Here is a 48,328-nt window from a genome sequence, read left to right as displayed (position 1 = left end):
GTGTCAGTGGATGCGCATTATAGGGAGTTCCGCTCAGAGCGCAAGGGATTATTTAAACTTTTTTACTGACTGGTGATTAATGAATCACTCCGTATAAAAACAGAACAAAAAAGCCTAGAAACTCGCGTTTCTAGGCTGTTAGTCGACAACATTAACTATTGTTGGGCGGTAATCACTCCGTCTACGACACCTAATTTAATGGTCGCACCCGGTAAAAGTTTGCCAGAAAGGATCTGTTGGGCTAGCGGATTTTCAATCTCTTGCTGTATTGCACGCTTCAATGGACGCGCACCATAGATAGGATCGAAACCAACCTCACCTAACAGCTGTAATGCCTCGTTAGAAATCTCAACCGAATAACCTCGCTCTTCTAATCGCTTATAAAGACGTTGTAACTGAATTTCAGCAATTTTCGCAATATGCTCATGGCTCAGTGGATGGAACACAACGACTTCATCTATACGGTTGATGAACTCTGGACGGAAGTGATGCCCGACTACGTCCATTACCACCCCTTTCATTTGACTGTAATCCAGCTCGCCAAACTTGTCTTGGATTAAATCCGAGCCCAAGTTAGAGGTCATAATAATAACCGTATTACGGAAATCGACTGTCCGGCCCTGCCCATCCGTTAAACGCCCGTCGTCTAAGACTTGCAGCAAGATATTAAAGACATCAGGATGTGCCTTCTCAACTTCATCTAATAAGATGACCGAGTAAGGGCGTCTGCGCACCGCTTCAGTTAGATAGCCACCCTCTTCGTAACCAACATATCCTGGAGGAGCACCCACTAACCTAGACACCGAATGTTTCTCCATAAATTCAGACATGTCGATACGCACCATTGCCTCATCACTGTCGAAGAGAAAATCAGCAAGTGATTTACAGAGTTCTGTTTTACCGACCCCTGTTGGTCCTAAGAATAAGAAAGAACCTACTGGGCGGTTTGGATCAGCAAGCCCCGCTCGACTACGGCGTATAGCATTCGCCACTGCATCGACCGCTTCATCTTGTCCAATAACACGGTCATGGAGTGTCTCTTCCATCCGTAGCAGTTTATCCCTCTCGCCTTCCATCATGCGTGCTACAGGGATCCCGGTCCAGCGTGCTAATACATCTGCAATCTCAACATCGGTAACTCTGTTACGTAACATCTTCATTTGTTGCGTTTCAGACTGTGTGGCTTGGGCCAGTAGTTTCTCTAACTCAGGGATTTTTCCGTATTGCAGCTCAGACATTTGGCCTAGATCGCCATTGCGTCGCGCTTGCTCCATGCTTATACGTGCCTGCTCTAACTCAGATTTAATATGTTGCGTACCAGTAAGGGAGGCTTTTTCAGCTTTCCACTCTTCTTCAAGCTCCGAGTAGCTTTGCTCTTTCTGCTCCAGCTCCGTTTCAAGCATTGCCAGTCGTTTGACGCTGGCATCGTCCGTCTCTTTCTTAAGAGCTTGTTGCTCTAACTTAAGTTGAATAATCCTACGTTCAAGACGGTCCAACGGTTCCGGCTTGGAGTCGATCTGCATACGAATACTCGACGCCGCTTCATCAATCAGATCGATGGCTTTATCCGGTAACTGCCGATCCGCGATATAACGGTGCGACAGCTGTGCGGCAGCAACAATTGCTGGGTCAGTAATTTGTACATGGTGATGCAACTCGTAACGTTCTTTCAGCCCACGCAGAATCGCTATGGTATCTTCTACGCTAGGTTCAGCCACCAACACTTTTTGGAAACGACGCTCAAGCGCTGCATCCTTTTCTATATATTGACGGTATTCATCTAAGGTTGTTGCGCCCACGCAGTGCAACTCACCACGTGCTAAGGCAGGCTTAAGCATATTTCCGGCATCCATCGCGCCATCGGCTTTACCTGCTCCAACCATGGTGTGAATTTCATCGATAAAGAGAATGACATTACCATCCTGTTTCGACAAATCATTCAGAACCGCTTTTAAACGTTCTTCAAATTCGCCTCGAAACTTGGCACCAGCCACCAGCGCTCCCATATCTAAAGCTAAGACACGGCGACCCTTAAGGCCTTCTGGGACTTCACCATTAATGATACGTTGCGCTAAGCCTTCAACGATCGCGGTTTTACCCACTCCCGGCTCACCGATTAATACTGGATTATTTTTGGTACGGCGTTGAAGCACTTGGATAGTGCGTCTAATCTCTTCATCACGACCAATAACGGGGTCGAGTTTGCCTGACTCAGCACGTTCAGTCAGATCAATGGTATATTTTTTAAGTGCTTGGCGTTGGTCTTCTGCCCCTTGGTCATTCACACCCTCTCCTCCCCGCAGTTGGTCGATAGCGTTAGTAAGCTTCTCACTGGTTAAACCTGCTGATTTTAATAAATCACTGACGCCCCCTCGGGAGTCGAATGCAGCCAGAAGAAAAAGCTCCGATGAGATATAACTGTCGCCGCGTTTTTGTGCCAACTTATCGCAAAGATTCAATACGCGAATAAGTTCTGCTGAAGGTTGAACATCACCATCGCTTCCTTCTACTTTCGCAAGACGCGACAACGCCTGAGATAACTGAGCTTGAAGCTGAGAAACCTCTACCCCACAGGAGACAAGTAACGGGCGAATTGATCCACCTTCCTGCGTTAATAATGCAGAAAAAAGATGGATAGGTTCGATGAATTGATTATCACTGCCTAGTGCCAATGATTGGGCATCAGCTAGGGCTTGTTGAAATTTATTAGTAAGACGATCCAGACGCATAATTCCTCCACAAAGGTCAACATGCTATTAACTATAAGATGGAGGTGATTATGAAAAATTCAAGAGACAGAAACCTAAAAATTGCTGAAATTTTACGCTTAGCAATTGAAGGTTTACAGATTATTCCGCAATCCAAATAAGGGAAGCCATACGGCCTGTTTGCCCCTCCCGGCGATAAGAGAAGAAATGTTCAGGCTCTGAAAAAGTGCAACGCTGAGATTGATAAATCGCTTCGCCCACGACCCCCGCACTCTGCAAACGCAATTCTGCGAGTTTAGGTAAATTGGCTAAATATTTTTCGCCATGAGGCATGAAGCACTGCTCAGCATCCTGATGAATACGGATAAAGGCTTCTCTGACTTCCGCCCCCACTTCAAAAGCCTGAGGGCCGATGGCAGGGCCTATCCATGCGATAATTTCTTCCGGTGGGCAATCGAAGGTATCAAGCGTATTTTCCAGTACACCGTTACACAATCCACGCCAACCGGCATGTGCGGCGGCAACTTGGCTGCCATCGCGATGACTGAATAACACTGGTAGGCAATCAGCCGTCATGATGACACAGACAATCCCCGCTTCACGTGTGAAGCTGGCGTCAGCCTCTGGGATACCGTCAGTCACAACTGCCTCAATAACATGAGGGCTATGAACTTGATTTAGCCAAAGTGGTGCACTGGGTAACTGAGCAATCTCAGTTAATAACTCACGATTACGAATAACGTCGTTGCGATTATCCCCAACATGGCTCCCAAGGTTAAGCGCGTGCCAAGGCGCTTGGCTAACGCCCCCTAAACGGGTCGTTGATACAGCACGCACCTTTGATGGCGCGTGCCAGTGAGGAATAATCAGTGATTGACTCATAGCCAATCCATTTGATCACGATACACCGCAGTATCCTCTTTCAGTGCTTCAATCAAGTCCACCATATCTTGAGGGAGCGGTGCATGCCACTCCATTTGAATACCCGTTATCGGGTGGTAGAGACGAAGCATGGTGGCATGTAGAGCTTGGCGGTCAAAGCCGCGTAACGCATTAATAAATGCCTCACTTGCTCCCTTAGGAGGGCGCGGACGACCACCGTAAAGGGGATCACCCACTAGCGAGTGACCGATATGCGCCATGTGCACACGAATTTGGTGGGTTCTGCCTGTTTCCAAGCGCAAACGAAGGCGAGTATGGGCGCGGAAATGCTCCATAATACGGTAGTGTGTCACTGCCGGTTTGCCCATTGGATGAACTGCCATGTGCGTACGCTTAGTGGAATGGCGAGAAATCGCCTCATCCACGGTTCCTCCTGCAGTCATGGTGCCAATCGCAACCGCTTCATATTCACGAGTAATTTCTCGCCGTTGCAGGCAATCAACCAAGTGGGTTTGTGCAGGCACGGTCTTGGCAACCACCATTAATCCTGTGGTATCCTTATCGAGACGATGTACAATACCCGCTCGCGGGACATCAGCGATAGCAGGATAATGATAAAGCAGCGCATTCAGAATGGTTTTATCCGGATTACCGGCGCCGGGATGCACCACTAAGTCACGCGGTTTATTGATGACGAGAATATCATCATCTTCGTAGACGATATTAAGGGGAATATTTTGGGGTTCCCAACGCGCTTCTTCTTCGATTTCTGCGCTGATTACAATTTTCTCGCCACCCAATACTTTTTCTTTGGGTTTATCGGCAACCGTTCCATTGATGGTGACTCTGCCCTGTAAAATCCATTCTTTTATACGAGAACGTGAATAATCAGGGAACAATTCAGCCAAAGACTGATCTAAGCGTTGTCCCAGTTGTTCTAGGGAGATGGTTGCAGCGAGTTCTACTTGTTGTGCCATATAAGGTTCTTCGTTAACGTTGGGTTTTTCCGGCAAAGCCGTTTAAGATAATGTGCTATCTTAGCTGATAAACAATGGAAGCCACATACAAATGCTTCCACTAAACTTTTGAGGATAATCAATTCGTCATGATGCGTATGAAATATCTTGTGGCACTCGCCACGCTTAGCTTAGCTCTGGTCGGATGTTCCGGATCTAAAGATGTCGTTCCTGACAATCCTCCTTCGCAGATTTATGCTACAGCTCAGCAAAAACTGCAAGATGGAAACTTCAGAGGCGCTATCAGCCAGTTAGAAGCGCTGGACAATCGTTACCCTTTCGGTCCGTATTCGCAACAGGTACAGCTCGATCTGATCTATGCCTATTACAAGAATGACGATATGCCAATGGCACAAGCGACCATTTCACGCTTCATGCGTTTAAATCCTACCCACCCTAACATTGACTATGTAATGTATATGCAAGGGCTAACGGATATGGCGCTTGACCAATCTGCTTTACAGCACTTCTTCGGTATTGACCGTTCGGATCGCGATCCATCAAATGCTCGACAAGCCTTCAAGGACTTTTCACAACTGGTACAAAGCTTTCCAAACAGCCAATATACCCCTGACGCGCAAAAACGTCTGGTCGCGCTAAAGGATCGTTTATCGACGTATCAATTATCTGTTGTGAAATTCTACACTAAACGTGAGGCTTATGTCGCGGTCGTTAATCGCGCTAAAGAGATGCTGAGTGATTATCCCGATACTGTCCCTACACGCCAAGCACTTCCTTACATGGAAAATGCTTACCGTAAACTTCAGCTAAACACTGAAGCAGACAAAGTCGCAAAACTGATCGCGTCAAATACCACAAAATAGCCGTCCCTATTCTGCTAACTGACCAGCCACGTTTAGTGGCTGGTTTTTTTGTCCCTTTATCCTTCCGGTCACTGGCTAATTAAAACAATTGAAATGGCAATTTCCACGTAATACTTGCACTGCTACCACCATAAAAAATAGAATCGCATGTCGACGACACTGCCTATCAATTTGGAAACACGTCATCCCCCTCGCTCATGATTATTCTCATGGTGAGCGTGAACCTTGGCATCAACATCGCTATACGTAATTGCTTTACAGCTTAAGCGGGGTAGTCAGCGTCCATACCGCGCAAGGATGTTGGCTCATTCCGCCTAGTCGCGGAGTCTGGTTTCCTGCTGGGATTGTTCACCAGTTAACGATTACTGGACAGGTTGCTGCCAGAACATTATTTGTCGATCCTTTCGCTTGAGCCGATTTACCCACGCATTGCCAAGTAGTGCAAGTTTCGCCACTGCTAAAGGAGCTGATCGTCGTAGTACTCTACCTCCCCGATCACTGCGCCGCCAATAGCCGAGCCGAGAGAATCTATGAACTTATCCTAGATGAAATACGCGGCATGCCAGTGCTTTCTTAAAATCTCCCTGAACCCGTCTCCTCTGCGCTCAAGAAACTGTGCATACTTGTACGTAACGATCTGGCCAAACCTTGAACAACGTCCGAGACAGCGACCTTGTTTAACCTGAGTGAGCGCACGCTGCTCTGGCATTTTCGGCAGGAAATGGGCTTTTCTTTTTGTAAGTGGGTAAGGCGGGCGAAACTAATGGAAGCGATGAAACGTTTTGCGCTGGGCCATCAGTATTGAGAGTGGCCCATTTCCCCCCTGTTAACGCTAAAAAGGTCCGCTCGATAAGATCGGCCCGCACCTGAGTAATCACTCGAAGGGTCATATTTTCTGGGATCCGTTGCTCTGCTATCAATTGCCGCACGAACTGGAAGTCGGTATCAGATGCGGCAGGAAAGGCGACTTCGATCTCTTTGGAGCCAGCAGCATAGTCGTTCCTTACTGAGGAAAGAAAACTATCCTAGCGATACCCCTTCCCCTGTGACTTCTGCATAAGTGACAACCTTATGCTTGAAACGGACAACGCGGTACCAAACCGACTAAATTTTGGCCCATACAAACTGACAATCATTCCCCCTCTTCCCCCTCAGATAGCTGAAAATTACCCTTGGGACTAAAAATTTTTCATATACTAATAATGTGACATAGATCACATTATTGATGTGCATAGTCGGTATTCTGGGAGCACGTACCATGGCAATGACGAAGAGAGGTAAAATGATGATCAACATCACCAGTAAGCAAATGGATATTACCCCGGCAATCCGTAGTCATATTGAAGAGCGGTTTGCGAAGCTTGAAAAATGGCAGACCCAGCTGATAAACCCTCACGTGGTCCTCTCTAAAGAGCCTAAAGAGTTTGTTGCCGATGCAACACTCAATACCCCCAACGGTACCCTTGTTGCTACGGCGAAACACGACGATATGTATGTCGCAGTCAACGAACTCATTTCAAAACTCGAGCGCCAACTCAATAAGGTCCAGCATAAAGCTGAAGCACGGCGTGCAAACGGTAGCGTTAAAGATATTATTCCTGCCGAATCTTAATAATACTGCGCACCCACAGGGTGCGCGGTTTTAGGTTGACGCGCGGGATCGCAAACGCTACTCTCTGAGTTCAACTCTATTGAGATAAATAACATGCAACACAACCTGTTCTTCTTTTCATTTTTTTTTAGCTCCCCCTCCCAGGGAAGCCGCTTCGACTAGAATGAATGAAAAGACGAACAAAAGGCCTCCCCTCCGGGAGGCTTTTTTTTTGAGAAAATAAAAAACAAAAGGACAGACTATGACCCCTTACGCTTCGCTTGACGAATTGCGACATGACATTAGTGATCTGGATAGCCGTTTACTCACACTTCTCGCCAAGCGTCGTGAGCTTGCCGTAGCAGTGGGTAATTATAAGCTACAAACCCAGCGTCCAGTACGCGATGTGACGCGCGAAAAACAGCTACTGGAAAAACTGATCGACCAAGGAAAAACGCTTTCTCTCGATAGTCATTATATTACGCGTCTTTTTCAGCTGGTCATCGAAGACTCGGTATTGATTCAACAAGCTTTGCTACAAAAAGCGCTCAACGACTCTCAACAACAAGCAGTTCGTGTCGCCTTCTTAGGCCCCAAGGGCTCGTATTCTCACCTCGCTGCACGCAGCTACGCGTCACATCATTTTGACCAAATGATCGAAGTGGGCTGCAGTAAATTCCAAGATATTGTTAACCAAGTGGAGAAAGGATTAGCTGACTATGCCGTACTCCCCTTAGAGAATACGAGTTCAGGATCGATTAACGACGTATACGATTTGCTTCAAAATACTGGATTGCATATTGTGGGAGAAATGACGTTACCGATTAATCACTGCCTGTTGGTTTCAGGTGAAACGTCTCTTGCTGCGATCACAACGGTTTATAGCCATCCACAGCCTTTCCAACAATGCAGCCAATATCTAACCCGTTATCCGCATTGGAAAATTAACTATACCGAAAGTACTGCTGCAGCGATGGAAACCGTTGCGAGTTTAAACGATCCCTCTGTCGCGGCACTCGGTAGTGAAGCGGGTGGACAGCTCTATCAACTTCAAGCGATAGATCGTCAACTCGCTAATCAGTCACAAAATATCACCCGTTTTATCGTCCTCGCGCGTAAACCGGTGAAGGTATCAGAACAAGTACCCGCGAAAACCACCTTACTGATGGCAACAGGGCAACAAGCCGGTGCATTAGTCGACGCCTTACTCGTACTCAGACAACATGATATTGTGATGACTAAACTTGAATCTCGCCCAATTAACGGTAACCCGTGGGAAGAGATGTTTTACATCGACGTTAAAGCTAATAGTAGTGATCCCGCTATGCAATCTGCCCTGCAACAGCTTACTGAACTTACCCGCTACTTGAAGGTGCTGGGTTGCTATCCAAGCGAAACAGTAACTGCTGTAACACCTTAAAAAAAAGCACTACTGTAATGTGGTGCTTAATATTATAAGGTTGGCGAACTACTTACGATTATCGTTCGCCGACCGCAGTAGAGAACGGCTTTCTGTCATAAATGTCTTAGCATAATCACCAAACCAAGTTTGAACGCCAGCAAAACTTTTAATGAAGGAAGCTTTATCGCCACGTTCAAGCTGTGCCAACGCCTCGCCAAAGCGTGTGTAATAGCGCTTGATCAAGGCAATGTTATTAGGCGACGACATAATGATATCCGCATACAATTGTGCATCTTGAGCAAATAAGCGGCCAACCATTGCTAATTCTAATCGGTAGATAGGTGAAGAGAGCGCCAGTAATTGTTCAAGATCGACATTCTCTTCTGACAGATGCAACCCATAAGCGAAGGTCGCGAAGTGTCTGAGTGCCTGGATAAAAGCCATATTTTGGTCATGCTCGTCCGCCGTGGCGGAGTGGAGCCGTGCCCCCCATACCTCGATTTGCTGGAGAAACCACTGGTACGCTTCCGGTGAACGGCCATCGCACCACACCACGACTTGCTTGGCTAAACTACCACTATCTGGCCCGAACATTGGGTGCAAACCTAATACCGGCCCGTTATGAGCGGCCATCATCGCTTGTAACGGCGCTTTTTTGACTGAGCAGAGATCGACTAAAATACAATCGTCGGGTAGCGGTGGTAGCTGCTGAATAACCTGCTCGGTTAAATGAATGGGCACGCTAACGATAACCATTCCCGCATCGCTGACCAATGAAGCCGCTTGCTCCCATTCGTCCTTATCCAGCAAACGGACCTGGTAGCCTGAAAGCGTTAACATCCGCTCAAACAAGCGGCCCATTTTCCCTTTACCCCCAACGATAACGATAGGTCGCATGTTGGGATTGAGTGTCTTAAACCCTTTGTCATTCTCACTGGCGTAAGACTCTCGCATCACTCTACGTAAAACATCTTCTATTAAATCGGCAGGGATACCAGCAGCTTCCGCTTCCGCACGCCGTGAAGCTAACATGGACGCTTCACGTTCTGGCACATAGATCGGCAACCCATGCTGGCTTTTGACTTCTCCAACCTCCGCCACTAACTGCATACGTTGCGCAAGCAAGGTCAGTAACGCTTTATCTGTTTCGTCAATTTTATCGCGTAACGCATTCAGTTCTGCAACCATTACTCTATCTACCCTTCCACTATACTTGAAGTGATCATAGCACTCATTGCATCGGCGAGTTTCTTTAATAATTGCTCAGTAACCTGCCAATTTATACAGGCATCGGTTACGGAAACACCATATTGCATCTCAGCACGGGGCAATTCGGAAGATTGGCTTCCCTCGAACAGGTGGCTCTCTAACATGATTCCGGTAATAGAACGATTTCCCGCTTGCAGCTGCTGCAATACGCTTTCGGCCACCACGGTTTGACGGCGATAGTCCTTATTAGAGTTACCGTGACTGCAATCGATCATTAACGAAGGACGTAGTCCCGCTTTGGTCATTTCAGCTTCACACTGGGCGATATCTTCAGGATGATAATTCGGCGTCTTACCGCCCCGCAAAATGACATGCCCATCCCCGTTACCTTGCGTTTGTAATAGACAGACTTGACCTTGTTGATTAATCCCAACAAAACGATGCGGCATCGCGGCGGCACGCATAGCATTAATCGCCGTACCCAAGCTGCCATCTGTGCCATTTTTAAAGCCAACCGGCATTGATAAGCCTGATGCCATTTCACGGTGAGTTTGCGATTCAGTGGTTCGCGCCCCAATCGCTGACCAACTAAACAAGTCACCGAGGTACTGTGGTGAGTTGGGATCTAAGGCTTCGGTTGCCAGAGGGAGCCCCATCGATACCAACTCAACTAATAATTGACGGGCTTGTTTTAAGCCCTGCTCAATATCAAATGAACCATCCATATGCGGATCGTTGATTAATCCTTTCCACCCTACAGTGGTACGTGGCTTCTCAAAGTAAACCCGCATCACTAAGTAGAGAGAATCTTTCACCTCTTCGGCTAATTTTTTGTATAGCGCTGCGTACTCTACTGCCGCTTGCGGATCATGAATAGAACATGGGCCACATACGACTAACAGACGAGGATCTCGACCGGCAATGATATCGGCAATTGTTTGGCGAGAATCATGGATTTGTTGTTGCAGTTCAACGGTTAATGGGAACAACTCTTTCAGTTCTGCCGGGGTCATCATTACCGACTCATCCGTGATATGAACATTATTTAAGGCATCTTTCTGCATGACGTTACCTGACTAAAATGAGGGGGTCTCTGCGACCAATGCCTCCACAATATCACAAAAAGTAAAGATTTCAATCCAACAATCATCTACATGTAAAGAATAACTTACACTAATGAGCTAATTAAATCAGAAAACTGTATTCTGTAATGTATTCTATACAATAGCGAGTTCTTGAAAAAAAGGCCCGAATCATTTCGGGCCTATTTGAATTAGTTATTGAGGATAAGGGATGTGATAACACCTGTAGCAACGGCAATCAGGACATAATTACCATTGATATTCGCCCACCGATGTCCAGGAGGTGGTGAGCCTAATCCGTGCCGGTGCCAGTCGTTGACCCAATATCGATTTTGATAATATTGATGAGGGTATCTTCCACCTGGTCTAAAATGATGACCGCCATAGAAAAAATCTCTTCTGTCATAATGCGGTCGATGGTGAGAGTTCCTGTCATGATCACGGTGGTGGTCACGCCAATCACGGCGGTCCTGCCACCGTGGACCTGAATGACCATGGCGGTCCCAGTCATCATGATGATGGTCATGAGCATACGCCCTAACCATCGGGTTTAAGGTTAACCATACCATCGCTAACACTAGGGGTCTTTTACGCATAACTTCTCGCCCGAGCCAAAATATGAGTGGAATTATGCGTAATACTTTAGCGCTAATCATCAAGATTACTCTTGATTCGTGTCAGGAGAGTATATCCAAACTTACCAAAAAGCGTATTTCCTTACCGAAAACTTAGCAGTATCAACGTAAACTATTTTGGCCCCAGCAGATCCACTTGTAGGTCGTTAATGCCTCTAATCCCATCGGTCCCCTCGCATGCAGCTTCTGGGTACTCACCGCTACTTCAGCCCCCAAGCCAAATTGTCCGCCATCCGTAAAACGTGTGCTGGCATTGACATACACGGCAGCAGAGTCGACTTGATTCACAAATTCTTGGGCATTCAGATAACGTTCAGTCAAGATGCCATCTGAATGTTGCGTACCGTATTCGCGGATATGCTCAACCGCTTCGTGTAGGTCTGCTACCGCTTTGACATTCAGATCAAGGGATAACCACTCATCACGATAAGAGGCCTCAGTGGCTTGCGCATACTCTTTATCCTCCAAGGCTGGGTGAGAGGATAATTGCGGGTCCAAGTGCAGAGTGATGCCTTCCTGCGCCATGCGCGACAGGAATTGGGGTAAGAACTGGTCGAGTTGTGAACGATGAATTAACAGGGTTTCTAGGGAATTACAGGCACTTGGGCGCTGTTTTTTAGCATTGATGATTACGTTAATAGCTTGTTCTCTATCCATCGTTTCATCAACATAGAGATGACAGACACCAATTCCACCGGTAATGACAGGAATGGTTGAGTGCTCACGACACAACTTGTGTAAGCTTGCCCCACCCCGCGGGATCAACATATCGACGTACTTATCCAACTTCAATAATTGGTTTACCCATTGACGATCGGGGTCATCAATTGCTTGCACGGCATCGATGGGTAGGCCATGCTGTGTCAATGCCTTACGAATAACGTTAACAGTTTGCGCATTGGTACGATAGGTCTCTTTTCCCCCCCGTAAAATCGCTGCATTACCTGTTTTTAAGCATAGAGTTGCCACGTCGATAGTCACATTCGGGCGAGCTTCATAGATAATAGCAACCACCCCCAACGGCACTCGACGTCGCTCAATCTTTAAGCCGTTGTCTAGCAGGCCACCATCAATCACTTGGCCTATAGGGTCACTGAGTTGGCAGACTTTACGAACATCATCGGCGATATCCGCTAACCTTTCAACCGTGAGTGTTAAACGATCAATTAATGCAGGTGAAAGACCTTGCTTAACGGCATCTGCCACATCTAATTGGTTAGCAGCTAATATATCAACCGCATTCGCGTTTAAGTGATCAGCAACAGTCATCAATAGCTGATTTTTCTCTTGCGCAGTCAGCGTGGCAAGTTGATACGCAGCAGCTTTCGCACGCTGTCCCATTAATTCTATATTCATCTCGACTTATCCTACGATCATATCATCACGATGCACGGCCACCGCACCATATTCATAGCCTAAGATTTCACTAATAGATTGGCTATGTTTCCCGGCAATCATACGTAAAGCATCACTGTTATAGCGCGAAACGCCATGCGCGATATCGTTACCTTGAGGGTCACGAATCGCGATGACTTCGCCGCGAGAAAAATTGCCGGTAATTTCAGTAATGCCTTTCGGCAATAGTGAACTGCCCCGCTCGAGCAGTGCGGTTAATGCGCCGGCATCGATTAGCGCAGACCCCGCGGGTGGCGCACCAAAGATCCAATGCTTACGGCTTTCCAGACGATGTTCTTGCGCGTGGAACAAGGTTCCAGATTTTTCACCTTGTAATAATCGCTGAATAACGATGGGTTGGTCACCGGGCGCGATAATGACATCAATACCTGCTCGACATGCCACTTCAGCCGCCTGCAGCTTAGTTGCCATACCTCCAGTTCCCAATCCAGAAACACTCCCCCCCGCCATCATCTTTAGCGAGTCATCGATCTGATAAACATCTTCGACCAATGTTGCATTGGGATCATAACGCGGATCGGCGGTAAACAGACCTTGTTGATCGGTTAAGAGCAAAAGCTTGTCAGCATCGGAGAGTATTGCCGCTAGAGCGGAAAGATTATCGTTATCGCCGACTTTGATTTCTGCCGTGGCGACGGCGTCGTTCTCGTTGATAACCGGAACGATACGCTGGTCTAAGAGTGCGTGCAGCATATCACGTGCATTAAGAAAGCGCTCTCTATCTTCCATGTCCGCACGGGTGATAAGCATTTGACCAATATGAATACCATAGATGGCAAACAGCTGTTCCCATAACTGGATCAGGCGACACTGCCCCACTGCGGCAAGCAGTTGTTTAGACGCAATGGTGGGGGGCAGTTCGGGATAATTCAGATGCTCTCTGCCTGCCGCGATAGCACCAGAGGTCACCACTACGATTCGATGACCGTCATTCATTGCTTGTGCACACTGCCGCACGATCTCAACCATTCTTGCACGGTTGAGTTGACGAGAACCGCCAGTGAGAACACTGGTCCCTAATTTGACCACTAAGGTCTGACTGCCACGCATATTTCCTGCCACCTAGAGAGTTAAATGAGTCCACAGTTGTATCAGGACAGCTAGAGCTTGCCAATAGCTATCCTTATGCTTCGCGTAACTTAATCTAAAAAGGGGCAGCGTAGATGATTAAAACGATAACGAGGGTTCGAAGTTACTCGCAGGAATAAGCGGTGCATTAAGTTCGTTCATCAATGCTTCGAGGCGAGGGAAGAATTTTTGTAGACTCGCCTCGGCTTCTTGACGATCCTCATCGCGTTTGATTTCAGCGGGTACCCATTGGCCTGCTTTATCGTATAAACCAAAGTCGAAACGATAGTCGAAGTGAGTTTCCTGAGCCTCTAACACTAACCACCATCCCCAAAACTCTCTCTTCTCAGGTGCCGGTTTAATATTGGTACAGACAGCTAAACAGTCGAAGAAAAAACGGTGATCTTGGCATTGGTCCTCGCGCAAATAGGGACCTAACTCATTAAATTTTACGATGTAACGGCCTCTGAAGTGGCCTCCGGGTAGTACCATCTGACTGCACTCCTATTAGCGTTCATTGTTATCAGTGTTACTTTTAGCAGACTTACTATTAAATGAAAATGATAAAAAAAAACAGCACCCTCAGGTGCTGTTTTTTCCATCAACTTTTGACTAGCGGTGGAATAAAGGTGATCCCCATATCCCAAGGTTGCTCGATCCAAGTATCTTGTGGAATATCAACAACGTAATCATCAACTAATGGTCGACCTGCTGGCTTAGCGAAAATTGTTACAAAGCGCGCTTTATGATACATCTCGCGAACAACTTTTGCTGTGCCGCCTGTGTCCACTAGGTCATCAATTACGATAAACCCTTCACCATCGCCTTCCGCACGTTTCAGAATTTTCATTTCACGTTGATGGTCATGGTCGTAGCTTGAGATGCAGACTGTATCGACATGGCGAATACCGAGTTCACGTGCCAATAGGGCCGCAGGAACCAGTCCACCCCGGCTCACAGCGATGATGCCTTTCCACTGTTCAACTGGCAGTAATTTCTCAGCCAACTGACGGGCGTGAATTTGCAACATATCCCAAGTAACTACGTATTTTTGACTCATAATAATCAGGCTCCGACCAACAGGAATGGTCTGGTGAATGGACAAACGAAAAAAAGTTTGCGCGTGATTATAGGGATAACGTCAGATAAAAACCAGTGCTGCTGCCGAGTTTGACTTTTTTTCGGTATAAATCGCTGCTTGCTCGCGAACAATGATATGCTTTCTCGACTAATAATAACCGCTCTATGCCCTGATGACGGGGCTTAATCCTAATCCGTTATAGGAGACGCATTGTGTCTGAACTGTCTCAACTGTCACCTCAGCCCTTATGGGACTTCTTCGCCAAAATCTGCTCTATACCACATCCTTCTTATCATGAAGAAGCGTTAGCAACTTATATTGTAGACTGGGCTAAAACCCAGCAATTTTGGTGTGAGCGGGATGCTGTAGGTAATATTCTAATCCGTAAACCGGCGACTGCAGGAATGGAAAATCGTAAACCTGTTGCCTTACAAGCCCACCTCGATATGGTTCCGCAAAAAAATAATGCTACCGAGCACGATTTTGCGCGCGATCCCATTCAACCTTGGGTTGATGGTGAGTGGCTGAAAGCTCGCGGTACGACTCTCGGTGCTGATAACGGTATCGGTATGGCTTCTGCGCTTGCCGTTTTAGCCGATAAAACCGTTGAACACGGCCCGCTAGAAGTCCTACTCACCATGACTGAAGAAGCTGGGATGGAAGGCGCTTTCGGCTTACAACCTAATTGGCTGCAAGCAGAGATTCTGATCAACACCGACTCTGAAGAGGAGGGTGAAGTCTATATGGGATGTGCAGGGGGAATCGATTTCTTATCTGAACTCCCGATTAGCCGAGTCGATATTCCTGCGCAACATCTGATTTTAGAGATTAGCCTCAAAGGGCTACGTGGCGGACACTCTGGTGCCGATATCCATCTAGGATTAGGTAACGCGACAAAACTGTTGGCGCGTTTCTTTGCTGAATCTCGCGATAAGCTCGATCTGCAGTTGATCGATTTTAAAGGCGGTAACCTTCGTAACGCTATTCCTCGTGAGGCCAGCGCGGTCGTCGCCGTTGCTCCGGAACAGGAAGCGGCCCTTCAGCAGGCACTTCAGGACTACCTTTCAATCTTACAAAATGAAGTCGCGCCAAAAGATAAAAATGTGACCTTAAGTGCGCAGGCAACCTCGCACAGTGGGCAAGCGTTAGTCGCAGAAAGCCAAGATCGCTTTATCAATTTACTGAATGTGACCCCTAATGGCGTGATCCGTAACTCTGATGTTGCGCCGGGTGTCGTCGAGACATCATTAAATATTGGTATCGTGACTCTTGAAGAAAATCAGGCAAAAATCTACTGCCTAATCCGCTCGCTTATTGATAGTGGTAAAGAGTATGTCGTGTCAATGTTACATTCATTGGGCGCATTAGCCGGTGCGAAAACAGAAGCATCGGGCAGTTATCCTGGCTGGCAGCCTGATGCCAACTCCGCCATAATGGCCTTAACTCGCGAAATTTATTTGGATCTTTTTGGTAAGAAACCCAACATTCAAGTCATTCATGCTGGGTTAGAATGTGGTTTATTCCGCGAGCCATACCCCCATTTAGATATGGTCTCTATCGGACCAACCATTACTGGACCTCATTCACCGGATGAACAAGTACATATTGGAAGTGTTGGCCTTTATTGGCAACTGCTAACGGCCTTACTCAAAGCCGTTCCAACCAAATAAGTGCCCTGCTAGGCGAGCAATCGCCTAGCATATCGTTGTTTGAGAGGCCACTCATGATTACTAACTGGATAAGAGGGTTAGCCACACTTATTTTTCTGCCCTCTCTCGCTCTCGCTCAAGCCTCTGCCGAAAAAATTATGCTTTGGCCTACTGGTGGTGACCAAACCCGTCCAGGCCCTAGTGTGGTGACGACGGCTCAAGGCAAAGTCACCCAAGTTAATGCGCCTTTTTTAACGCTCTACTCTCCCAAGACTTTTAACGGCAAAACTGTGCTAATCGCTGCGGGCGGGGGTTACCGAAGAATTGAGCAAGCTAAAGAAGCGATACCTGCCGCACACTTTCTCACTCAGCAGGGGTTTCGCGCCTACGTACTGACTTACCGATTACCCAGCGCAAACTGGCCGCAAGGTAAAGGTGTCGCCATGAAAGATGTCCGACAAGCGTTGAGGATCATTCACCATCAAAACCCGCACCTAAGCGTACTCGGCTTTTCAGCGGGCGCCCATTTACTCGCCTTAGCCATAAATCGTGCTGAGATAACGCAAAAGGATGACAATGCACCGTTTAGCGTTGAAGGTATGGCGTTGATCTACCCGATTATTTCTGTGGAGCCTCCCCTCGACCATAGTGCCACCTTTCGGGTCCTCGCCGGACGTCACGCGTCACGCCAAGAGGAAGCAAAATGGTCAGTACCACCGGCTATTCATGACCATTCTCCTCCACTCTTCGTTGTCGAAAGCGAAGATGACCCCATTGCCCCACTGCAAAATGGTTTTTTACTTCAACATGCCGCGACACAACACCATGTCCCTATGACATGGATACGCTACGCAACGGGCGGTCATGGTTTTGGATTAGGGCAAAAAGGAATGGCGAACTCCGCTTGGCCAGAACATTACCTCGCCTGGCTCAATCAACTGCCCGCTCATAACTGAAGGGGTAATTGACGCTCCACTTGCGGATCAAGCAGACTGACATGAAGACCAATTAACCTAACCGATCGCCCCTGTCGCCGTTGCTCCCAGAGTTTCAAGGCGAGATCGATAAAGTCCTGCTTGGTCAGTTCAGTCCAGATATGCTCAAGGGTCGTCTGTTGGAAGTCGGAAAACTTAAATTTAACCCCCTGACGTGCAATCCGTAGGTCAGGCCGGACTTGACGTAATCGACGTTCGAGTTCTGGATACAACTTATCGATCACCTCCAGACACTGCTCCCAATGTTCAATATCGACGGAGAGCGTCGTCTCGACACCGACAGACTTGCGTAATCGATGGCCGTCGACATCTCGCGTATCAATGCCTTGGCTTTTTTCCCATAGGCTACGACCAAACTTACCGAAAGTTTTTAACAGAAAACTTAGCTCAACTTTTTGAATATCGGCACAAGTATAAAGACCTAAATCGGCCAGCTTTCTTGATGACACCTCGCCCACCCCAGGGATCTTCGCTAGAGGGAGCGTCTGTAAAAAATGGTCAACCTGCTGTGGCGGGATAACATACAGCCCATCGGGTTTATTCACTTCGGAAGCGATTTTGGCCAAAAATTTGATGGGAGCCACGCCCGCTGATGCCGTAAGCCCAGTCTCAAGGAAAATTGAACGACGTATTTCTTCCGCAATCAGTGTTGCGGAACCTTGGCAGGCAAGGCAATCCGTCACGTCGAGATAAGCTTCGTCTAAGGAAAGTGGTTCAACTTTTGAGGTATACCGTTTGAATATTTGCTGTATTTGGGCAGAGGCCTGTTTATAAGCGTCGAATCGACCAGGGAGCAAGGTTAACTGTGGACATAATTTTAATGCCGTCGCTGTTGGCATAGCACTTTTTACGCCATAACGACGGGCTGGATAATTTGCGGTGCTGATGACACCCCGCCGCTCTCGGCTTCCGCCGATCGCAATGGGCATATCCCGCAAGGCAGGATTATCTCGCATTTCAACCGCTGCATAAAAACAATCCATATCGACATGAATAATTTTACGCATTTCACCCCTCCGACCGACTATCAATACACTGTATAAATAACCAGAGGGTAATGCAAGTCGTACCGCATTAAGCCAGTGCAAAGCAATAATTTCAGGGGGGATATTAGGCAATAAGCAGATAAATGAGAGCCATATCGCACCTAAAATCCAGCCTCATTTTTTTTAACAAAAAAAGCTAGCTGAAAGCTTGATTAAAGCCATAACAGTGATAATGTTGCGCAGATAAACCGTTCTACTGCAATAGTCTGTTATCCGATTGCAGACCGTCCTCATGATTGTCATCAAGGTACACCTAGCATGCGTATTTTCGCACTCATATTTGCGATATTGTTTTCCTGTAACGCGTTCTCAACAGAAATCGTTCCACTCTCTAATGCATTACAAGCCCCAGTTAGCGATCAGCTGAAAACTGAACTGATCGGCTCGCCGGTATTTATCCAGATTTTTAAGTCTGAGCGTACGCTCGAACTTTATGCCAAACTCGGTAATCAGTATCGCCTACTTAATCGCTTTAATATTTGTAAGTTCTCGGGCGGCTTAGGCCCTAAAAGAGTTCAAGGTGATTTTAAGAGTCCGGAAGGATTTTATACCATTGGCGCCTCACAGCTTCACCCAGATAGCCATTACTACCGTGCGATTAATTTAGGCTTTCCTAATCAGTACGATAGAGCTAACGGTTATAACGGTAACTACTTAATGATTCACGGTGATTGTGTCTCTATTGGCTGTTATGCCATGACTAATAGTGGTATCGATCAAATCTTTAAGTACGTAACAGCTGCATTTAATAACGGCCAAACCCAGATTGAAGTGAATATCTATCCGTTCCGGATGACCGACGACAATATGCGTCGCTATGCCGGTTCGCAGTACATTAACTTCTGGAAGCAATTGAAGCCTGGTTATGATTATTTCGAGAAGTATAAGCAACCGCCAATGATTGCTGTAATGAATAATCAATATATCGTTAATGGCCAAAGCAATGGAACGAGCGCACCACGAGGTAATCCATTCCAAACGACTACCCCGAGTGCATCAAAGACCTTTCTGGCCTTCACCCAAGCAAAATAACTTCCATTCGCCTGGCATAATCTTGTGCCAGGTTTCATTTCCTGTAAGAGGCTGTGTTGCTACAACGGTCACCACATCGTGAGCGGTTGTCTGCTGCATAAAATCAACTTCAATATCCTGGTCAATCAGCACCGCCTTACCAAAAGGTGAACGCCGCGTAATCCAATGAAGATGTGTTGAGCAATACGCCATCAAGTAACGCCCGTCTGAGAGCAACATATTGAATACCCCCAATGCTCGCAGTTCGCTGGCGAGTTCGGCTATGTAACGAAATACTGAAGTCCAGTTTCTAGGTGTCTGAGGAAAGCGTTGCGAGAGTTTATGTAGCAGCCAGCAGAAAGCCCGCTCGCTATCCGTTTCCCCTACGGGACGAAACTGCCCAGTTTCGAGACGGCGGTAGCCTTTGAGCTGTCCATTGTGTGCATAGGTCCAATGACGCCCCCAAAGCTCACGCGTGAAGGGATGGGTATTCTCTAGGGCGACTTTACCGCGGTTCGCTTGACGAATATGAGCGATCACGGAATGAGATTTAATTGGATACTCTTGCACTAATCGTGCAATAGGCGATTCAAAGCTAGGGAGGGGGTCTTTAAAGGTTCGGCAGCCCTTCCCTTCATAAAACGTAATGCCCCACCCGTCTTTATGCGGACCCGTGCCTCCACCCCGCTGTACCAGACCGGAAAAACTAAAACAGATATCAGTAGGGACATTTGCGCTCATCCCAAGCAGCTCACACATGCAGTTGACCTCAATAGCAGCGTATCAGTCACTTAACGCCGATACCTAATAATCAATAACATGCTCTGCGTTATGCTGCAACGGGATAAAGCGCGCTTAATTCATAACAAAAAAGAAATACTTATGCCGAAATACGTTCCATCTCTTTTTCGATCAGCATAATCAAAATATGGATAATTTTAATATGAATCTCTTGAATACGGTCAGCGTAACCAAAATGCGGGACTCGAATTTCAATATCCGCGGTACCTGCCATCTTGCCGCCATCCTTACCTGTAAGCGTAATCACTTTCATCCCCTTACTCCGTGCAGCATCGATCGCGCGGATAATATTGCCGGAGTTACCTGAGGTAGAAATACCGAGCAGAACATCACCCGATTGCCCCACCGCCTCGATAAAGCGGGAGAAGACAAATTCATAGCCAAAATCGTTACTGACACAGGATAAATGGCTAACATCAGAAATCGCAATGGCGGGGTAGCCGGGACGATCTTCACGATATCGCCCCGTGAGTTCTTCAGCAAAATGCATTGCATCGCAGTGTGAACCACCATTTCCACAAGACAATACCTTCCCACCCTGTTTGAAGCTTGCCGCGAGCAGCTCTGCAGCCTGCTGAATGGCATTAAGGTTAGCGTCTTGACTGAGGAACTGCTCAAGCGTTTTAGCTGCCTCATTTAACTCATCACGGATAAGATCATGGTACATATAAATTCCTTGTGGAATACGGAAAAATTCAGGTGCCAAGTGTAGCCCATTAGTATTTCAGTGCAATATGACCGAGGCGATTAACACAGGTTTCTTTGCGCTGTTGATCTCAAACCGATAAAAAAAGCCGATCACACGCCTAAATTTAGACATCCAAACGTCCATATTGCCAAAATTTTTTGCCCTGTTATAGTGGTATTCATTCGCTCTTACCATGACGCAGAGGCCCCTCATGACTCGTTCAGCACCGATTCCAGAGAGTAAACTTCCCGCTCTAGGCACCACTATTTTCACCACCATGAGCGCACTGGCTCAGCAGGTGGGCGCAATTAACCTCTCACAAGGCTTCCCTGACTTCAGTGGCCCAGATTACTTGCAGCAACGCCTAGCCCATCATGTTGAACAGGGGACAAACCAGTATGCACCGATGTCCGGGACCCCCGCCTTGCGTGAAGCAATCAGTGCAAAAATCGCCCGTTGTTACGAATGTCAGGTCGATAAAGAGACGGACATTACCGTGACAGCGGGGGCTACGGAGGCATTATTTGCTAGCATCACGGCGTTAGTTCGCCCCGGTGATGAAGTGATCTGTTTCGATCCCAGTTACGATAGTTATGCCCCTGCGGTGCAACTCGCGGGCGGAATCATGAAACACATACCTTTAACACCTCCCGATTTCACACCTAATTGGTCCAGCTTCTCTGCAGCAATTAGCGATAAAACCCGTCTAGTGATTATTAATACCCCACACAACCCAACTGCTAGTGTTTGGCAAAAAGAGGAATTCGACGCGTTGTGGTCCGCAATTGCCGAACGCCCAATATTTGTCTTGAGCGATGAAGTGTATGAGCATATCTGTTTTGCTCAGCATGGACATTACAGCTTGTTGCAGCACGCTTCTCTGCGCGAGAGGGGGATTGTCGTCTCGTCGTTTGGCAAAACCTATCATATGACGGGCTGGAAGGTTGGATACTGTGTCGCCCCGCCTCATTTGAGCCTCGAAATTAGAAAAATACATCAGTACCTTACGTTTTCAGTTCATACCCCCACTCAGCTTGCGTTAGCGGATATGCTGAATCATGCTCCTGAGCATGACCAAAATCTTCCAAGCTTTTATCAGCAACGCCGCGATTTCTTAATTAATGCATTACAAGAAAGTCGTTTTACCCTGTTACCGTGCCAAGGAACCTACTTTTTACTGCTTGATTACTCCGCCATTTCCCAGATGAACGATGTCGACTTTTGCCTTTACCTCACCAAAGAGGTCGGCGTTGCCGCTATTCCGCTTTCCGTATTCTGTAAAGAGGCCTTTCCTCATCACTTAATCAGGCTATGCTTTGCAAAAGAAGAGGCGACCTTGCAGGCAGCTGCGGAGAAACTATGTCAACTTTAACGGTCGGAGTATTACAGCAACCGATTATCTGGATGGATGGCGACGCTAATCTCCAGCATTTTTCCCGCCTTATCGCACAATCTGCCCACCACGATTTGTGGGTATTGCCCGAAATGTTCACCACTGGGTTTTCGATGCAAGCGGCAACCCAATCGCTGAGTGAAGCACGGGTACTCGGTTGGTTACAAGCACTCGCCCAGAAGTACGATACCGCACTCTGCGGCAGTGCGGCGATCCAGCTGGCTGACAGTGCAGTGAATCGTTTTTATTTCGTTACCCCGCAGGGTGACTTCTCATACTATGATAAACGCCATCTTTTTCGGATGGCCAACGAGCATCAGCATTATAAGCCAGGAGCCAGCCGCCAAATTATTGAATACCGTGGATGGCGTATATTGCCGCAAATTTGCTATGACCTGCGCTTCCCAGCCTTTTCGCGCACGATCAACAACGATTACGACTTAATGATCTATGTGGCAAGTTGGCCTGCTGCCCGTGCAAACCACTGGCAAGCCTTATTATTAGCGAGGGCTATCGAAAACCAAAGTTGGGTAATAGGCTGTAATCGCGTCGGAGAGGATGAGAATGGGTTATCGTACCGAGGAGATAGTCAAATCATCGCGCCTGAAGGAGAGATTATCGCCTCAGCCTTACCCGCAGAGGCGACAGTGATCACCACAACGATTGACCGTCAACGGGCAATCGCTTACCGCCAAGCGTTTCCAGCCTGGCAGGATGCGGACAGTTTTACCTTAACTTCCTCGGTAGGTTGACCACGAATTGGGAGTAATAAGATAAGGAAGATGGAAGTGTTCTCCCGTCTGTGTAATCACAAAATCAATCTGGGCGGTAAGGTATAATGAGGGGCGATTAGTTTGCGCAAAATAATCGCCAATTTCTGCGGTTAATCGATAATGTCCTGGCACGATGGGCTCAGGGGTTAAGGTTTTTAGGCGGCCATCGTTATCCGTTTTCCCCCTCGCAATCTGTTGCCACCCTTCGTTAGTCAATTGCTCCAAGGTGATGGCAACGTTGCTGGCAGGTTTTCCCAAAGCGGTGTCTAAAATATGCGTCGTAATCGTACTCATTGAATAGCCTCCTGCAAACGTAATGCCGTGATTTCACGCAGCTGTTGTAGGCTGGCCTCAATATCTTCTGCCGCACTGAGCTGCAAACGCTGCTCAAGTGCTGCCAGAATATCTTGCGGTGTACGGCCTTTAGCGCGAATTAGAAATACTCGCTGGAAACGCTGCTCATAGCGTAAGTTACCCAAGCGAATCGCTTCTTTACTCTGTTGGTCGGTCTGTTGTACGGCCGCTTGTTCTTGACGCGAAGCCTGTGCTTCAAAGCTCTCTCCCGTGGGCCGTTCGCCGATACGAGGATGCGCTTTTAGCGCCGAAGCCAGGGCCTCTTCCCCCCATCCCGCGGTTAGCTCAGCAGCGACTCTGTGTAACGTTGCGATATCGCGATAAGGTCGATGTGCAACCAGTTCAGTTTGCCAGGCCTCTATTGCTACACAATGGGCGATAGCCTGCTGTGCACTCTGTGCGTCGCTTTCATTAAACTGCTTGAGAGAGATCATCGGTTTCATATTCTCGTGAAGGTGTGGCCGTTAATTGTACCGCTTGAGTAAAAGCTTGGATCCCGGCGGCCACATCTTGCACCGTGACAGCTTCAGCAGGATGATGACTGATCCCTTTCTCGCAACGCACAAAGATCATGGCAACCGGCCACTGTGCGGCGATAGCTATCGCATCATGCCCTGCACCACTTGACAGTTGCGGTGCACTCCCTTGAACTGCGGTAACAGCTTGGGTACAGGCTTCGCGTAATCGCTTATCACAGGTCGTTGCCGCGATATGATAAAACTCTTCAGCGCGGAAGCTAATGCCTCGTGCGGAGGCAATACTCTGTGCATGTGCCAACAAGTGTTCTAAAAGCTGGCTTAACGGGGCATCTTCTGGCCCTCGAATATCTAAGCTCAATACGACTTCACCCGGGATCACATTTACAGCTCCCGGTGAACAACTGATTTGCCCGACAGTGGCCACTAATCCGCCCCCTGCCGCAGTCGTCTCTTTTTCGATCGCCATTATCCATTCAGCGGCCGCCACCAGTGCATCTTGACGCTGCGTCATTGGCACTGTCCCAGCATGACCCGCAAGCCCAGTAAAATGACAGTGTAAACGATGAGCACCATTAATCGCCGTGACTACGCCTAGTGGTAAATCAGCCGTTTCAAGACAAGGCCCTTGCTCAATATGAAGTTCTAAATAGGCGGCAATAGATTCGGGACGACGAGCAGCCTGTAACACCTTGCGTGGGTCGAGATGTTGCGCGATCATCGCTTCTCGCACGCTAACCGACTGATCATCTGTCTTATCAAGCCAGTCATTCGGCCACTGCCCCGTTAACCCCTTACTCCCTAGGAGCGTAATGCCAAAACGGGTACCTTCTTCGTCGGCAAAGCCAACGATTTCGATGGCGTTAGCCAGGCGGATATTTTGGCTTCGTAACGCACTCACCACTTCAATTGCCGTTAAAACACCCAGCGGGCCATCATAACGCCCTGCATTACGCACAGAATCGAGATGTGAGCCTAATAGTATAGCTGGTGCCCCATCCGTCACAGCTTCATATCGACCACAGATATTGCCCACCTCATCTTGCCAGACTGACATCCCAGCCTCTTCCATCCATTGCTGAACTTGGCGATTCGCTTGGAAATGTTCGTCAGACAGATAAACACGCGTCAGCATGCCTTGCGTTTCACTAATACTTGCTAACAGGTCACAACGCTGCATCACGCGCTGGGCAGCGCTATCTGCCATCGCTTTTGGAATAAGATTAAGCATGGGCATCCACCGCTAGATAATGGTCCCAAGCGGCTTGAAGCGCCGCCCCTTGCACGGTCTTGAAACCGACATGATTCAGCACGGCTTCTAACGCGGTCAGAGTCTGCATCACACAGCTTTTGCGTGCGTTATACCCCATCGTACCAATACGCCATACTTTACCGTGTAGCGGGCCAAAAGAGGTGCCAATTTCAATCCCAAAATCATGAAGCATCAAATGGCGAACCTCGTCACCCACCACGCCAGAGGGGATATAGACCCCTAAGACATTATTCATCTTGTGTTGAATATCACCGAATACTCGTAATCCCATCGCTTGTACACCTTTTAGCATGGCATCACCGTGGAGTTTATGTCGCGCGATTCCCGCTTCTAGCCCTTCCTCCAAGATAAGACGTGCAGCCTCATAAGCCCCAAATAACGCACTGGTCGCTTCGGTATGGTGGTTGAGTCGTTCTGGCCCCCAATAATCGAGCACCATGGCGAGATCGAAATAATTCGAATAAATCATCTCGTCATCGCCTTGCTGGTGCTGAGCCGTACGAATCCCTTCCTCGACACACTTACGCTTACGGATCTCTTCAACGATACGATCGCTTAAGGTAATGGGCGACGTCCCCGAAGGACCGCATAGGCATTTTTGCATACCCGCCGACACCGCATCAATTCCCCATGCATCGGTTTCTAAAGGATTGCCGGCCAGTGAGGCGGTCGCATCGGTATACAGTAATACCCCATGACGACGGCAGATTTCCCCAAGCTGCTCCAAAGGCTGTAACATCGTGGTCGAGGTATCGCCCTGCACGGTCAGCAATAAGCGCGGTTTTACTTTTTTAATCGCTTCTTCGATTTGTTCAGGGCCAAACACCTCTCCCCAAGGCACCTCAATGGTATGGACCTCAGCACGGCAGCGGCGTGCAATTTCACATAACAAATGGCCAAATCGACCAAAAACTGGCACCAAGACTTTATCGCCGGGACGAATCGTTGAAACAAGGATTGCCTCGATTCCCGCACGGGATGTCCCATCCACCAGCAGCGTCCACTGATTCTGGGTAGCAAATACCCCTCGATAAAGTGCCATGACCTGATTCATATAATCCGTCATCGCCGGGTCATACTGGCCAATAAGTTGACTCGACATTGCACGCAGTACACGGGGATCCGCATTGATCGGGCCAGGCCCCATCAGTAAACGTGGGGGTGGATTGATTTGAGAAAAAGAAGAAATATCCATGTGCGAGTCCTTGGTGATTGAAACAAAAAATTCTTATTGAGAAACACTGCAACAATTGTGCCAGAGAATGTAGGCATAAAATGTCAGCACTGGCTGAGCTTGGCGATCACTCTAGGATGAGCGGCGTGCACCAAGATAATGCACCGCACTCTTATGGTGCCCCATTAACGTTGTTCAAGCTCTTCGAGATGCTGATAGCTTTCCGCTATTTTATGAATACGTTGCCGTCCAGTCTCTAACGTCGAATGCAGCAGTGAATTTGCCATCAATGTTACAAAGCTCATCGCCGCACTGTAACAATCGAAAGCAGAAACGCTTTCCAGTGGCGTCGCAAATTGCCAAGTGGCTAATCCTTGGATACTTAACGCCTGCGGCTCGGAAAGGGTTATTACTGGCACTTGTTGACGTTGTAACTGCTGGAGTAATTTTTTTATCACCGCTGGCCGACGTCTAAAAGCAATCACTACCACCACATCGTGCGGGCCATAGTCCACCAGCTCTTCAGAAAGTGTCTGCCCAGGTGTCGGAAAGAGGCTGACTTGTGCTCTGGCTTGAATCAATTGCGCACGCAGATGTAACGCAACCGGATAGGCATTTCGGTACCCAATGATCCCCACTTGCCGAGCCTGATTAAGGGCCTGTATGGCCGACGAAAATTCTTGTGTGTTGAGAAGCGTTGTCCAATGGAGCAGGTTTGCCATCTCTTGTTTATAGTGCCTGGCGAGCAAGGTATCGCCGTGCACTATATCTCTCGGTTCCGTTAATGGCATACCGCTTTGTCGTAAAAGACGCAGCTCCTCGTACATATCCTTATATTTCTCGTAACCAAGCCGTTTAAATAACCGGCTCACCGTCGCTTTAGACACGCCGCTGACCCGTGCAAGCTCCGCACTGTTATAGCTGATCAAATCATCAAAATGATCGACAATAAAATCCGCCACACGCTTTTCTTGTGGCGTCAGGCTCTCATAATGGCTTGCCAATCGCTGATTTAAAGGCGTCATCTTCACTCCTGTAACAAACATTTCACTGTATTAAGCAGGATTTAGACCACTCTGAAATTTTTTTTTCATCTCGGTACAAAATTTGCTTGGTCAATCTCTTTGCCCTACGTGGATAGACAATAATGATTCAAAGCAATTTAGCGCCAAATGGTATGGCGGTCACCCCCCATCACTTGGCGAGCAGCAGTGCTTTAGCGATTTTACGCCAAGGAGGCAATGCCATTGAAGCCATGGTTGCTGCTGCCGCAACAATTGCGGTCGTTTACCCTCATATGAATGGATTAGGGGGTGATGGGTTTTGGTTAATCGTCCCCCCCGAGGGCGAGCCCATTGCGATTGATGCAAGTGGTGCAGCAGGATCCTTAGCCACTCTCCAGCGCTATCATCCTCAAACGACCATTCCTTTCCGGGGTCCACAGGCAGCGTTAACCGTCGCCGGAACAGTCAGTGGTTGGCAACTTGCGTTAGACTACGCCGCACAGCACTTTGCACAGCCTCTGCCATTGACCACATTACTTGCTGATGCGATTCATTATGCTGAATCCGGTATCCCTGTTACCGCCTCACAGGCCGAAGCGACAAAGAGCAAAGCGGGTGAGCTGGCTCACTTACCTGGATTTAGCGATATTTATCTGCCGGAAAAACGTGCACCATTGGCGGGGGAGTGTTTACGTCAGCCTGATTTAGCGCATAGCTTAACATTGCTCGCCAATGAGGGATTAGACAGCTTTTATCGCGGAACACTCGGCAAAAAAATCGCCGCGGGGATGGCCGAGATAGGGATGCCGATCACCGAACAAGATCTTATTGACCATCAGGCAAAGTTTAAAAGCCCGCTCAGTGTAAAACACTCCCGCGGGACACTTTATAACCTCGCACCGCCCACACAAGGCCTCGTTTCACTAGCCATTCTCGGAATTCTTGATCGCTTCAACCTCGAACAGTGTGATGAAATTGAGACTATCCATCGCATCGTGGAAGCGACGAAGTTGGCGTTTACCCTTCGTGATGAGCACCTCACAGATCCCAAAGAGATCACCCTTGATCTACAACAACTGCTTAACACCTCGCATTTGGATACGTTAAGCCAGCAATTGAATACCGAACAGGCGGCACCTTGGGGCGAACCTCTGCTCCCGGGTGATACCGTATGGATGGGGGTCACCGATAAAATGGGGTATTCGGTCTCCTTTATTCAAAGTATTTACCATGAATTTGGCAGCGGTGTGGTCATTCCCGATACAGGTATTCTGTGGCAAAACCGGGGTGCAGCCTTTAGCTTAGAAATTGGTCATCCTCGCTGCCTCGCCCCGAGAAAGTACCCTTTCCACACGCTAAACCCAGCAGCCGCTAAATTGGAGGATGGCCGAACCTTAGTGTATGGCTCAATGGGGGGGGATGGGCAACCCCAAACGCAAGCGACACTCTTTACGCGTTACGTGCAACAGCAGTATCCACTGCAAGAAGCCATTAGTGCCCCTCGCTGGTTACTGGGTAGAACATGGGGTAATGCCTCTGATTCATTGAAACTCGAGTCGCGCTTCAGCGAGGCGACCTATCAAGGACTTAAGGCACTAGGTCACCGTACCGAAAGACTCGAGGCTTGGAGCGAAGCCACTGGTCATGCTGGCGCAATTGTCCGCCATCCTAATGGACTGGTAGAAGGCGCTAGCGATCCTCGCAGTAACGGCAGTGCTGCCGGTTATTAAGGAACAATAATGAATAAAACAATTGATTGGCCGAGTTATATTACCCAAATGAGCCTGCTGCTCGATATACAACTCGATGCATCGCGCCGAGATGAACTGGCTCTACAACTCGCCCGTATTGCCGATATTGCCGCGCCATTGATGGCTTATCCACTCGATGATCGTCAAGAAGTTGGAGGCGTCTGGAAACTATGAATCTCGCCTCCTTAACGATTAAAGCGCTGCATCAACGTTGGGCATCCAAGCAACTCAGCGCGGTGGAAATCACCGAGCATTATCTCTCTGCGATCGCCACCGCGAACCCCGAATTGAATGCTTGGACGACCCTTACCGCTTCAAGGGCACGACAACAGGCTATAAGCTTGGATAAACAGCGTGATGCGGGTAACCTGTGTGGGCCGCTCGCCGCGATTCCTTATGCTGTTAAAAACCTGTTCGATGTTAAGGATGAAGTGACCCTCGCAGGAGCTGAGCTTTTCAGCCAACGTCAGGCGGCTCTTGAAGATGCTTGGGCGATTCAACAGCTTAATCGGTCAGGAGCGATCCTTACCGGTATGCTTAATATGGATGCTTACGCCTATGGTTTTACCACCGAGAATAGTCATTATGGTGCATGCCGTAATCCTCTCGATATGACGCGTATCGCGGGGGGATCTTCGGGCGGTTCTGCCGCCGCGGTTGCGGCAGGCTTAGCACATTTCTCGCTGGGAACAGATACCAACGGATCGATTCGCGTCCCCGCCTCACTATGTGGCGTATTCGGCCTTAAGCCGACCTTTGGACGCCTCTCGCGACGCGGCAGCCATCCATTCGTCGCCAGTCTCGATCATATTGGCCCGTTGGCCCGCCATGTCGAGGATCTGGCGCTGGTCTATGATCAATTACAAGGGCATGATCCCAGCGATCGCTTTCAATCCGATCATCCAGTAAACCTAGTTTCGACACAGCTCGGACAACAAAAAAAGACGTTAAAAGTTGCAGTGCTAGGCGGGTATTTTACACAGTGGGCAGACGATCAAGCCCGATCCGTTACGACGAAAGTTGCTCAGGCGTTAGGGGCTGATCATGAAGTCGAACTGGTCGATGCCGAGTTAGCACGTTCCGCGGCCTTCTTACTTACCGCGAGTGAGGGAGGTAGCCATTATTTAAACGCACTACGTGAAATGCCAGAGCGCTTCGAAGCCAATTCCCGAGAACGCTTATTGGCGGGATGCATGCTTCCCGCCAGCTGGCCTATGCAAGCCCAGCGCTTTCGTGAACATTTTACCCGACAGGTGTTGGCACTGTTTGAGAAGTTCGATCTGTTAATCGCGCCAGCAACGCCTTGTGCGGCGACAGTGATTGGGCAACAATCGATCGAGATCCAAGGAAAAACCTTACCGACAAAAGCCAGTATGGGGATGCTCGCGCAACCTATCTCTTTTGTTGGACTACCGGTATGTACTGCGCCAGTGCGTACGGATAACGGTTTATCGATTGGTGTTCAGCTTATCGCTGCCCCCTATCAAGAAGCGACGACTTTGGAAGCCGCGTGGCGCTTAGAGCAAAACAACGTGACGTTACAACAACTCTTTTAGGAATTATCGATGGCCGATATAACAATTAACCTTCCTCATGTCCTTGCAGAAGTCGAACACCACTTCAAGCGCTACGAAATCGCCTTAACTACTAATGATACTGGGGTATTGGACGAGCTTTTTTGGCATAGCCCCTATACGGTTAGGCTCGGCGCAGGCGAGAATCTCTATGGTATCGAAGAAATTCAGGCTTTTCGCGCAAGCCGCCCTACCGCTAATTTGGACCGCAGCCTAAGAAATACCGTTATCACGACCTACGGCGAAGAGATGGCGGTGTGTAGCACGGAATTCACCCGTGAAAACACCAGCAAAATAGGCCGCCAGCAACAAACCTGGATAAAGTTTCCCCAAGGTTGGCGAATCGTCGCGGCCCACGTCAGTGTGATGAGTTAAGGAATAAGGCTCCCCTCATTCCTCTTAATTATCAGGGTGCTGGGTGATGAGTAACCCAGTGCTCTGCTATTTGCTGGCGCGTACAGATCCACACATCGGGAAATTGTTGGAGATGATCAAGAAATCGTTGTAACGCGCGGAACTTACCCGGTCGTCCTAATAATCGACAATGCATCCCGATCGATAACATTTTCGGTGATGTCCCGCCTTCTTGGTAAAGAACGTCGAAACTATCTCGCAAATAGGTATAGAACTGCTCAGCGGTATTAAATCCTTGTGGCGTTGCAAAACGCATATCGTTACATTCCAGCGTGTAGGGGATCACTAAATGAGAGTGCTTTTGTCCATCTCGAGTAGTCACCGGCATCCAGAAAGGCAGATCATCGCCATAATAGTCGCTGTCATACAGATAGTCGCCTCGCTCGACTAATAACTGGCGTGTAGCGGGACTATCTCTACCTGTGTACCAGCCCACTGGCGGTTTGCCAAACAATTCAGTAAGGACTGCTGTTGCTTTTTGCATGTGCTCAGCTTCTTGCTCTGGGGACATGCCTTGATAATGAATCCAGCGCCAGCCATGACTGACCACATCATAGTCTGCCTCACGAATGGCTTGAACAATTTCAGGGTGACGGGCGAGAGCCATGGCAACACCAAATACGGTTAAGGGGAGCCCACGGCGTTGAAACTCTTGATGTATTCGCCAAAATCCGGCACGAGAACCGTATTCATACAGGGAGTCCATCGACATATGACGGTCAGGATAGCTCGCAGCGCCGATAATATCGGACAAGAACTGTTCGGAGCCGGCATCACCATGGTCAACGTGATTCTCTGCCCCCTCTTCATAATTGAGGACGAATTGCACAGCAACACGTGCATTACCGGGCCACTCAACTTTCGGCGGTTTGCCCGCGTAGCCAATCAAATCTCGCGGATACTCTGCTGCAAGAAGTTCTTTGATAATCTCACTACCCTTCATCTACAATACTCCATGAATCAAAACGATATCGTGAAACAATTATTGCAAAGCCTGTGCCAACTTCGGCTCGGTGAAACAAAAGTTACGATATTCTTTCCGATTGTCTTATGAAAAAAGGCCTCATCATGACTATTACACTTCGTCCTTTAGAACGTGAAGATCTTCGCTTTGTTCATCAACTGGATAATAACGCTACCGTGATGCGCTATTGGTTTGAGGAGCCTTATGAAGCCTTTGTTGAGCTTTCCGATCTCTACGATAAACATATTCATGATCAAAGCGAACGTCGTTTTGTGGTCGAGTACGAAGGTGAAAAAGCCGGTCTAGTGGAGCTAGTAGAAATTAACCATATTCACCGGCGGGCAGAATTCCAAATTATCATCGCCCCTGATCATCAGGGGAAAGGGTTAGCCAATAAAGCAACACGTGCCGCGATGGAATACGGATTTTCGGTATTGAATCTCTATAAGCTGTATTTAATTGTTGATAAAGAAAACGAAAAAGCAATCCATATTTATTCGAAATTAGGCTTTGAAACAGAAGGAATTCTAAAGCAGGAGTTCTTTATTAATGGCACATACCGTGACACCTTAAGAATGTGTATTTTCCAGCCTCAATATTTGGCAAAATTTCACAGCGGTAATGACAATCAGTCGTTATTACCGCCCACAGCTCAGTAGCGATATAATGCGGTACCGCTAGGTTCACAAGGTTTGTCTAGCCAAACATGCTGCATAAGTAACGTTCTAAGGCGATTCGCGAACTAAAACCATGAGGAATTCCATAATGCTCTTGATTATCACTGGCAAGATAGAGCGGAAATTCCTTATAGTGATCGCAGGTTTTTAAATCGGATGTCGGCTCTGCAAAATTCTGACTACGCTCTTTGAGAGTAGGATGGATGACTAAAGCCGTTCTTCCCAAGCGAGCTTCACGATTCACATAAACATAGTGGTCGGCGCGGCGATAACCATAGGTTTTCGGGGTTACCACGTCGACTTCAAATCCCGCTTTTTCTAATACCTTAGCCACTTCATTCGGTCGTAAATACATGTAAAAACTCCTTAATTTTTTATCAGTGAACTTTATCCTAGCCCAACAAGCTTGTAGTTCAGATCATTCGGAATTTTCTCTAAGATTATACAAATATCAAAAGCTGTCTATAATTATTAACACGAATTCACATCTTGGAGAATATAATGGCTAAGAAATTACAACAATATGATTTACCAGAAGATAATGCCGACGTTCGAGAACTGGCTGATACTCTAGAAGCCCTTTTAAATTCTTACGGTGATGATGCCAAAGAAGGAATTGATGAAGCACGCAGTAACGCAGAGCGCCTGCTCAAGAAAACACGTGCTACCTTCAATGAAGGTAAGAAATCACTCCGAGAAAACTTATGTGACTCTGGCTGTCAAGCGACGCAATGGGTTCAAGATAACCCTGCGTCAGCTTTAGGCGTCACCGCGGCAGTAGGTTTCGTATTCGGTCTATTATTGTCACGTAAATAGCACACTAGTATCTTGAATACACCACAATAAACCAGCGCGCAGCCGCTGGTTTTTTTTGTGTTCTTTCGCCAAAAATCCCCTCTTTCACCGCCCATTTACTTAGCGTGATCATTATTAGTCATACATATTTGATTAAATTTATTTATTGAAACAATTTCCCCTAACCGCTTGTCACGCTTGAGAAAATTCTTAGATCAATGCATATGTATGCAAATAAAATTGCATAAAAAGGTTGTTAACGCATTTAAGTATGATAGGTTTAATTATCTAACTACAAGGGAATAATTCATAACTCAATGATAAAATAAATAATATCAGGAAATTACTGTAAAGATGACAATAAAACTTCAAGTCAAGAATTTGCATAAAATTTTTGGGGGCAACCCTGAGCGCGCCTATAAGTTGCTCGAACAAGGTTACGACAAAGAAAGCATACTTGATAAAACTGGCTTATCAGTCGGTGTCAATAATGTCGACCTTACGATTCACGAAGGCGAGATATTTGTGATCATGGGATTATCAGGTTCCGGTAAATCGACATTGGTCAGGCTACTTAACCGTTTGATTACCCCTAGCCGCGGCCAAGTACTGATCGACGGCCAAGATATCGCCCAGGTCTCTGACAAAACGCTGCGCGAGATACGGCGAACAAAAATCAGCATGGTCTTCCAATCCTTTGCTCTGATGCCTCATATGACAGTACTCGACAATACCGCATTTGGTATGACCTTGGCTGGCGTTGAAAAATCACAGCGACTGAGTAAAGCATTAGAAGCCCTTCGCCAAGTTGGTTTAGAAAAATATGCCTCCTCTTGGCCTGATCAGCTCTCTGGAGGAATGAGGCAGCGTGTCGGTTTAGCCAGAGCGCTCGCTAACGATCCCGATATTCTCCTGATGGACGAAGCCTTTTCAGCCCTTGACCCGCTCATTCGTACAGAGATGCAAGATGAGCTGGTCAAACTGCAATCAAAACAGCAACGTACGATAGTCTTTATCTCACACGACTTGGATGAGGCGATGCGTATCGGGGATCGTATCGCCATTATGCAAAACGGTCAGGTCGTTCAGGTGGGCACCCCTGATGAGATCCTCAATCAGCCGGCTAATGACTATGTAGAAACCTTCTTCCGAGGGGTCGATATTAGCCAGGTCTTCAGTGCGAAAGATATTGTGAAACCCGCCACTGGCTCGATTATTCACCGAGTCACTGGTTTAGGACCAAAATCAGCATTGAAGTTACTGACCGATCAAGACCGCGATTATGGCTATGTCCTGAATAAACAGCACTATGCTGGCATAGTGACCGCCGAAAGCCTCCAGCGTGCGGCTAAAGAAAATCTGCCGTTAGAACAGGCTTATCTCTCTCATCTCTCACCTGTCGAAGCGTCGACCTCCTTAAGCGATCTCTTTACGCCGGTGGCGGATGCACCCTGTGCCCTGCCAGTGGTCGATGAGACGCAGCAATTCTTAGGAATAATTTCAAAAAGTACGCTATTAAAAGCTTTAAATCGCGAGGCCGGTAACCTATGACCACGACAACTAACGACCCTTGGAGCACAAGTTCCGATACCACAACCAGCGCTGATCCGTGGGGCGGGACAACCAACAGCACGACACCTTCGTCTACACCCGATCAAAGCGATTGGTTAAATAGCGCACCAGTGGAGCATCACAGTTTCTCGTTAAGTGATCCGTTTCACTCAACACTCATCCCACTCGATCACTGGGTGACAGTGGGGATCAATGGCCTTGTCGAACATTGCCGTCCGCTATTTCAAGGAATACGGATACCTATCGACTATATTTTAAGTAGCTTTCAGCAGTTACTCACTCATATCCCCGCCCCCGCGGCGATTATCCTCTTTGCTTGCCTGGCATGGCAGGTAACCACCGCGCGTATGGGAATCGGCACGTTTGTCGCACTGATTTTTATTGGCTGCATTGGTGTCTGGAACGATGCAATGATTACCCTAGCATTAGTCCTCACCTCGCTATTCTTCTGTGTGCTGATAGGACTTCCGCTGGGTATTGTTTTAGCACGCAGTGATCGTGCCGCAAAAGTGGTACGACCTTTATTAGATGCGATGCAGACAACGCCTGCTTTTGTCTATTTGGTCCCAATTGTGATGCTATTCGGCATCGGTAATGTGCCGGGTGTGGTGGTCACCATTATTTTTGCTGTACCGCCAATCATCCGCCTGACGATCCTCGGAATTAAGCAAGTGCCTGAGGATCTGATCGAGGCGAGCCAATCTTTTGGCGCTAGTCCGTGGCAAATGTTATGTAAGGTTCAGCTTCCCATCGCGATGCCTTCTATCATGGCAGGTATCAACCAAACGCTTATGTTGGCACTGTCCATGGTCGTCATCGCCTCAATGATCGCGGTCGGCGGGTTAGGCCAAATGGTTTTACGGGGTATTGGTCGTCTGGATATGGGACAGGCCTCTATCGGTGGGGTCGGTATCGTTATTCTCGCTATTATCCTCGATCGGTTAACACAATCCTTCGGCGTTGATAAACGCCATCAGCGCCACCAGCGTTGGTATCAAACTGGACCTATCGGTCTGCTCACAACTCCTTTTCGTCGCACCACTCACCATTGAGAACTGACTATGCGTAAATTACTCATTACTTCTGCAGCCCTGACTCTACTAACCAGTATTGGCGCTCAAGCTAGCGATCTTCCTGGACAAGGTCAGACGGTTAAACCTATTCAAAGCACGATTACCGAGGAAACTTTCCAAACCTTATTGGTTAGTCGGGCATTGGAAAAATTAGGCTACCAAGTCTCTGCGCCCGAAGAAGTCGATTACAACGTAGGCTATACCTCGATTGCTAAAGGGGATGCGACCTTCATGGCCGTGAACTGGCAGCCTTTACAAGAGAATATGTTCGATGCTGCAGGCGGTAATACAGCGTTTTATCGGCAAGGGCATTATGTCACTGGCGCAGCACAAGGCTATTTGATCGATAAGAAGACTGCTGAGCAATATCACATCACGAATATCGAGCAGTTAAAAGATCCTAAACTCGCAAAACTCTTTGATAGCAATGGTGATGGTCGTGCCGACCTGACAGGCTGCACACCCGGCTGGGGATGCGACACTGTGATTGCCTATCAAATGAAGGCCTATCAGCTTGAGCAAACGGTCTCTAATAATCAAGGGAACTATGCGGCGATGATGGCTGATACCATCACTCGATTCAAACAAGGGAAGCCTATCCTCTATTATACTTGGACACCTTTCTGGGTCAGCGATGTACTCAAGCCAGGTAAAGATGTTGTTTGGTTAGAAGTGCCTTTCTCTGCTGATCCACAGAAGACCAATACCGCATTACCTAATGGTAAAAATTATGGTTTCCAGGTCAACAACATCAATATCATCGCGAATAAACAGTGGGCCGAGAAAAATCCCGCTGCTGCTAAACTTTTCGCAGAGATGAAGTTACCGTTAGCCGATATCAATGCAGAGAATGCTGCCATGCGTGCCGGCCAAAGTTCTGAAGCCGATATTAATCGTCATGTTGATGGATGGATAAAGAGTCACCAAGCCTTGTTTGATCACTGGATCACCAGCGCTCTACACTAATGCCTCATCTTATCAAGGGCCCGTCGTGGCCCTTACTATTATGCATCTTTTGCCCAACGCTTTTGCACTAACTCGTTCATACTATCGCACTCTATAACACGACTAGATAATTAGCATTAAAGTAGTCATCTTGGTTATTTTATCGCTGGTAATCAGTTTCAATCTATGACAACGTTAACGGTTAGGTAATTACCCTTCGTCTGCGCATTGCGGTAACGAGTCGTTAGTACATAGCTGTAAAATGAGGTGTGACTTGGACAGTTCTTTCGAACCAATTGAGAAAATGTTATCTAATCTGTCGCTTCGCCACGACAATTATCCTGTACGTGTGGTGTTGTTAACACGTCTACATATGCATATTCAAACCAAGCTTCTTGAAAATCGTAATAAAATGCTCAAAGATCGTGGGCTTAACGACACCATCTTTAATGCATTATTGACTTTAGATGCTTGCCAAAACCAAAGTATCCAACCTTCGGAATTAAGCTCCGCATTAGGCTCTTCGCGTACCAATGCAACACGCGTTGCTGATGAACTCCAAAAACGTGGTTGGGTTGAACGCCGTGAAAGCGATAATGACCGCCGCTGCCTAAATCTCCACCTTACTGATGCTGGCTATGAGTTTCTTTGCGAGATACTTCCCCCTCAATACGACAGTTTCCAAGAAATATGGGGGATTCTTTCCTCAGAAGAGCAAAACCAATTGGAATCTATCTACCGTAAACTACTCAATCATTTAGATACTTTTTCGCATAATTCTCCACCGAGTTCCGAATAAGAATAAAAACTGATTAACACTTTCGATTGATACACTTCACTGAGCTGGAGTGTTTTTTATTTGTAGTCTTTATAGCAGGATGAAGTTATGACTTCCGTTGAAAAAACACTTTCAGCAACTGGCACCCCCTCAAGAAAAAAACGTAAACCTCTTTTAATGCTACTTCTGGCCGCCTGTGTTGTTATCGCAATTGCCTACGCTCTATATTGGTTTTTAGTATTGAGCCACCAGCAGGATACTGACGATGCTTACGTTGCCGGAAATCAGATACAAATATCCCCTCAGGTGTCAGGTAGCGTGAGTAAAGTATGGTTTGATAATACCGACTTGGTACATAAGGGCGATATCCTTGTCTCATTAGATAAAACCGATGCAAATCAAGCTCTGAATAAAGCTGAAACCGCATTAGCCAGCAGTGTGCGACAAGTGCATCAATTAATGATTAATACTCGTCAATATCAAGCAAATATTGAGTTAAAGCGTACTGCACTCGCTCAGGCTGAAGCTGATTTGGCGCGTCGTGAACCTCTCGCCCAACGCCAATTGATTGGTCGAGAAGAGTTACAACATGCTCGTGATACCGCTGCCAGCGCTAAAGCCTCCCTCGACGTTGCGATTCAGCAACTCAATGCGAATCAGGCCATGCTACTGAATACGCCTTTAGATCAGCAGCCAGTCATCCAGCAAAGTGCTGCCGCACTCAGAGATGCTTGGCTGGCGCTCCAACGTACCGATATTCGTAGTCCTATCGACGGCTACATCTCCCGTCGTAGTGTACAAGTCGGCGCACAAATCACGCCAAGTAGCGCGCTGATGGTAGTCGTACCCAGTCAAGAATTATGGGTAGATGCCAACTTTAAAGAGACACAACTTGCAGAGGTACGCATTGGTCAGCCAGTCACCGTGACAGCCGATATCTATGGTGATGCAGTCACCTATCATGGCAAAGTAGTTGGTTTGGATATGGGAACAGGCAGTGCCTTCTCTCTACTTCCCGCGCAGAATGCCAGCGGTAACTGGATTAAAGTGGTACAACGCTTACCTGTACGCATTTCCTTAGACCCGCAAGATCTCCAGCAACATCCTCTACGTATCGGACTCTCGACTCAGGTAACCATCGATGTCAGTAATACCTCCGGTCAGGCACTGGCCACGGTGATGCGTAAATCTCCTGCTTATGAGAGTGATGCATTAACCTTACAGTTACAGCAGGCCGATCACCTTATTCAGCGAATCATTGCCGCTAATGCAGGGTAACCGCCATGGCGCCTAACGAGAGAAAGCCTTTAGAACACGCACAACTGGTATTGATGACGATTGCGTTATCGCTGGCGACCTTTATGCAAGTTCTTGACTCAACCATCGCGAATGTCGCGATACCGACGATAGCAGGCGACTTGGGGGCATCAAACACTCAAGGGACTTGGGTTATCACCTCTTTCGGTGTCGCGAATGCGATCTCAATTCCGCTGACTGGATGGCTGGCTCGCCGTTTTGGCGAGGTAAAGCTATTCGTTGCGTCGACGGCGGCATTTGCTATCGCTTCTTGGGCTTGTGGTATGTCAAATACCCTAACCATGCTGATCGTTTTCCGGGTCATACAAGGTGTGGTAGCAGGTCCATTAATTCCTTTATCCCAGAGCTTATTACTCAACAATTTCCCACCAGCAAAACGAAGTATGGCCATGTCGTTATGGGCAATGACCGTCATTGTGGCACCGATTTGTGGCCCGATTTTAGGCGGCTGGATCAGCGATAATTACCATTGGGGCTGGATATTTTTCATCAACGTTCCAATAGGTATCGTCGTGGTAGCACTCGCCCTGAAAACGCTCGGTAAGCGCGAGACATCAACTCGTAAGCAGCCGATCGATATTGTCGGATTAGTTATGTTGACCTTAGGGATTGGCTGTTTACAAGTAATGCTGGATCGCGGTAAAGAGCTGGACTGGTTTAGTTCTACGGAGATCATCACCCTAACGGTAGTGGCTGTCATCGCTCTGCTGATTTTGATTATCTGGGAGCTTACCGATGAACATCCCATCATTGATCTGTCGTTATTTAAATCGCGGAATTTCTCTATTGGCTGTGGTTCAATTAGCTTAGCCTACATGCTCTATTTCGGGACCATCGTGCTGCTGCCCCAACTCCTGCAAGAGGTCTTTGGTTATACCGCGACTTGGGCGGGCTTGGCTTCTGCGCCAGTCGGGATACTCCCGGTTATACTCTCGCCGATCATTGGCCGTTTTGCGCCACGCATCGATATGCGCTATCTCGTGACGTTTAGCTTTATTATGTACGCGATTTGTTTCTATTGGCGCGCCTATACCTTTGAACCTGGAATGACTTTTGCTGATGCCGCCTGGCCACAATTTATCCAAGGTTTTGCGGTAGCCTGTTTCTTTATGCCTTTAACAACCATTACCTTGTCAGGCCTGTCGTCAGATCGGATTGCGGCAGCCTCTGGACTGTCAAATTTTATTCGAACACTCGGGGGATCGATAGGTACCTCTATTACTACCACGCTATGGACCAATAGAGAGGCAATGCATCATAGCCAACTAACCGAATCGGTCACGGCTTATAATCCTAATGCTCAACAAAGCTATCAGCAGTTGGAGTCCTTAGGGATGAGTCACCAGCAAGCCTCAAGCTATATTGCTCAGCAAATTACTGACCAAGGATTGATCATTTCCGCCAATGAGATTTTCTGGGCGGCTGGCGGAATATTCGTCATGCTATTAGTCGTCATTTGGTTCGCCAAACCGCCTTTCCATTCTGGCGGCGGTGGCGGCGGCGCTCACTAAAAAAAAGCGCCTTCCGGCGCTTTTATTATGCTTTCTGTTGGCGCCACCACTCGCCTAACAAAATGCCGGCGGCAACTGACACATTTAAACTTTCAATATTTCCGGTACCACCAATAGAGAGACTAATATCTCCTTGACGTAAGGTATTCTCATTTAACCCTTCCCCTTCTTGCCCTAAAACAAAAACAGTTTTTGCCGGGAACGTCGTGGAGGCTAGAGGTTGCCCTTCATGACTAGAGGTCGTGACAATGCTATAGCCAGCACGACGAAAGGCATCGAGACCTTGTAAAAAGGATGGTGCCGTTACGGCACGTACGTGCTCAGCGCCACCTTCTGCTGTTCTCACAGCCGCACCAGATTCAAGTAAGTTAGCATCATTGACTAAAATTGCCTTTGCCCCGAAGTGGGCACAACTGCGCATGATAGCACCGAGGTTATGTGGGTTACCTACATTCTCTAACGCCACGACACAGTCTTGTTCTGCTGCTTGTGATAACCATGCCGCAACATCGAGTCCTGTTTGTTTCTTAATGATGAAGCATACGCCACCATGATGCTCTGTGCCTGCGGCTTTAGCCAACTCGCTATCGTCGACCACATGATAAGCCTTACGGTTTGCCGCTAACCAACGCAAGGTTTCACGAAAACGAGGAGTGATACTCTGCACGAACCAAGCTCTCACAATAGCTTCAGGCCGACTTTGAAAGAGAGCCTGACAGGCGTTTTCGCCGTATACACGCGTCTCTTCTTGGCGCTGACGACGGAGCTGTTCCGGATCGATATAACTTTTAGCCGTCAAACCCTCTTCTTCGCCTGATACTTGGGCGGACGCTGTCTGTTCTGTAGGACGTTTAGAGACGGTACGCCATGGCGAATCATTACGATGAGAGGAGGAGTCATTACGGCGTGAAGAGGCCTCATCACGGCGAGAAGATGACGATGAACGACGATCTGTCGGGGCCTTGCGGTCTGCTGAGCGACCACCTTTACCCGTCCGTGGGTTGCCGCTGCTGCGCGAAGAGGACGCCTCTTCACCGCGCACATACATTACTTTCACTTTACTGCTTTTACTTTTATTTTCGTCGTTCATCACATTCTCCTGTTACTGAGCGCGCAGATTACCTGATGTCTACGCGCTTAGCTATCTTCTTTATCGGTGAAGTAACGATCACTCTACCAGAAATAGCGCTCACGCATAGCATCCCCCGCTTAACTCCATTAAACTGTATTTTTTATCCAGTATCGATCCGTTATGACTCATTGTAATGCCGTATTACAACTCCGTGCTCAACGTTTAGCTACCGCGACACGTCCATTCCTTGCGCGCGGTAATCGTGTAAGCCGTTGCCAACGTTGCCTCTTACCGCAACGTAATTGTCTGTGTTCTACAATACAACCGCAGGTTGCTCGCAGCCGCTTTTGCCTGATGATGTACGATACAGAACCGATGAAGCCCAGTAATACGGGAAGGCTGATCGCCGATATTCTGCCAGAAACCTTGGCTTATCAATGGTCGAGAACCGCTTTTGACGATAAAGATTTTCTTGAAAATATCGCGCCTAATTATCAACCCATGGTGGTATTTCCTGCCAGTTATGCGCAAGCCGACAGAACTGTGTTACATCATCCTCCTCTTGAGGGTAAGCCACCTCTTTTTATCCTGTTGGATGGTACCTGGAGTGAGGCTCGAAAAATGTTTCGTAAAAGCCCATGGTTAGCGAACTTTCCGGTGATCTCGGTCGATGTGTTAACGCCCAGCCAATATACGTTACGTGAGGCACATAGCGATGCGCACCACTGCACCGCTGAAATTGCCGTTGCGCTACTGGACCAAGCCGGTGATGCAGCCGCCGCCCAACAGTTATCTCAACATTTTACCTTGTTTCGTGAACGCTATTTAGCCGGTAAACCCCATCACCCTATCCATTCACGACAACCTTAGCGATTATAAAGGCCACCGCTAACGGAGGAGCCATGAGTCAACTCGGATTAGAAGCATTACTGAAGCCCAAATCCATTGCAGTAATTGGCGCATCACAAAAAGTAGGCCGGGCAGGCCACCTTATGATGAAAAACCTCTTAGCCGGTGGCTTCTCGGGGGCTATCTTACCGGTTAATCCCAACTACTCCGCCGTCTGTGGCGTTATGGCCTATCCAAGTATTGCCGCGCTTCCAGTCGTGCCCGACTTAGCCATTCTCTGCACCCATGCTCGGCATCTCGCACAACTCCTTGACGAATTGGGGAAAAAGGGCTGTCGGAGCTGTATTATCCTATCGGCCTCGCAAGAACACTTCTCTGCGCTAGTCGCTCAGGCCTCTCGCTGGAATATGCGAGTATTAGGGCCGAATAGCTTAGGCTTAATTGCTCCCCATCAGGGACTGAATGCAAGCTTTTCCCCTGTACCGGTTGCCCGAGGAAACGTTGCCTTTATCGCGCAATCGACTGCCGTCGCGAATACCATTCTTGATTGGGCACAACAGCGAAAAATAGGCTTCTCATGGTTTATTGCCTTGGGGAATGGCATAGATATCGACAGTGACGACTTACTTGATTTCTTAGCCCGAGATACTAAAACGCACGCTATTTTAATCGCCCTAGAACATTTGAACGATGCACGTCGTTTCGTCTCTGCGGCGCGCAGTGCATCGCGTAATAAACCTATCGTCATGTTCAAAAGTGGCCGCAGCCGTGCAGCTCGTCTATTAGTGGGCAGCGAAGAGACCTTCGATGGAACTTGGGATGCCGCAATTCAACGTGCAGGCATGCTGCGGGTTTATGACTCTCACGAGTTATTCTCGGCGGTTGAATCCTTAAGCCATATGCGGCACTTCAACGGTGAGTCGCTATTTATTGTCAGTAATGGCGTTGCCCCGGCAGCTTTGGCCTTAGATGTGCTGGAAGAACGCCAAGGGACCCTGCTTCAGCTCAGTCCCGCAACGGCACAACGTTTACGCGAACGGTTACCCGATAATATCCCTGTCACCAATCCTCTTGATTTAAAAGATGATGCGACAACTCAACTCTATCTTGACGTTACCGCGATATTACTCGATAGCCCAGAGGCCGAGGCAATTATGGTGATCCATGCGCCGAGTGCGGTCTCCCCTGCAACGGAGTGTGCTGATCAATTAGCCAAGCTTTACACTCAACATCCGCGCGCTAAATATAAAACGTTATTAACCAATTGGTGCGGGGAGTACTCTTCGCAAGGCGCTCGAACTCTCTTTTCGCAAGCAAGGATCCCTACTTGGCGGACCCCCGAGGGAACGGTCACCGCGTTTATGCACCGAGTAGCCTATCATCGTAACCAAAAACAACTGAGAGAAACTCCCGCAAGGCTAGCGGTACAACCCTTAGGACGCACTGATGTCCGCGAATATTTACAACAACAGGTTGCGAGTGGCTTATCTTGGATACAGGGTGCAAACTTTGCTCGTGTATTAGCCGGCTACGGTTTCTTGCAAGCAGAACAGGTTATAGCGGGTGTTCAGGAACCAGACCGACAACGGATACGGATCGTGGTACAACATGACCCTCTCTTCGGTCCAATCATTTTAGTGGGTGAGCCCAGCGAGATGTGGCATGAGGATAGGCAGGCAGTAACATCATTGTTACCCTTGAATATGGCGTTAGCGAATCACCTTATCGCCCAAGGCATTCATCAACGAAAAATATTTCGCCGTTGGGCAGTTCAATCAGAGGCGATCTATCAACTGAGCCAGATCCTCGTTCAGCTTTCTGATCTCATCATCGATTGCCCGGAAATTAATACCTGTCAGCTCGACCTCTTCGTGGCTAAATGGACGCCATTACTATTAATTGATGGCAAGCTCTCCTTACAGACGTTTCAAGGAGATAGCGAAGATCGACTTGCTATAAGACCTTACCCTCAAAAATATGAGCAGTGGGTAAGTCTAAAAGATGGTCGAAAGGCCTTGTTTCGCCCGATTCTGCCTGAAGATGAACCCCAATTGTTAGCATTTATTGGACAAGTGACGAAAGAAGATCTTTATTACCGCTATTTCAGTGAGATCAATGAATTCACCCATGACGATTTGGCGAATATGACGCAGATTGATTACGATCGAGAAATGGCATTTGTCGCGGTGATTCAAGAGGACGGTATCGAGACGATTATCGGTGTAACGCGGGCCATCTCTGACAGTGATAATATTGATGCCGAATTTTCAATTTTAGTACGTTCCGACCTAAAGCGCTTAGGGCTTGGTAGAATGTTATTGGAAAAGATGGTCAATTACACGCGGGATCATGGTTTACAACAGATAAATGGTATTACCATGCCGAATAACACGGGAATGATCGCTCTGGCTAAACAACTTGGCTTTAACTGCAAAAATAGCGTGGAGGACGGTATTGTTACCTTACGTCTAGCGTTAGAATCGTTTAGAGAAAATAGCCATAGTTAGCCCTTTTGATGCTATAGTGTCGAGTTAAGGTTCCCGAGTCTTATCCTGTTTTTCGATTCCTAATAGAAGAAGCGTAATGCGATGTTGCCAAAAAATAAAATGAATTCTCACCAGCGATACCTTGCAGAACTACCAAAATTACCGCAATCAATCTCTGATTTTTCATTTTTGTACTCTGCGGCAGAGTTTCATCATACGCTTTTGAAAAAAATAGCTCAGGCTCAATTCAGAATCTGTTTGGTCGCGCTCTATCTAGAAAACGATGAAGCAGGTCAGTCGATTATGGCTGCGCTCTACCAAGCGAAACAAAATAACCCTCAGCTAGATATCAGTATTTGTGTCGATTGGCATAGAGCACAACGCGGCCGTATCGGTGCAGCGCGGGGTGAAACGAATGCTGATTGGTATTGCAAATTGGCTGAACAGGCAGGTGAACTGGCAATCCCTGTCTATGGCATTCCGGTTAATACACGTGAAGCTTTAGGCGTACTGCATCTTAAGGGATTTATCTTCGATGATACGGTGATCTATAGCGGCGCCAGCATCAATAACGTCTATCTTCAGCAGCAAGAACGTTATCGATACGATCGCTACCAAATCATGAAGAACCCTGCCCTAGCGAACATCATGTTCGATTGGATTAGCATCAATCTTAAGCAATCCGATGCCGTGCACCGATTAGATCTTAAAGATCGTCCAACCAGTCTTGAGATCAAGAATGAAACCAAGATTTTCCGTCAAGAATTAAGAACCTTTAATTACGAGCTAGAAGATTTAGCTGACGAACAACAACTGACGGTCACACCGCTAGCGGGTTTAGGCAAGCGTAGCCTTCTCAATCAAACTATTTTTCATTTAATGCCTGCGACCGAAGAGAAATTGGTCATTTGTACGCCTTACTTCAACCTACCTGCTATTTTGGTTAGACATATCATTCGTCTGCTCCGTCAAGGCAAAGAGGTTGAGATTATTGTCGGAGATAAAACGGCAAACGATTTTTACATCCCACCGGAAGAGCCCTTTAAAGTCATTGGTGCACTACCTTATCTTTACGAGATCAACTTACGACGTTTTGCGAGCCGACTGCAATATTATCTCGATGATGAAAAGCTCACGATCCGGTTATGGAAAGATGGTACGAATAGCTACCATCTAAAAGGTATTTGGGTGGATGAGGAGTGGATGCTGCTTACCGGTAATAATTTAAACCCTAGGGCTTGGCGCTTAGATCTTGAGAATGCAATATTAGTGCACGACCCTCATCATCAGTTGGCCGAACAAAAGCGCAAAGAACTCTCCTTAATCAGAGAGCACACCACGATCCTACGCCAATTTCATGATTTAGAGAGTATCGCGGATTACCCGAATCGAATCCGTAAACTGATTCGTCGTTTACGTCGGATTAGAATCGATAAACTGATCAGCCGGATACTATAACTGCCATCTGCCAGCCATGCTGGCAGATCCCCTGTTAACTACAGTCTTTCGACCGTTTTTTTGTTCGGTAAACTCATACTGATAACTAACACGACAATCGCCATTATTGTGACATACCAAAAGAAGCTAGATTCCATTCCTTTTTGCTTTAAACCTAATGCAACAAATTCAGCTGACCCTCCGAATATTGCGTTACCTATAGCATAAGGTAGCCCCACACCGAGTGCACGAAGTTGAGGTGGGAACAGCTCTGCTTTTAATAGTCCACTGACTGCCGTATAGAAACTACAGATGACTAATGCAACAAATATCAGTAAGAAAATAACGACTAGACTGGAGACTGAGGTTAGATAAACCATGATAGGTACAGTGAATAACATTAGGCCGACAGCAAAGATGATGACTGAAGCTTTACGCCCTATTTTATCTGATAGCGCTCCTGCAATGGGTTGAAGCACCATAAATATCAATAAAGCCCCCGTCATAAGCAAGCTACTGACTTTGGCATCTAACCCCACACTGTTAATCAGATATTTTTGCATATAAGTCGTAAAAGTATAGAAACTTAAGGATCCCCCTGCGGTGATGCCAATAACTTTAATAAACGGCCGCCAATGATGACGGAGGAGGTAAACTAAGCTTCCAGCATTTTTATCAATACGCTGCGTTTCATCACTGGTTTCATGTAACGACTTTCTCAGCCATAGGGCAATAATAGACAACGCAGCACCTATTAGGAACGGGATACGCCATCCCCAAGCACTTAAGCTCTCATTATCGATAAGCTGCTGTAAAATAACGACAGTAAGAACCGCCATCAATTGTCCACCAATCAATGTGACATATTGAAAAGAGGCATAAAACCCTTTTCTTCCTTCCGTCGCGACCTCACTCATATAGGTAGCACTCGCACCGTACTCTCCGCCCACAGAGAGCCCTTGCAACATTCTCACAATCAATAGAAGGATCGGTGCGAATAAGCCAATTTGGTTATATCCGGGTAAAAAGGCAATCACCAACGATCCAAAACACATGATATACACTGATATTAGCATCGATTGTTTACGGCCAAACCGATCACCAATAAATCCAAACAACCATCCACCAATGGGCCTCATCAGAAACCCTGCGGCGAAGACCCCTGCTGTTTGCAGTAACTGAGTTGTTGCATCACCTTGAGGAAAGAAAATATGTGCAAAATAAATAGAGAAAAAGGAATAAACATAAAAGTCGAACCATTCGACTAAATTGCCTGATGAAGCACCTACAATAGCTTTAATTCTTTGGATATCACTTAATGTATTTGTTGGCGATATCACCCTTTCTCTGGTCATAGCGAGACCCTCTATTTATTAGACTTTTATTTGCGTGACTAATCAGAATAAGAGGTTGAAAAACAAAGTAAAGTATTGTTTTCACTAGATTGAGAAATAATCGATGATTATTTATTGCAGAGTGTCTTTTAACGCAAAAAGGCCATCCGTGAGGATGGCCTTTTCGACTTATTGGATGCCTGGCAGTTCCCTACTCTCGCATGGGGA

General features: G+C 47.5%; 45 protein-coding genes and 1 other annotated feature. Of the genes, 23 read left to right on the top strand and 22 right to left on the bottom strand.

All coding sequences use genetic code 11. The features are described from left to right. Positions 1–155: 155 nt before the first annotated feature. The 3 genes from clpB to rluD form a co-directional block, all read right to left on the bottom strand. Positions 156–2,729, bottom strand: coding sequence for an ATP-dependent chaperone ClpB (clpB, locus tag MKR94_RS15310; protein ID WP_241647726.1), 2,574 nt, complete (start codon positions 2,727–2,729; stop codon positions 156–158). Between the two features lie 120 nt (positions 2,730–2,849). After that, positions 2,850–3,590, bottom strand: coding sequence for a peptidoglycan editing factor PgeF (pgeF, locus tag MKR94_RS15305; protein WP_241647725.1), 741 nt, complete (start codon positions 3,588–3,590; stop codon positions 2,850–2,852). Further along, positions 3,587–4,567, bottom strand: a complete 981-nt coding sequence (gene rluD / locus MKR94_RS15300) for a 23S rRNA pseudouridine(1911/1915/1917) synthase RluD (protein WP_241647724.1) — start codon at positions 4,565–4,567, stop codon at positions 3,587–3,589. Before rluD ends, pgeF begins: the two co-directional genes overlap by 4 nt. A gap of 128 nt (positions 4,568–4,695) precedes the next feature. Between rluD and bamD the strand changes: the two genes are divergently transcribed. The 3 genes from bamD (at position 4,696) to pheA (ending at position 8,441) form a co-directional block, all read left to right on the top strand. Further along, a complete protein-coding gene (bamD, locus tag MKR94_RS15295) occupies positions 4,696–5,430 on the top strand; it encodes an outer membrane protein assembly factor BamD (protein ID WP_241647723.1) in 735 nt (244 codons plus the stop codon). Positions 5,431–6,712: 1,282 nt separating this feature from the next. Then, positions 6,713–7,042, top strand: a complete 330-nt coding sequence (raiA, locus tag MKR94_RS15285) for a ribosome-associated translation inhibitor RaiA (RefSeq protein ID WP_099825452.1) — start codon at positions 6,713–6,715, stop codon at positions 7,040–7,042. 92 nt (positions 7,043–7,134) lie between these two features. Next, positions 7,135–7,255: a sequence feature (Phe leader region), on the top strand. 28 nt (positions 7,256–7,283) lie between these two features. Then, positions 7,284–8,441, top strand: coding sequence for a bifunctional chorismate mutase/prephenate dehydratase (gene pheA / locus MKR94_RS15280; RefSeq protein WP_241647722.1), 1,158 nt, complete (start codon positions 7,284–7,286; stop codon positions 8,439–8,441). 48 nt (positions 8,442–8,489) lie between these two features. Here pheA and tyrA read toward each other — a convergent pair whose 3' ends face one another. From tyrA to gpt, 7 genes are all read right to left on the bottom strand, one after another. Then, complete coding sequence (gene tyrA / locus MKR94_RS15275) at positions 8,490–9,611, bottom strand: bifunctional chorismate mutase/prephenate dehydrogenase (RefSeq protein ID WP_241647721.1); 1,122 nt, start codon at positions 9,609–9,611, stop codon at positions 8,490–8,492. Positions 9,612–9,619: 8 nt separating this feature from the next. Continuing rightward, positions 9,620–10,696, bottom strand: coding sequence for a 3-deoxy-7-phosphoheptulonate synthase (locus tag MKR94_RS15270; protein WP_241647720.1), 1,077 nt, complete (start codon positions 10,694–10,696; stop codon positions 9,620–9,622). A 209-nt stretch (positions 10,697–10,905) separates the two neighbouring features. Next, positions 10,906–11,259 (bottom strand): RcnB family protein, encoded by a 354-nt coding sequence (locus MKR94_RS15265; RefSeq protein ID WP_241647728.1) that lies wholly within the window; start codon positions 11,257–11,259, stop codon positions 10,906–10,908. A gap of 192 nt (positions 11,260–11,451) precedes the next feature. After that, positions 11,452–12,705 (bottom strand): glutamate-5-semialdehyde dehydrogenase, encoded by a 1,254-nt coding sequence (gene proA / locus MKR94_RS15260; protein ID WP_241647719.1) that lies wholly within the window; start codon positions 12,703–12,705, stop codon positions 11,452–11,454. Between the two features lie 6 nt (positions 12,706–12,711). Continuing rightward, a complete protein-coding gene (proB, locus tag MKR94_RS15255) occupies positions 12,712–13,815 on the bottom strand; it encodes a glutamate 5-kinase (RefSeq protein ID WP_241647718.1) in 1,104 nt (367 codons plus the stop codon). 117 nt (positions 13,816–13,932) lie between these two features. Continuing rightward, complete coding sequence (gene crl / locus MKR94_RS15250; RefSeq protein WP_241647717.1) at positions 13,933–14,325, bottom strand: sigma factor-binding protein Crl; 393 nt, start codon at positions 14,323–14,325, stop codon at positions 13,933–13,935. Positions 14,326–14,434: 109 nt separating this feature from the next. Continuing rightward, complete coding sequence (gene gpt, locus MKR94_RS15245; RefSeq protein WP_048911623.1) at positions 14,435–14,893, bottom strand: xanthine phosphoribosyltransferase; 459 nt, start codon at positions 14,891–14,893, stop codon at positions 14,435–14,437. Between the two features lie 233 nt (positions 14,894–15,126). Here gpt and pepD point away from each other — a divergent pair, with 233 nt between their 5' ends. Both pepD and MKR94_RS15235 read left to right on the top strand, forming a co-directional pair. Further along, positions 15,127–16,584 (top strand): beta-Ala-His dipeptidase, encoded by a 1,458-nt coding sequence (gene pepD / locus MKR94_RS15240; protein WP_241647716.1) that lies wholly within the window; start codon positions 15,127–15,129, stop codon positions 16,582–16,584. 53 nt (positions 16,585–16,637) lie between these two features. Then, a complete protein-coding gene (locus tag MKR94_RS15235; RefSeq protein WP_241647715.1) occupies positions 16,638–17,519 on the top strand; it encodes an alpha/beta hydrolase in 882 nt (293 codons plus the stop codon). Here the strand turns inward: MKR94_RS15235 and dinB are convergent. After that, a complete protein-coding gene (dinB, locus tag MKR94_RS15230) occupies positions 17,510–18,565 on the bottom strand; it encodes a DNA polymerase IV (RefSeq protein WP_241647714.1) in 1,056 nt (351 codons plus the stop codon). The genes MKR94_RS15235 and dinB overlap by 10 nt on opposite strands. Before the next feature lie 297 nt (positions 18,566–18,862). Between dinB and dpaA the strand changes: the two genes are divergently transcribed. Then, the gene (gene dpaA, locus MKR94_RS15225; protein WP_241647713.1) at positions 18,863–19,636 is read left to right on the top strand and encodes a peptidoglycan meso-diaminopimelic acid protein amidase; all 774 of its coding nucleotides are present in this window, start codon (positions 18,863–18,865) and stop codon (positions 19,634–19,636) included. Here the strand turns inward: dpaA and MKR94_RS15220 are convergent. Both MKR94_RS15220 and lpcA read right to left on the bottom strand, forming a co-directional pair. Further along, on the bottom strand, positions 19,601–20,374 hold the full coding sequence (locus MKR94_RS15220; RefSeq protein ID WP_241647712.1) for a class II glutamine amidotransferase: 774 nt from the start codon (positions 20,372–20,374) through the stop codon (positions 19,601–19,603). The two genes, dpaA and MKR94_RS15220, sit on opposite strands and share 36 nt — an antisense overlap. Before the next feature lie 121 nt (positions 20,375–20,495). Beyond that, positions 20,496–21,083 (bottom strand): D-sedoheptulose 7-phosphate isomerase, encoded by a 588-nt coding sequence (lpcA, locus tag MKR94_RS15215; RefSeq protein WP_241647711.1) that lies wholly within the window; start codon positions 21,081–21,083, stop codon positions 20,496–20,498. A 232-nt stretch (positions 21,084–21,315) separates the two neighbouring features. On the opposite strand from lpcA, the gene MKR94_RS15210 reads away from it, so the two are divergent. Both MKR94_RS15210 and MKR94_RS15205 read left to right on the top strand, forming a co-directional pair. Continuing rightward, entirely contained in the window at positions 21,316–22,476 is a 1,161-nt protein-coding gene (locus MKR94_RS15210) for a pyridoxal phosphate-dependent aminotransferase (RefSeq protein ID WP_241647710.1), read from the top strand. Then, entirely contained in the window at positions 22,464–23,249 is a 786-nt protein-coding gene (locus MKR94_RS15205) for an amidohydrolase (protein WP_241647709.1), read from the top strand. The genes MKR94_RS15210 and MKR94_RS15205 overlap by 13 nt, the downstream gene beginning before the upstream one ends. Here MKR94_RS15205 and uraH read toward each other — a convergent pair. The 5 genes from uraH to MKR94_RS15180 form a co-directional block, all read right to left on the bottom strand. Beyond that, a complete protein-coding gene (uraH, locus tag MKR94_RS15200) occupies positions 23,229–23,564 on the bottom strand; it encodes a hydroxyisourate hydrolase (RefSeq protein WP_241647708.1) in 336 nt (111 codons plus the stop codon). The two genes, MKR94_RS15205 and uraH, sit on opposite strands and share 21 nt — an antisense overlap. After that, positions 23,561–24,058 carry a 2-oxo-4-hydroxy-4-carboxy-5-ureidoimidazoline decarboxylase gene (gene uraD, locus MKR94_RS15195; RefSeq protein ID WP_241647727.1) on the bottom strand — a complete coding sequence of 166 codons (498 nt, stop codon included), beginning with the start codon at positions 24,056–24,058 and terminating at the stop codon, positions 23,561–23,563. Before uraD ends, uraH begins: the two co-directional genes overlap by 4 nt. Beyond that, the gene (gene hpxK / locus MKR94_RS15190; protein ID WP_241647707.1) at positions 24,036–25,331 is read right to left on the bottom strand and encodes an allantoate amidohydrolase; all 1,296 of its coding nucleotides are present in this window, start codon (positions 25,329–25,331) and stop codon (positions 24,036–24,038) included. The genes uraD and hpxK overlap by 23 nt, the downstream gene beginning before the upstream one ends. Next, positions 25,324–26,568: a pyridoxal-phosphate-dependent aminotransferase family protein gene (locus MKR94_RS15185; protein WP_241647706.1), complete on the bottom strand. Its 1,245-nt coding sequence runs from the start codon at positions 26,566–26,568 to the stop codon at positions 25,324–25,326. Before MKR94_RS15185 ends, hpxK begins: the two co-directional genes overlap by 8 nt. Before the next feature lie 164 nt (positions 26,569–26,732). Continuing rightward, positions 26,733–27,572, bottom strand: coding sequence for a MurR/RpiR family transcriptional regulator (locus tag MKR94_RS15180; RefSeq protein WP_241647705.1), 840 nt, complete (start codon positions 27,570–27,572; stop codon positions 26,733–26,735). A gap of 122 nt (positions 27,573–27,694) precedes the next feature. Between MKR94_RS15180 and MKR94_RS15175 the strand changes: the two genes are divergently transcribed. The 4 genes from MKR94_RS15175 to hpxZ are packed head-to-tail and all read left to right on the top strand — an operon-like array spanning position 27,695 to position 31,251. Next, positions 27,695–29,281, top strand: a complete 1,587-nt coding sequence (locus MKR94_RS15175; protein ID WP_241647704.1) for a gamma-glutamyltransferase family protein — start codon at positions 27,695–27,697, stop codon at positions 29,279–29,281. Between the two features lie 9 nt (positions 29,282–29,290). Then, on the top strand, positions 29,291–29,476 hold the full coding sequence (gene hpxX, locus MKR94_RS15170; protein WP_241647703.1) for an oxalurate catabolism protein HpxX: 186 nt from the start codon (positions 29,291–29,293) through the stop codon (positions 29,474–29,476). Next, entirely contained in the window at positions 29,473–30,858 is a 1,386-nt protein-coding gene (locus MKR94_RS15165; RefSeq protein WP_241647702.1) for an AtzE family amidohydrolase, read from the top strand. The genes hpxX and MKR94_RS15165 overlap by 4 nt, the downstream gene beginning before the upstream one ends. Positions 30,859–30,867: 9 nt before the next feature. After that, complete coding sequence (gene hpxZ / locus MKR94_RS15160) at positions 30,868–31,251, top strand: oxalurate catabolism protein HpxZ (RefSeq protein ID WP_241647701.1); 384 nt, start codon at positions 30,868–30,870, stop codon at positions 31,249–31,251. A 31-nt stretch (positions 31,252–31,282) separates the two neighbouring features. Here the strand turns inward: hpxZ and puuE are convergent, their stop codons facing one another. Then, positions 31,283–32,233 (bottom strand): allantoinase PuuE, encoded by a 951-nt coding sequence (gene puuE / locus MKR94_RS15155; protein WP_241647700.1) that lies wholly within the window; start codon positions 32,231–32,233, stop codon positions 31,283–31,285. Positions 32,234–32,358: 125 nt separating this feature from the next. Here puuE and speG point away from each other — a divergent pair, with 125 nt between their 5' ends. Next, the gene (gene speG / locus MKR94_RS15150) at positions 32,359–32,913 is read left to right on the top strand and encodes a spermidine N1-acetyltransferase (protein ID WP_241647699.1); all 555 of its coding nucleotides are present in this window, start codon (positions 32,359–32,361) and stop codon (positions 32,911–32,913) included. A gap of 37 nt (positions 32,914–32,950) precedes the next feature. On the opposite strand, the gene MKR94_RS15145 is transcribed toward speG, so the two are convergent. Then, positions 32,951–33,286, bottom strand: coding sequence for a DUF2002 family protein (locus MKR94_RS15145; RefSeq protein ID WP_241647698.1), 336 nt, complete (start codon positions 33,284–33,286; stop codon positions 32,951–32,953). Between the two features lie 146 nt (positions 33,287–33,432). Between MKR94_RS15145 and MKR94_RS15140 the strand changes: the two genes are divergently transcribed. The 7 genes from MKR94_RS15140 (at position 33,433) to emrB (ending at position 40,922) form a co-directional block, all read left to right on the top strand. After that, complete coding sequence (locus MKR94_RS15140) at positions 33,433–33,747, top strand: ElaB/YgaM/YqjD family protein (protein ID WP_241647697.1); 315 nt, start codon at positions 33,433–33,435, stop codon at positions 33,745–33,747. Positions 33,748–34,080: 333 nt separating this feature from the next. Beyond that, positions 34,081–35,277, top strand: coding sequence for a glycine betaine/L-proline ABC transporter ATP-binding protein ProV (gene proV / locus MKR94_RS15135; protein ID WP_099825410.1), 1,197 nt, complete (start codon positions 34,081–34,083; stop codon positions 35,275–35,277). Next, a complete protein-coding gene (proW, locus tag MKR94_RS15130; RefSeq protein ID WP_241647696.1) occupies positions 35,274–36,350 on the top strand; it encodes a glycine betaine/L-proline ABC transporter permease ProW in 1,077 nt (358 codons plus the stop codon). The genes proV and proW overlap by 4 nt, the downstream gene beginning before the upstream one ends. Positions 36,351–36,359: 9 nt before the next feature. Further along, on the top strand, positions 36,360–37,337 hold the full coding sequence (gene proX, locus MKR94_RS15125; protein WP_241647695.1) for a glycine betaine/L-proline ABC transporter substrate-binding protein ProX: 978 nt from the start codon (positions 36,360–36,362) through the stop codon (positions 37,335–37,337). 253 nt (positions 37,338–37,590) lie between these two features. Next, entirely contained in the window at positions 37,591–38,115 is a 525-nt protein-coding gene (gene mprA, locus MKR94_RS15120) for a transcriptional repressor MprA (protein ID WP_214218532.1), read from the top strand. Positions 38,116–38,202: 87 nt separating this feature from the next. Further along, entirely contained in the window at positions 38,203–39,372 is a 1,170-nt protein-coding gene (emrA, locus tag MKR94_RS15115) for a multidrug efflux MFS transporter periplasmic adaptor subunit EmrA (RefSeq protein ID WP_241647694.1), read from the top strand. Positions 39,373–39,377: 5 nt separating this feature from the next. After that, positions 39,378–40,922 (top strand): multidrug efflux MFS transporter permease subunit EmrB, encoded by a 1,545-nt coding sequence (emrB, locus tag MKR94_RS15110; protein ID WP_241647693.1) that lies wholly within the window; start codon positions 39,378–39,380, stop codon positions 40,920–40,922. 25 nt (positions 40,923–40,947) lie between these two features. Here the strand turns inward: emrB and MKR94_RS15105 are convergent, their stop codons facing one another. Beyond that, the gene (locus MKR94_RS15105; protein WP_241647692.1) at positions 40,948–42,012 is read right to left on the bottom strand and encodes a tRNA/rRNA methyltransferase; all 1,065 of its coding nucleotides are present in this window, start codon (positions 42,010–42,012) and stop codon (positions 40,948–40,950) included. Between the two features lie 162 nt (positions 42,013–42,174). On the opposite strand from MKR94_RS15105, the gene MKR94_RS15100 reads away from it, so the two are divergent. From MKR94_RS15100 to pssA, 3 genes are all read left to right on the top strand, one after another. Further along, on the top strand, positions 42,175–42,864 hold the full coding sequence (locus MKR94_RS15100; RefSeq protein ID WP_241647691.1) for a tRNA-uridine aminocarboxypropyltransferase: 690 nt from the start codon (positions 42,175–42,177) through the stop codon (positions 42,862–42,864). Between the two features lie 32 nt (positions 42,865–42,896). After that, positions 42,897–45,350, top strand: a complete 2,454-nt coding sequence (locus MKR94_RS15095) for a bifunctional acetate--CoA ligase family protein/GNAT family N-acetyltransferase (protein ID WP_241647690.1) — start codon at positions 42,897–42,899, stop codon at positions 45,348–45,350. 81 nt (positions 45,351–45,431) lie between these two features. After that, entirely contained in the window at positions 45,432–46,787 is a 1,356-nt protein-coding gene (gene pssA / locus MKR94_RS15090; RefSeq protein ID WP_241647689.1) for a CDP-diacylglycerol--serine O-phosphatidyltransferase, read from the top strand. A 38-nt stretch (positions 46,788–46,825) separates the two neighbouring features. Here pssA and MKR94_RS15085 read toward each other — a convergent pair whose 3' ends face one another. Next, entirely contained in the window at positions 46,826–48,121 is a 1,296-nt protein-coding gene (locus MKR94_RS15085) for an MFS family transporter (RefSeq protein WP_241647688.1), read from the bottom strand. Between the last annotated feature and the right edge of the window lie 207 nt (positions 48,122–48,328).

The organism is Rosenbergiella metrosideri (assembly GCF_022602565.1).
Taxonomy (GTDB): Bacteria; Pseudomonadota; Gammaproteobacteria; order Enterobacterales; family Enterobacteriaceae; genus Rosenbergiella; species Rosenbergiella metrosideri.
The sequence above is the reverse complement of the archived record's forward strand: the minus strand, read 5'-3'. Positions and strand labels throughout refer to the sequence as shown.

Bases quoted from the DNA above. Each gene is read 5' to 3' on its own strand.
- clpB (WP_241647726.1), bottom strand. From the start codon at position 2,729: ATGCGTCTGGATCGTCTTACTAATAAATTTCAACAAGCCCTAGCTGAT.
- rluD (WP_241647724.1), bottom strand. From the start codon at position 4,567: ATGGCACAACAAGTAGAACTCGCTGCAACCATCTCCCTAGAACAACTG.
- crl (WP_241647717.1), bottom strand. From the start codon at position 14,325: ATGGTACTACCCGGAGGCCACTTCAGAGGCCGTTACATCGTAAAATTT.
- MKR94_RS15265 (WP_241647728.1), bottom strand. From the start codon at position 11,259: ATGGTTAGGGCGTATGCTCATGACCATCATCATGATGACTGGGACCGC.
- MKR94_RS15095 (WP_241647690.1), top strand. From the start codon at position 42,897: ATGAGTCAACTCGGATTAGAAGCATTACTGAAGCCCAAATCCATTGCA.
- MKR94_RS15210 (WP_241647710.1), top strand. From the start codon at position 21,316: ATGACTCGTTCAGCACCGATTCCAGAGAGTAAACTTCCCGCTCTAGGC.
- emrA (WP_241647694.1), top strand. From the start codon at position 38,203: ATGACTTCCGTTGAAAAAACACTTTCAGCAACTGGCACCCCCTCAAGA.
- MKR94_RS15105 (WP_241647692.1), bottom strand. From the start codon at position 42,012: ATGAACGACGAAAATAAAAGTAAAAGCAGTAAAGTGAAAGTAATGTAT.
- MKR94_RS15270 (WP_241647720.1), bottom strand. From the start codon at position 10,696: ATGCAGAAAGATGCCTTAAATAATGTTCATATCACGGATGAGTCGGTA.
- uraH (WP_241647708.1), bottom strand. From the start codon at position 23,564: ATGAGTACGATTACGACGCATATTTTAGACACCGCTTTGGGAAAACCT.
- MKR94_RS15140 (WP_241647697.1), top strand. From the start codon at position 33,433: ATGGCTAAGAAATTACAACAATATGATTTACCAGAAGATAATGCCGAC.
- MKR94_RS15235 (WP_241647715.1), top strand. From the start codon at position 16,638: ATGATTACTAACTGGATAAGAGGGTTAGCCACACTTATTTTTCTGCCC.
- pheA (WP_241647722.1), top strand. From the start codon at position 7,284: ATGACCCCTTACGCTTCGCTTGACGAATTGCGACATGACATTAGTGAT.
- gpt (WP_048911623.1), bottom strand. From the start codon at position 14,893: ATGAGTCAAAAATACGTAGTTACTTGGGATATGTTGCAAATTCACGCC.
- emrB (WP_241647693.1), top strand. From the start codon at position 39,378: ATGGCGCCTAACGAGAGAAAGCCTTTAGAACACGCACAACTGGTATTG.
- proX (WP_241647695.1), top strand. From the start codon at position 36,360: ATGCGTAAATTACTCATTACTTCTGCAGCCCTGACTCTACTAACCAGT.
- pssA (WP_241647689.1), top strand. From the start codon at position 45,432: ATGTTGCCAAAAAATAAAATGAATTCTCACCAGCGATACCTTGCAGAA.
- proV (WP_099825410.1), top strand. From the start codon at position 34,081: ATGACAATAAAACTTCAAGTCAAGAATTTGCATAAAATTTTTGGGGGC.
- proB (WP_241647718.1), bottom strand. From the start codon at position 13,815: ATGCGTGGCAGTCAGACCTTAGTGGTCAAATTAGGGACCAGTGTTCTC.
- MKR94_RS15100 (WP_241647691.1), top strand. From the start codon at position 42,175: ATGACTCATTGTAATGCCGTATTACAACTCCGTGCTCAACGTTTAGCT.
- MKR94_RS15205 (WP_241647709.1), top strand. From the start codon at position 22,464: ATGTCAACTTTAACGGTCGGAGTATTACAGCAACCGATTATCTGGATG.
- proA (WP_241647719.1), bottom strand. From the start codon at position 12,705: ATGAATATAGAATTAATGGGACAGCGTGCGAAAGCTGCTGCGTATCAA.
- MKR94_RS15145 (WP_241647698.1), bottom strand. From the start codon at position 33,286: ATGTATTTACGACCGAATGAAGTGGCTAAGGTATTAGAAAAAGCGGGA.
- MKR94_RS15180 (WP_241647705.1), bottom strand. From the start codon at position 27,572: ATGACGCCTTTAAATCAGCGATTGGCAAGCCATTATGAGAGCCTGACG.
- puuE (WP_241647700.1), bottom strand. From the start codon at position 32,233: ATGAAGGGTAGTGAGATTATCAAAGAACTTCTTGCAGCAGAGTATCCG.
- MKR94_RS15175 (WP_241647704.1), top strand. From the start codon at position 27,695: ATGATTCAAAGCAATTTAGCGCCAAATGGTATGGCGGTCACCCCCCAT.
- hpxK (WP_241647707.1), bottom strand. From the start codon at position 25,331: ATGCTTAATCTTATTCCAAAAGCGATGGCAGATAGCGCTGCCCAGCGC.
- MKR94_RS15220 (WP_241647712.1), bottom strand. From the start codon at position 20,374: ATGTGTGAGCTGCTTGGGATGAGCGCAAATGTCCCTACTGATATCTGT.
- dpaA (WP_241647713.1), top strand. From the start codon at position 18,863: ATGCGTATTTTCGCACTCATATTTGCGATATTGTTTTCCTGTAACGCG.
- proW (WP_241647696.1), top strand. From the start codon at position 35,274: ATGACCACGACAACTAACGACCCTTGGAGCACAAGTTCCGATACCACA.
- speG (WP_241647699.1), top strand. From the start codon at position 32,359: ATGACTATTACACTTCGTCCTTTAGAACGTGAAGATCTTCGCTTTGTT.
- lpcA (WP_241647711.1), bottom strand. From the start codon at position 21,083: ATGTACCATGATCTTATCCGTGATGAGTTAAATGAGGCAGCTAAAACG.
- MKR94_RS15185 (WP_241647706.1), bottom strand. From the start codon at position 26,568: ATGGATATTTCTTCTTTTTCTCAAATCAATCCACCCCCACGTTTACTG.
- hpxX (WP_241647703.1), top strand. From the start codon at position 29,291: ATGAATAAAACAATTGATTGGCCGAGTTATATTACCCAAATGAGCCTG.
- raiA (WP_099825452.1), top strand. From the start codon at position 6,713: ATGATGATCAACATCACCAGTAAGCAAATGGATATTACCCCGGCAATC.
- MKR94_RS15085 (WP_241647688.1), bottom strand. From the start codon at position 48,121: ATGACCAGAGAAAGGGTGATATCGCCAACAAATACATTAAGTGATATC.
- MKR94_RS15165 (WP_241647702.1), top strand. From the start codon at position 29,473: ATGAATCTCGCCTCCTTAACGATTAAAGCGCTGCATCAACGTTGGGCA.
- dinB (WP_241647714.1), bottom strand. From the start codon at position 18,565: ATGCGTAAAATTATTCATGTCGATATGGATTGTTTTTATGCAGCGGTT.
- bamD (WP_241647723.1), top strand. From the start codon at position 4,696: ATGATGCGTATGAAATATCTTGTGGCACTCGCCACGCTTAGCTTAGCT.
- pgeF (WP_241647725.1), bottom strand. From the start codon at position 3,590: ATGAGTCAATCACTGATTATTCCTCACTGGCACGCGCCATCAAAGGTG.
- hpxZ (WP_241647701.1), top strand. From the start codon at position 30,868: ATGGCCGATATAACAATTAACCTTCCTCATGTCCTTGCAGAAGTCGAA.
- tyrA (WP_241647721.1), bottom strand. From the start codon at position 9,611: ATGGTTGCAGAACTGAATGCGTTACGCGATAAAATTGACGAAACAGAT.
- uraD (WP_241647727.1), bottom strand. From the start codon at position 24,058: ATGATCTCTCTCAAGCAGTTTAATGAAAGCGACGCACAGAGTGCACAG.